Below are 47,410 nucleotides of genomic sequence, written 5' to 3'. Positions count from 1 at the left end.
CATCGAGCGATTACTGGTTCAGAGTGGAATACACCGAGAACGACATCCGAAAAGAATTCAAAGGACATTTTACCCTAAAACGATAAATAGAAATTTGTATAAATAAAACGAAGCCCCGCAATATTGCGGGGTTTCGTTTTATATTGTTTTAAGAAAACTTCTAACGTTTTTAGGTTTATAATTAAGGTGATATTTAATGGTTATGAAACAATACAGTTTATGTAAAAAAGAAGTAGCGCTTAATCTATTCCCCATTTTGCGTGAAGTTTTGGGAATTTTGCTTTTAATTCAGCACCGTCTTCCGCCCATTCTTCGCCAGTTATCTTAAGATTTTCTCGTATTCCATTTGGCATTTCCTTGCCACCAGTCTTTTTTAAGTAAACAGCTCTTGGCACGTAACTCAAACCTTCCCAATCATCATTGTTGAAATCGTAATTGAGTTCAACCAACGTTTCGGGATTTCGCATTGCATTGTCATAAACTTCTTTTCCTTGCCCGATAAGCCAACCTCTAAAGTCTGAAAAACAATCGTCAGAACAACCACCATTCATAATATAAGCTCCAGCCCATAATTCCCAAATATATGCTTTGCCTCGTAAGGTTCTAAATTTATTATCAAATTCTAATATTTCAATTGCAGTTAACTTGGATAATTCTGTATTCAATTCAGATTGTTGCTTTTCATAATCTCCAGAGCTATTTTTTATAGTAGCGTGAATTATGTTCCAGAATTGATTTTCGTCCATTAGTTTTACTGAATTTTGAACCGGCTCTTTTTTGCTGAAAATTTTATCAAATATTCCCATTTCTTAATTTTTCGGGTTTTCTTTCATTTAATTTATATGAAAAATTGCAAATATAAATAGTAGGAGAATCTTCATTTTAATTTATGACTAACAATGTTACTATTAGTACTTTTTTTCACGCATTAAATATCCAAGGATAACTTTAAACTTCGGCCTAAACCTTCTCGTATTATTCTCATTAAGGTTGAAAGTCGAATATCACTTGCATTATTCTCGATTCGAGAAATGTAATTTTTAGTCGTTCCAACTTTTTCGGCGAGTTGCTGCTGTGTTAGTTGTTGTTGTTTTCTCGCTTCTTGAATTTAAACACCAATTTTAAATGTCTCAAATTCTTCTTGGAATTTTTCGCGAGATTCTGTTCCGGTTTTTCCGTATTGTTCGTCTAAATGATCATCAAACGAGGTTATTCTTTTATCTCCCTTCATAATATTCTCGTCAGTATTTATAAGGTTTTAAAAAAACTTTTCTGGAATAATTCGGTTATTTTTTAACAAAATAAGTGTCCAATCAATTTTCTTACGAACAGGAAGCGACTGTTTTAAATAAAAATCCTTAAAGTGATTTTTATAAAACCCTATTTCTCTTTTAAATTTGCTCAATTAGTTAGTCGTTAAACGCAGATAAATGCTACCTAAAAAGTTAACATTTTCCAAGTTTAATCTAAAATTTTAATATGAAGAAGGATTTTTAAGTGTTAATACGAACGGTCTCGCCGATCAGAAATGACGTATAATGAAGAATTCTCTTTCAGTTGAACCGGCTGTTTCTAATGGAAATAAATGTAGTAAAACGACTCTATAAAAACCATTTTTGAATAGCTATTGTTGACTGCAGTAATTAAGGGAATATGACCCCTGAGCGGAATCTATCAAGGGATTTAAGCCTGTATTCAGATAATTCAAACTTCGTTCTCCATTTTTTGATATAAGAATTGTAGAATTTAATCTTTTCTAAATGTTCTAAATCCCATTTATATGCAGGTTTGGGTTTACCTTTATTAATACTACGATAACTTACTGCAGTAGTACCTAAAATATTTAGGTAATCAATATTGTTAAAAAAATCAATGACATTCTTTGAGGAGTATATTTTATTTGAAGTAAGTCTGAATTTGTCCATTCTTTCAACTTCATAAGTTCTATAGTAGAATCTATAATTCCCAATAAGATTTGATTCAAATGCAATAGAGGGGGCATCATTTTCAAACATTTTTTTAAAATTAGATTCGGATGCTAATCCTGCTCCATAAATTAAAAAATCGATTGTTGTCATTGTAAATAGGTCACCAACAATCAAAGGGAATCTGTTACGCATTTCTTGGAGGTCGTATTTGGCTGATGATATATAAATTTCTGTAGTGTTGTACTTTGGTGTTAGATTAATTACTTGATGTTTTTCTTTTTCCTTGTAAGTTTTGGTCGAATCCTGATTTATGGTAATACGACAAATAGGAATTGGTACAAGTAGATTTTTAAGATTTAAATCAATAATCTCAGAGGAAATAGGGATTCTTAAACTCTCTGAACTTTTATATTTTGGTAGTAGGACAGGGCTTAGATTTATTTCATTAGAATTATGATAAGAGATTTCGTGTTCAGCGATTCCAGAAGCTTTAGGTACGTAACGTAAAATTCCATCTTCTTTGTTTTCTTCAAAATTTCTTATTTGAAATGAAGGACATAAGAAAGAAAATTTAATATCTGTTTTGTCAAGCTTTGAACCAAAGGGTTTTATTCGAATAAAATCTTTACAATTTTTCGTGATTGCTAAACTTTCTTTATTCATCGTATTTGTATTACAGCCAACTTCATTAAAACATTAATTCACTAATAAACTTAAAAATTAAACCCTAAAGTGAGTACAAAATTGTTGTAAACGGAATTTATTTCGGCAGTATCTGTTAACCCTATTGAATACAATTGTTGATTTCTAGTTTGTTCAGCGCGTGAATAGGCCAAATCGCCAGTAAAGCTCCCAAAGTTGTATCCTGTTCCAATTGAAAAACCAAATACTTCACCTAAAATTTCCGTGTTTTTATAAGGACTTTCAACATAATGAATACCGCCGCGCAGACTTAATTGATTAAGGCGGTACTCACCTCCAACCCTGTATTCAGATACGCCTTTTAGCGTATTTGCAATGGTGTTATTTAGGCTTGTGAAAAATGAATCGTATGAGGGACTGAATTTTGTAGAGCCGTAATCTTTAAACGAATAATCGAAACTAATGAGTCCATTTTGTCCAAAAATGTAAGCTGCACTTGCCGAAACTTTTGCGGGCGTTTTTAAAGTGTAATCTTCAAATACATTTATAACGCGCGGATTTACATTTTGGGTAGTTGTTTGCCCTTCAAAAACACGGCGGCTTTCGAGGTATTGCGTGGTTTCTTCTGAAATTTGATACCAAGTGGGGGTATCTAAACTCAACCCTAAACGCAAGTTGTCTGCAACTTTTGCAATAGCGCCAAATTGTGCTGAAACGCCAGCGCCATTTACAGATAGGTTATTTTCAAAACCAACTCTATTAATTGTAGAACCGCTGTTGGTGTTGTTTTCTAAAAAAAATGAACTTTGATTAAAATAGATGGTGTGCGTATTTACATTCAGTCCAAAGTATAAATCATTGGTTATTTGGGTTGCAAGATTGACCGTAAATTTACTGTTGTAGCCTTCAGATAAATAAGCGTATTGTTGTTTAAAACTGCCATTAGCAATATTAGAAACATAGCTTGTGTTGGACGGGTTGTTTGGGTCTACAGCGTCAAAAAGATAGGCTTGGTACCCTAAAAAAGCATTCTGGGCGGCGGTACCTTCGGTTTCTCCAAGATATTGATACAAGCTAGAAATGGTTTCGTTAGATTGTAATTGCAGTAAATTTAAAGGAAGACCTTGAGCTTGGGCTAGAAAAAACTCGCCAATTGAAGTATTGCCGGTCCCCGCAACGTAAAGTTGGTTTTCAAAATTTTTTGATATGTTGTAATTGAAACCAATTGTTAACTTTTTAAAATTGGATTCTTCGTTTGAATTGTTAATTACAAACACGCCGCCCAACTGATTCAGTGCAAAGTTATCTGATAAACTTTTTTCATTATTATTGAAATAATTCGCTTCGTTTTTAACATCAAACAGTGAAGTAGAGAATGCAAGCCCGGAAGTAAGAAAGACAGCACTACCGGCCGGATTTATATTTACTGCCGAGAAATCGCCGCCCAAAGCGCCCATGGCGCCGCTCAACGCTGTATATCTCGCCGTTCCAATATTTTCGTCTATACCGTACCGCAAACCGTCGGTGATGTTTTGAGCTTCTGTAATAGCTACAGAAAGAATGGCTAATATAAATAATGGAATTCTTTTCATTTAATTGGTTTTTGTAAATAAATTATGCCCAAAGCAAACATTTCAATTTATTAGGAAATGGCCAATGGGCATAAAAATTAATTCTTTGTATAAATAATACGATTCGGAAAAACGTTTTTAACCACGTCCGCCTCGGCCGCCGCTACTGCTTCTTCCACCGCTAGACCGAACACTACTGCCACTGGAACGACCACTGTTTCCAGAACTTCTAATCGTGCTGTTGCTATTGCTTCTTGTAGGAGACGAGTATGTACTGTTTCTCGTACTACTATTTCTTCGCGGTGTGCGATTTGTATTGCGGATTGTTGAATTAGACCGTGAATTTCTTACTGTGTTATTAGTGTTGCTTCGAGTGGTTCGCACGTTGCTTCGGGTATTGCGTGTCGTGTTATTGGCACGCACATTATTCCTGTTTACACGTCTAGAGAGTTCCGAACGGCTGTACGAACTTCGTGTAGAAGCATTGTTGGATCGGCCGCGTGTACTTGTTCTGTTATAATCTGTATTTCTTCTACCACGGTTGTAGACAACATTATTATAGTGCGAATTATAATAGTAAGGTGAGTTGTAATATCCATACCCATAATAAGGATAGCCATAGCCGTAACCGTACCCATAATATGGATAGCCCCATCCAAAACTCATTCCCCAATACGGTGTGTAGTAGTTGTAATATGGATAGCTCCAATAACCGCCGTACCAGTAAGGCCTATGGTAAAAACCATAACCGTAACCACCGTAATTGTAAATATTTACCGTAATGTCTTCGGTGTTACTTCCCCAAGGACCGTAACCTTCATCGCTGTAATTTTCTTCAATAACAATGTTTCCGTCTTCGTCCAGTCGTTCGGAAGTAGAATAAGCATCAATGTCGGTAAAAATAGCACCATCTTCGGGAAGATCTGAATAGGCATCAGATTTGCTTCGGAAATATTGCTGATAATAATTCGCTTTGTCGTTAGAATCTCCATCATTTACATAACCTTCTTCCGAAGTAGAATTACTAGAAGAAGAATATATGCCATCGTTTTGATTGTAACCAGTGTTTTGCGCTCCACAAGATGATAGCAAAAGGGCTAAAATGCCTAGGAATGCTAAAGGAATGGAACGTTTAATATTTATATTTTTGGTGTACATATCTATGGAAATTTTATTGTTGGACATCATAAAAATAAGTAGTTTTGCGGACAATAACTAATCATTTAACATAGACACAACATTTGTGCCAAAAACCAAGTATGGCAAAGAATATCACAACTAGAGAAGAAGATTATTCCAAATGGTATAACGAACTAGTAATCAAGGCAGATCTTGCCGAAAATTCTGGTGTGCGTGGATGCATGGTTATAAAACCATACGGTTTTGCTATTTGGGAACGCATGCAGGCGGAATTGGACCGAATGTTTAAAGAAACTGGGCATCAAAACGCTTATTTTCCGCTGTTTATTCCAAAATCATATTTTAGTAAAGAAGCAAGCCACGTTGACGGTTTTGCCAAGGAATGTGCTGTAGTTACCCATTATAGGCTGAAAAACGCCGAAGATGGCAGCGGAATTATAGTAGATCCAGATGCCAAGTTGGAAGAAGAGTTAATAGTGCGCCCAACTTCCGAAACAATTATTTGGGATACCTACAGAAAATGGGTTCAATCTTACCGCGATTTACCGCTTTTAATAAACCAATGGGCAAATGTAGTGCGTTGGGAAATGCGTACGCGACTGTTTTTACGTACCGCAGAATTTTTATGGCAAGAAGGTCACACCGCGCACGCAACTAAAGATGAAGCTATCTTTGAAGCAGAGCAAATGATGAATATTTATGCCGAGTTTTCAGAAAACTATTTGGCGATACCGGTAATAAAAGGCACAAAAACCGAAAGCGAACGTTTTGCGGGTGCTTTGGAAACCTATTGTATTGAAGCGCTAATGCAGGACGGAAAAGCCTTGCAAGCTGGAACTTCACATTTTTTGGGTCAGAATTTTGCGAAAGCTTTTGATGTAAAATTTGCTGCTAAAGACGGGAAGTTAGATTATGTTTGGGCAACTTCGTGGGGAGTTTCCACAAGGTTGATGGGAGCGTTGGTTATGACGCATAGCGATGATAACGGTTTGGTACTGCCGCCCAATTTGGCGCCAGATCAAGTTGTAATTGTTCCTATTTATCGTAAAGAGGAAGAGTTTGAAGCAGTGAACAAAGTGGCTCTAAATTTAGTTAAAGAATTGCGCTCTAACGGAATTAGAGTAAAGTACGACAACCGCGATACGCATAAACCAGGTTGGAAATTCAACGAATACGAATTGAAAGGAGTTCCCGTTCGCATAGCTATCGGTCCAAAAGACGTTGAAAAAGGTACCGTGGAAGTGGCTCGAAGAGATACGCTTAAAAAAGAATTTATTTCCAGCGAAAATGCAGTAGAAAAAGTGCTTTTGTTGATGGATGAAATTCAAAGTAATTTATACAACAAAGCTGCTTCATATAGAGCTGAACATACAACGGAAGTTGCTACCTATGAAGAATTTAAGGATGTGTTGCAAGGGAAAGGTGGGTTTATTTTGGCACATTGGGATGGAACTACGGAAACTGAAGAGCAAATTAAAAATGAAACAAAAGCAACAATTAGATGTATTCCATTAGAAGGTAGTAATGAGCCCGGAACGTGCATTATTACTGGGAAACCCTCCGAGCGGAAAGTGGTTTTTGCAAAGGCATATTAATTTATTTTTAAAAAAGTTATTTTAGATTTGCTTCATTCAAAAAATATTGTATTTTTGCATCCGCATTTGAAAATAAACAATGGTCCGTTCGTCTAGGGGTTAGGACGCCAGGTTTTCATCCTGGTAACAGGGGTTCGATTCCCCTACGGACTACAAAATTTAGAATTTAATAAAACAAAAATGGCAAATCACCAGTCAGCATTAAAGAGAATTAGAAGCAACGAGGCAAAGCGCTTGCGTAACCGTTACCAGCATAAAACTGCCCGTAGCGCCATGAAGAAGTTTCAAGAACTTTCTGATAAGAAAGAAGCTGAAGCAATGTTTCCAAACGTTATTTCGATGATTGATAAATTGGCTAAGAAAAACATTATTCACTCGAATAAGGCTTCCAATTTAAAATCGAATATGGCTAAGCACATAGCTGCGCTTTAATTCTTTTTAAACAAAATTATTAAAGACCCTTTCAGGAAACTGAAAGGGTCTTTTTGTTGAAGTTTATTTTTTGAATTTATCATTTCCGCACAACGGAAGGAACCAAGCCACTATAATCGCCGTCATTCCGCATTACATCGCGAACGATTGTTGAGGATATGTTTGAAACTTCGGGTGCGCATATTAAGTAAATACTTTCCACTTTCGCCATTTTATAATTTGTCTGCGCAATGGGCTGCTCGTAGTTTAAGTCTGTTGTGTTTCGCAAGCCGCGAACTATAAATTGCGCTCCTTCAGAAATACAATACTTTGCGGTTAGTCCCGTGTAGCTTTTCACCTTTATTTTTGCTTCGGCTTCAAAAGTTTTTTCAATAAACTTTATGCGTTCTTCCAAAGAAAACATAGTTTTTTTGTCGGCATTAACGCCAATGGCAATTATAAGCTCGTCAAAGAGCGGGAGCGCACGTTTAATAATATCTACGTGTCCAAGTGTAATTGGGTCGAAAGTGCCGGGAAAAACTGCGCGTCTCATTTTTTTGCTTTTATGGGTTATAGTCGATAGTTGCTGGCAGATAACTTCTTCAGCAAATATAAACTTGGACTAAGTTAATGAGTTATTGGTAAAAGGCTGTTCTATTTATAAAAATTTTGAAATTAAAACAGCAATCGCAGCCAGTACAGTTGCCAAAACAACACCACGAGCTCTGTAAAATTGATTCTTTTTTAAAAATATAAAGAATACAATTAGGTTTAAAATTGCACCCAAAGCAATTAAACTTCCAAGCAGATCGTTTGCCAAAGCATCTTTTAAAGTAGTTTCTAGACTGTTTTCTGAAAAAAAGAAAATATATAAATAGGTGCCCGCCAAATTGGCAATCAAACCAATTGCAAATCCTGTAATGATTTCTTTTATATGTGGCTTCATATTTTCTGTTTCTGTTTCGGTTTTTAATTTACGATTTTCAATACGTGCAGGGGAATCAATCTACTTACAATTCCCAGGAGTTTAATTCGTCAATGGCGCGGTATGCTGTAAGATCAAATTGTACAGGTACTACCGAAACATAACCGTTGTGCAACGCCCATTCGTCGGTATCATCGCCTTCATCGTCGTTTACAAATTCACCCGAAAGCCAATAATAATCGCGCCCCACCGGATTGGTGCGTTTGTCGAATTTTTCTTCCCAATGTGCATTTGCTTGGCGACAAACTTTCATGCCTTTAATTTCTGAAGCGTTTAACTTGGGGATATTCACATTTAATACAACGCCTTTTGGTAATCCATTTTTTAAGGTTTCTTGTGCGATAGCTTTTACAAACTTTTTTGAAGGCTCAAAATCTGCTTCCAATGAATAATCTAAGAGCGAAAACCCGATAGCTGGAATGCCCTGCGTTCCGGCTTCTACCGCGGCACTCATCGTGCCACTATAAATCACATTTATAGACGAGTTGCTGCCGTGATTAATACCGCTAACACAAAGGTCTGGTTTTCGTTTTAAGATTTCGTTTACCGCTATTTTTACACAATCAACGGGAGTTCCGCTACAACTGTATTCGTTTTGTGGATCGCCATTGGTTACATTTATACTATTACAGTACAAAGTGTCGTTAATAGTTATGGCGTGACCCATTCCGCTTTGTGGCGAATCTGGCGCAACCACCATTACATCGCCCAAAGTGTTCATTACTTCAATTAAAGCGCGAATTCCAGGAGCATTGATTCCATCATCATTTGTAACTAGAATTAGTGGTCTTTTTTCAGACATGTTTTTTGAATTTTAAAGGGAAACAAAAATACATTTATTAATTCTGAATATAGAATTATCAATACAATATTGAATTATGCTGTTTAACAAAAAATTAGTACCGGAATGCGTTAATGGCACGGTTTTTTGTATAATTTAGGCACTTATAAATAATACCACAACTATGCGGATAATGAAAAAGAATTTTAAAGTTTTGTTTTTGGCGGTTTTCGTTTCTGTGGCTTCTTGCAGTTTTACTACAAAGGAGTTTAACGACCCCAATAAAGATAAACTACTTTTAGACTTAATAACCTACGTAATTCAAAAGGGACATTATGACCCCAAAGATATAAATGACGAATTTTCCATTGGAGTTTACGAAGATTTTATAAAAGGACTCGATCCTTTAAAAAGATATTTCTTGGCTTCAGATATTGCTGAATTTAGTAAATACAGAACCGAAATTGACGACCAGATAAAAAACAAAGATCTCTCGTTTTTCGATTTGGTTTACGGCCGTTTTCAAGAACGAATGGAAGATGTAAAAAAGATTTATCCCGAAGTATTGAATAAACCATTTGATTTTACGGAAACCGAAACGATTGATGTAGATTACGACAACCTGGCCTATGCAAATTCTATAAAACAACTAAAATCGCGTTGGAAGCAACAATTAAAATTTACAACACTAGCCGGTTATTACGATTTGGTTGAAGACCAAAATAACAAGGAAAAAGGAATTACTGATTCCGAAAAAAACAATAATGGGGATGAAGATAACGCAGAGTTTTCTGAAGCTTCAAAAAAAGATAAAGCTAAAAAAGAGGAGCCATTTGTGGTAAAATCTTTAGCTGAATTAGAGCAGAAAGCACGTGAAACAGCCAAAAACTCGCTCGACGAATATTTCGATTTCACAAAAGATTTACAGCGCACAGATTATTTCGCAATTTATTTGAACACAATTGTTGAAGAGTTTGACCCGCATACCAATTACTTTGCGCCGCCAGATAAAGATAGGTTCGACCTTAGAATGTCTGGGAAATTAGAAGGTATTGGCGCACGACTTCAAAAAAAGAACGATTACATTACAGTTATTGAAATTATTAGTGGTGGCCCAGCTTGGCGCAGCGAAAAAATTGAAGTGGGTGATGCAATTCTGAAGGTAAAACAAGAAGATGAGGAAGATGCCGTAAGTATTGTGGGCATGCGCATTGACGATGCCGTAAAATTAATTAAGGGGCCGAAAGGAACAAAGGTAACCTTGACCATTAAAAATGTGGACGGAACCATCTCAGATAAAGTACTTACCCGAGATGTAGTGGAGCTAGAGGAAACCTATGCGAAATCTACATTAATTGAAACCACAGACCGAAAGTTCGGGTTAATTAATTTACCACAGTTTTACTTCGATATGGAGAACTACAAAGAACGCAACGCTGCAACCGATGTGAAAAAGGAAATTATCCGTTTAAAAGAAGAAGGAATGGAAGGTCTTGTTTTAGATCTTCGCGATAATGGCGGAGGCTCTTTACGAACCGCAGTTGACATTGCCGGATTATTCATTAAAAAAGGCCCTATTGTGCAAGTTGCTTCAAACGGTAAAAAAGAAGTGTTGGAAGATAAAGACACCGAGGTTGTATGGGACGGCCCATTGGTAATTTTGGTAAATGAACTATCTGCCTCAGCCTCCGAAATTTTGGCTGCTGCAATGCAAGATTACAAACGTGCAATTATTATAGGAAGCGCACAAACCTACGGAAAAGGTACGGTTCAGAACGTAATAGACCTAAATCAATGGCTTCGAAAAAATGATTTGGGCGATATGGGAGCTTTGAAAATTACTTCGCAGAAATTTTATCGCGTCAATGGCGGTTCCACTCAATTGGAAGGCGTAAAAAGCGATGTGGTAATGCCAGACCGTTATAGTTATATTGATGTAGGCGAAAGAGATTACGACAATCCGCTTCCTTACGATAAAATTGACGCTGCAAAATACAATATATGGGATGGTTATATAGATTATAACGAAACCATTGAAAAGAGTAAAGAGCGAATGGCAAAAAACGCACATCTAAAGTTAATTGACGATAACGCCAGATGGATTAAAGAACGAAGAGATGAGAAACAAGTTAATTTAAACTACAAAGCGTACAGTGCAGATATAGCGGAGCGAAAAGTAGAAACCAAGCGTTTTGATGCTATAGATGAATACGATAACCATCTCACTTTTAAATCATTGCCATATGAAACCGCTTTGATGAAACAAGACACTACACTGTCCGAAAAACGTAAAAGATGGCATAAAAACCTGAGCAAAGATTTATACGTTGAAGAAGCAGTACACGTGTTAGAAGATTTAAAACTTAGCAATATAAAGGCAGGAAAAGTAGCCGATATAAAAAACTAATCTAGGATAAACCGATTCTCGTTTCTCTATAAAACAAGCTAAATTTTACTAAATTTGAAGTGTGAAAAAATCCACTTCATTAACCCGAATAGCGCTTCAAAAGTTTAAAAAGAATTTTTGGGGCGTTTTCAGTTTGGGTTTTTTAACACTTTGTGTTTTGGTCGCAATTTTCGCGTATGCGCTAGCACCCGATAATTCGCAGAACGCCAATCAAATGCACCTCTCAATTCATTCCAAAAATCCGGGATTTTCGGTGCAAATGCTTACAATTCCTGTAACTGTTGAAAAACAAAATCCATTGTCTGTTTTCTTCTTCGGAAAAAAGAATGCAGATACTGAAATTCCGGTTTCAAAATTTTCTTTGAATGAAAATTCAATTGAAATAACTGAATACACCCCCGATGGTACGGAAGGTCTTCAAAAGGAATATGCGCTGTCGCTTTTCCCCAATGCCTCTTCAGTAATAGAAATTCCAGAGAAATACATTTCCAAAAAAAAATTCCTGCTCGGCACCGATAAATACGGCCGCGACCTTTTAAGCAGAATGTTAATTGGCATTAGAATTTCGCTGGCCATTGGTTTTGTAGCCGTTTTCATCTCATTGATTATTGGCGTTACAATGGGCGCCATCGCTGGTTATTACGGCGGAAAAGTAGATGCCGCAATTATGTGGCTTATCAATGTTACGTGGTCTATTCCAACCTTGCTTTTGGTGATTGCTATCACTTTGGCGCTTGGTAAAGGTTTCTGGCAGGTTTTCATCGCTGTTGGTTTAACAATGTGGGTAGAAGTTGCGCGTGTTGTTCGCGGACAGGTAATGGGTGTAAAACAAATGCAATATGTAACCGCTGCTCGTGCTTTGGGATTTAATGATTTCAGAATAATTATAAAACATATTTTGCCCAATAGTATGGCGCCGGTCATTATTATTTCTGCCGCTAATTTTGCGGGTGCTATTTTAATAGAAAGCGGTCTTTCTTTTTTAGGAATCGGAGCCCAGCCGCCAATGCCCAGTTGGGGCGGCATTATAAAAGATCACTACGCATACATTATTTTGGGAAAACCGTATCTTGCCCTAATTCCTGGTTTGGCAATTATGAGTCTCGTAACAGCTTTTATGTTAATAGGAAATGCACTCCGCGACGCGATGGATGTGCGGAATTAGAGTTAGAATAATTACGGCGAACAATTATATACAATCCTAAATGAAAACTTCATATATATTATTTGCAAGTTGCTTATTTCTCTTCTCTTGTAAAAAGGAACCAATTGCCATAGATGTGCCTTGGCAAATATCTTTAGATGATTCTCAAGCAATCAATTATAGCGTTTCAGATACTTTAGAAAAGTATAATAATGATGTTGACGATGTTATAAACAAAGCCCAATTCTTGTCTTTTATGGCAAATTTAAAAGCGATGGCGAAGGACTCCGTTCATGTTAAAGAATATCTTCGCGAAGCGTTCAAAATTGATTCTGCAGGTGTCTGTAAAAACCTACTGAAACCAATCCATAAATATCTTCTTTTAGAAAGACCAGATAGAAATACATCAATGTCTCCAATTTTAGATTATGAAATGGATTACGTAATTGAACTGTTTAAAAAGTGCAATTTTCAAATTCCGGAAAGAAAACAAGTCAGTGAAGAAAATGCAAGGTTCTTATATTGGTGGAGCTACATTAGAGTAAGAGATCAGTGGTTTAGGGTGCCGCAACGTGAAGCCGATTGGAATGTTCAAACTAGAATTGATGAGGAGAACCAAAAGATATTCGATCAAATATTTACAGAAAAAAACTTTCCACAAGAGAAGTATTTTGAGACAGGACTGCAAGTTTTGCTTTTACATGCTAACAACGCCGATTGGACGTACAAGTGGTTAAAATTTTATCTTGATACAAAGAATGCAGATTCAAAAACATATATGTTTGTTTCACATTTCAACAATAGAAGCTTTGTATCAAACGATCCTAGAATTAGAGAGATTGTTATTGCTTATGAAGATTTATATAAAAACTCAATTCAATAAAATTATCTTCAGTTAATTGACCCATGAACCGAAAATACATTTACCCTTTCGTAATTATAATTGTAACCATTGCATTGTATTATGCTGATGATTTATTTGAAAAAGATACAAATCCGGTTGCTAAAACTGCAAATTCAACGCAGCATAACTCCGAAGAATTTGGCGATGCGTTCCTTCCGGCTTCAACTACGGGAGCAATTGTGAAGCACAACTTTTTCACCTTGTCCTATTCCGAAGCAAATGAACAGGCAGAATGGGTGGCCTATGAACTTAAACGAAGTGATCTCGTTAAAAATAATTTTGAACGCCCCTATTTTATTGAAGACAAAAAGGTAAAAACAAAGTCTGCAGATTGGCGCAATTATAAAAACTCGGGTTACGATCGCGGACACTTGGTCCCGGCAGGCGATAGAAGAATGTCTGTTGAAGCCTACAACGAAACATTTTTAACGAGTAATATAAGTCCGCAGGATCACAGTTTTAATGCTGGCATTTGGAATAGATTAGAACAAAAAGTTCGGTATTGGGCAAAAAAACATGATGGTGTTTATGTGGTAACCGGAGGTGTTTTAAAAGGAAATATGAAAACCATCGGCGATGAAAACGTTTCGGTTCCAGACGAATTTTTCAAAATTGTTGTCGATGTTTCTAACGGAAAATATAAAGCCGTAGCGTTTTTACTTCCGAATATACCTTCCGATAAATCGTTTTACGAATATGTTGTTTCCATTGACGAAATAGAAGCTAAAACAGGAATCGATTTTTTTCCACAATTACCCGATTCTATTGAAAGTAATTTAGAACAAATGGTTAATTTAAAAGCTTGGGGAAGGAAGTGAGTAATCAATGTTCAGTTGCTGTAAACTTTATTTGGCTTTCAAAGGTTATTATATTTTGGGATTAGGGCTTACGCGTAATGATAATTGGCGCCGTCCAATTTCACAAAAATAAAGAGTAAAATGGTAAAGCCCCAAAGTGCGGATCCGCCATAACTAAAGAAAGGCAGCGGGATTCCTACGGTTGGAAAAATACCGGTTACCATGCCAATATTCACAAAAAAGTGAAAAAATAGAATTGCCGCAACACTGTACCCGTACACTCTTCCAAATTGGTTTTTTTGTTTTTCTGCCCTATAAATAATTCGCATAATAAGCCCTACAAAAAGTAAAATTACAACCATGCTCCCCAAAAATCCCCACTCTTCTCCTACTGTGCTGAAAATATAATCTGTGTGTTGTTCTGGCACAAAATTACCTTTAGTTTGGGTGCCCTGCGTCCAACCTTTACCCAGCCAGCTACCATTGCTAATGGCGATTTCACTTTGGTGGGTATTGTAACCAATTCCGCGGGCGTCAACTTCTTTCCCTAAAAGAATATTAAAACGGTCGCGATGGTGCTGTTTAAAAACATTATTGAAAATATAACTTACCGAAAAAGCAAAAGCAATTGAAGCGATAGCGACCAATATGTATTTTATGATATTTGGCTTTTTTCTTCTATTTTTAAAATAGATAACTCCCGCAATTATTAAAACTGCCAAAGCTACCCAAATGGTGCCAAACGCGAGCGTTGACACAAAAAGAACAATTGCAAACAACGCTAAAAGCAAATATACACCGTGCAAGCCTTCACGATACAGCGGGAAAACAAAGGCGGCGTATATTAGTACACTTCCCGGATCGGGCTGCATAATAATCAAAATTACGGGCAAGGCAAGAATTATTAGTGCCCCAATCTGATTTTTTAAATCCTGCATATTCGTTTGTATATCGCTTACATATTTACTTAATGCAAGTGCGGTGGCGGCTTTTGCAAATTCGCTGGGCTGGATACTAAAACCGCCAAAGTCGTACCAAGCTGTGGTGCCGGCAATTGTTCGCCCAAATACAAATAATCCTATTAGAGAAATTAATGAAACAATATAAATAACGCTGGCAAAACGTTCGTAGAATTTAGATTCAATGGCGAGCACAAAAATTATTAGAATTATGCTCAAACCAATCCAAATCATCTGTTTGCCGTAAATTTGGGTAAAATCAAAATATCCCTTTGCAGCATCGCTTAAAGAAGCAGAATAGATATTTATCCATCCCATCGCTACTAAGGCGATATAAATAAAAATGATTAACCAATCAAAACGTACGTAAGTTTTTCCTGAAGTCATTATCGGTTAATTGAAAAAGGTTGGCCGCTGTAGGGCTTTGCGTATTCGTCTTCTAAACTGCCTTCCAGCACGAATTTTTCCATGTCTGTTCGGGTTATTTCACCTTTTAGATATTTTTCTATCATAAGTCCTGCAATTCTACCTGCCCATCGAGAGCCCCAATACCCGTTTTCAACAAATACGGCTATTGCAATTTTAGGATCGTCTTTTGGTGCAAATGCTACAAAAATAGAATGGTCCGTAAGTTGAACGCGCTTGCCGTCTATTTTAGTGTAATTTTCTGCAGTACCTGTTTTTCCGCACACCTCAATACCTGGAACTTTAATATAGGCTGCAGTTCCCTGTTCGTAAACTTGAAACATACCTTCAACTACAGGTTCAAAATACTCCGGTTCAACGGTTGTGTGATTTTTCACTTTAAATTTCTGCGGAATTGTATCTGGTCCAATAATATTTTTTATTATGTGTGGAGTGTAATAATAACCGCGATTAGCAATGGCCGCTGTAAAATTAGCCATTTGAATAGGTGTAAGTAAAACTTCGCCTTGCCCAATCGCGTTAGAGATGGTTGCGAGCGAAGACCACTTATGCTCCGGAAATTTATGTATTTTATTATAATAGGAAGCAGTAGGAATGTTACCTCTTTTTCCGCTGGGCAGATCGTAACCTAAAAAATCGCCCAACCCAAAACTCATAAGGTCTTTTCGCCATGCCTCTATACCTTCTTGTGGGGTGGGATAGGTATCCATCATTCTTTTGTAAACAGTACAGAAATAGGTGTTGCAAGATTTGGCAATACCTGCAACCATTGAAACTGGTCCACTGTGATGACATCTAAGCACTCTTCTTCCAAAATGAAAACCGCCGCTACAACCAATTACGTCGTTTGCCTCAATTGCGTGTTCGTGGAGTCCTACTAACGCAGTTAACGCTTTAAACGGAGAGCCAGGAGGGTATTCACCCATTAAAACCCGGTCATAAAGTGGTTTTGCGATAGTGTCATACCATAATTTTGTGAAATTTTTTGAACGATTCCGGCCCACTAAAAGTGATGGGTCGTAACTAGGAGCTGTTATAAGTGCGAGTATTTCTCCAGTTTGAGGCTCAATTGCCACAATGCCACCGCGTTTGTGAATCATCAATTCCTGCCCGTATTTTTGTAGCGTGGCGTCAATAGTTAATTGCACATCTAAGCCGCGTTCGGGCAAGGTATCATAAATACCATCTTTGTATGGCCCAATGTCTCTGTTAAAACGATCTTTTTGAATGTATTTTACACCTTTTACGCCGCGCAAAACTTCTTCGTATTCTTTTTCTACTCCTGCCGTACCAATGAGTTCACCCATTTGATAATATGGGTTTTTTTCAATGATGGCGTTATTCACTTCGGCAATATAGCCCATAACGTTTGCCGAATGATCTACTTGGTATTCGCGAAGAGAACGACGTTGGATGTAAAACCCTTCATATTTATACATTTTTTCTGAAAGGGAAGCGTAATCGGCTTTGTTCAATTGTGGAAGAACTACCGAAGGAAGTCTGGGAGAATACACTCGTGCCTTGCGTAATATTTCTTTGAAATCTTCCTTCGTAATTTTTAACAATCCACAGAATTCTAAAGTGTCTAAAGGTTTTACATCCTTCGGGATAACCATAACATCATACGACGGTTGGTTTGAAACTAAAAGTTTGTCGTTTCTATCAAACATATAGCCGCGCTGCGGATAGTCGTACATTACTTTAATGGCACTATTGCGGGTGAGCGAGTCTGGAGAAGCATCATAAATCTGCAAATAGAAAAGACGAGCGGCAAAAAGCACACCGCTCATCAAAACCAATGCTATGAGTACTATTTTTCTCATTGAGATTTTTTATTGAAAATAATCATTGTACAAACAATAACGATTATGGTAAACAATCCTGAAAATAATGTAGATTTTAATAATAGTAAGGTGTGTTTGAAACTAAAAATTTCTAAAGAAAACATAACAAAATGATGCATAAAAACCAATGATGCAATGTAAGTAAGTCTTTCCATTGGGTCGGCCTTTCTAATTTTTACGCTGTTGTACTCATAACTTACGCCAAAGGAGTATTTTAAAACAACAGGCCTAATGTATGCTATAAAAGCACAGGCTGCGGCATGCACTCCGCCCGAATCTTCAAAAATATCGATGGAAAGCCCCAAGAGAAACCCCAGAAAAATTAAAAGGCCTTTGTCTCCATCCAATGGGTAAAGCACAATAAACAGAATATACAAATATGGGTTTATATAACCACCCAAATTAATATTGTTAAGCACGAGCACCTGTAGAAATACCAGCAGTATAAAACGGACAATATTTATTAATATATCACTGTTCGACATCTTCCACTCCTTCCTCTAAATTTAAAATTTCGCGAGCTTCGTTATTTTGAATCAAATAAACATTTTCTAAACTCGTCATATCATTAAAAAGATCAATATTTACGTAATAATAATTGTCGTCGTTATCTAAGTGAAAATCTTTTACAGTGCCAATTAAAATGCCCTCGGGAAAAATAGTAGACCGCCCGCCCGTAATTATAGTGTCGCCCTTTTCTAATTGTGCCAAACGCGGAATATCAATTAATTGCACTACGTTCGGGTCTTTTGTGTTCCAAATTAACGACCCAAAATGACTAGATTTTTTAAGCTTCGCATTAATCCGGCTTTTTGTATTCAGAATAGATTGTACAGTCGCGTAATTACTGGAAACATCGCTTACAATACCAACAAGTCCTTTGGACGAAATTACCCCCAAATCTATCTTTATACTGTCGTTTCGGCCTCGGTCTAAAGTGAGTTGGTTTTTAGTTTTTGAAAAATTATTATTGATAACGCGAGCCGTATAATATTGGTATTTACTTGGGAAAACGGTGCTGTCAAGTTTTTCAATTACAATGGTTTCTTGTAAACGCGCTAACCTTTTGCGAAGCATTAAATTTTCCTGAAGCAACTGTTCGTTTTCCTTCGAAAGATTAAAATAATCGGTAATATTGTTTCTGAAGGTGTACACGCCGCCAGAAATAAAATTGGCAGAACTTACATATTTATTGTTGTGATAATTATGCGTTTGAATGGTTAAGGCTACAGAAATTATAAAAAGCACGGCAAACAACAGGAAATTTTTATTCCGAATGAAGAAAAATATAATCTGCTGCATTGCTTGTTAGGTTATAATATTCTGTTTTCTGATGGGAGCAACGCCATAAATGGGCAACTATTCTCTTTAAATTGTTTCAGTACAACTACAACTACCGAAAAATTATTTTATCAACACACTTTTGTATTTGTTTAAGTTTTTTAAACATATTCCTGTTCCACGAACCACTGCGCGCAACGGATCTTCAGCAATATAAACAGGGAGATCGGTTTTTTGCGAAAGTCTTTTGTCTAATCCGCGGAGCATCGATCCTCCACCTGCAAGGTAAATTCCGGTGTTATAAATATCTGCCGCAAGTTCTGGTGGCGTTTGCGAAAGTGTTTCCATTACGGCATCTTCAATGCGAAGAATAGATTTGTCCAGTGCTTTTGCTATTTCTCTGTACGAAGTTTGCACCTGTTTTGGTTTCCCCGTTAACAAATCGCGACCTTGTACGTCCATTTCGTCTGGAGGTAGTTCAAGATCTTCGGTAGCGGCACCAATTTGTATTTTAATTTTTTCGGCTGTGCGTTCGCCTACATACAGGTTGTGTTGGGTTCGCATGTAATACACAATATCGTTTGTAAAAACGTCTCCAGCAATTTTTATCGATTTATCGCACACGATGCCACCGAGCGCGATTACAGCAATTTCGGTAGTTCCACCTCCTATGTCTACAACCATGTTTCCTTTTGGTTGCATAATATCAACACCAATACCAATAGCTGCTGCCATAGGTTCGTGAATTAAATAAACTTCTTTTCCGTTAACGCGTTCGGCACTTTCTTTTACAGCGCGCATTTCAACTTCAGTAATTCCGCTGGGAATGCAAATAACCATGCGTAGGGAAGGTTTTAGCCACTTCTTTTTCAACGCAGGGATATCGCTGATAAACATGTTTATCATTTTTTCACTCGCATCAAAATCTGCAATTACACCATCCTTCAACGGCCTAATTGTTTTAATATTTTCGTGGGTTTTTCCTTGCATCATCGCAGCTTCGCGACCTACGGCAATTATTTTACCTGTGGTACGATCGCGGGCAACAATAGAAGGAGCATCTACCACTACTTTGTCGTTATGGACAATTAGGGTGTTGGCGGTACCCAAATCAATGGCTATTTCTTCAGTTAGGAAGTCAAAAAATCCCATAGTTTAATTCGTTGGAGTTGAAGGTTATCGTGTCGGCTTTGTTTTAACAAATGTAATAAAATTTAATGCTTAAAGTGGCGCGTTCCGGTAAATACCATCGCCATTTTATTTGCATTGCAATAATCAATGCTCAGTTGATCTTTTATAGAGCCACCAGGCTGAATTACAGCTGTTATTCCTGCGTTATCTGCAATTTCTACACAGTCTGGAAACGGAAAAAAAGCATCACTTGCCATTGCAGCTCCTTCAAGATTAAAATTAAAAGATGTTGCTTTTTCAATGGCTTGCCTTAATGCATCAACCCGGCTGGTTTGGCCGGTTCCGCTGGCGCAAAGTTGTTTTCCCTTTGCCAAGACAATAGTATTGCTTTTTGTGTGTTTGCAAACTTTTGAGGCAAACAACAAGTCTTCTAACTCTTGCGTAGTAGGTTTATTGTTTGTGGCGTACGTTAAAATTTCGGCAGTATCGGTAATATTGTCTTTGTCTTGAACCAAAACCCCGTTCAAACAGGTTCGTACAGTTTTTGTAGGCAATTCGGCTTCTTTCTGAATTAGTAAAATTCTGTTTTTCTTTCCTTCTAAAATTTCTTGTGCTTTCGCTGAAAAGGAAGGTGCAATAACTACTTCGCAAAAAAGATCGTGGATTTCGGTTGCGGTAACGTCATCTATTTCGGTATTGCTGATTAAAATTCCGCCAAATGCCGAAACAGGATCTCCTGCCAATGCTGCCATATAAGCTTGTTGCACAGTTTCGCGCTGTGCAATTCCGCAGGCGTTGTTGTGTTTTAAAATGGCAAAGGTTGGAGCTTCTCCTTTAAATTCATTCATTAAATTTACGGCTGCATCAACGTCTAAAAGGTTGTTGTAGCTCAATTCCTTTCCGTGAAGTTTGGTGAACATTTCGTCAAAATTTCCGAAGAAAAAACCTTTTTGGTGCGGGTTTTCGCCGTAGCGAAGTTCCTGTCCGTCGGTTTCACTTATTTTAAAAGCTGGCAATTTTTCCTCTTCGTTGAAGTAATTAAAAATCGCCGAATCGTAATTTGAAGAAACATTGAAAGATTTAGCAGCAAAACGCTTGCGGTCTTTCAAAGATATTTCGCCGTTGTTTGCTGAAATTAATTCTAAAAACTCAGCGTAATCATCAACCGAAGAAACGCAAATTGTGTCTTTAAAATTCTTCGCTGCTGCGCGAATTAATGAAATACCACCGATGTCTATTTTTTCAATTATATCAGCTTCCGAAGCGCCCGAAGCAACAGTTTTTTCAAAAGGATACAAATCAACAATCACGGCATCTAGCTGCGGAATGTTGTATTGTTTCATTTCGGCAAGGTCGCTTTCGTTATCTTGGCGATTTAAAATACCGCCAAAAACTTTTGGGTGAAGTGTTTTTACGCGACCACCCAAAATGGAAGGATAATCTGTTATATCTTCCACCGCAATTACTTCGATTCCAAGATCGTTTATAAATTTTTCGGTGCCGCCGGTAGAGTATATTTTTACGTTTTGTTCGTGTAGTTTTTTAACGATTGGCGCGAGGCCTTCTTTGCTAAAAACGGAGATTAGTGCTGATGTGATTTTTTTGGAATTGTTCATTATTGAAAATTAAGGTGCAAAAGTACATAATTGCATAGTTTATTTGTAACATAAGCGAAGAGAAAACGTCTTACTTTTTATAAATTTATCAACCCTTTTTGAAATTAAAAATCACCAATTGCTAATCATCATTCATAAATGCTAATTTATCTTCGTGTTTTAAAGGAAAGTTTCAATTTTGCACTCAATGCACTTCGCAATAATAAATTACGTACTTTCCTTTCATTGGTAGGGGTTACCATTGGTATTTTTTCAATTATTGCGGTGCTGGCTGCAGTAGATTCATTAAAGCGCGAAATTGAAGGAAGCATCAGCGGTTTAGATAACAGCACGATTATTATCATGCGTTTCAATTTTGGGCCTACCGATATTCCGCGATGGAAATGGCAACAATTTCCCGATGTTACTTATGATGAATACCAATACCTTGAACGCAACACTCCAAATATAGAAGCAGCTACCTTTACGCTAAACGTCCCAAATGAAACCATAAAATACGAAAATAATCAAGTAGATAATGTGCCCATTGGCGCGGTTACAGATAGTTATTACAATATTGAAGCGCTGCAACTAAACGAAGGGAGGTTTTTTAACGGCTCTGAGTCTAACAGTGGTTCTATGGTTGTGGTTTTGGGTGATGAAATTGCCAACCAGTTGTTTGGCGGAGCTGCAAATGCAATTGGAAAAGAAGTGCGGATATACGGACGTAAATTTAGGGTGATTGGTGTTTTGGAAAAAGAAGGTGCTGGATTGTTCGGAAATAGCAAAGATACTTCGGTTTGGATGCCTGTAAATGTAGTGCGCCGAATTTATGGCGACAATAACAAATCAACTTTTCCGCAAATTGTAGTTAAACCTCAAAAAGGTATTGACGAAGCCGAATTTATTGCCGTACTCACACAAAAACTTCGAATTAAACGCGGCCTAAAACCCGATGAAATAAGTAACTTTTTTATCAATCAATTGCAAGGTTTTGCAGATTTTATTGATGAAATAACGGGAAGTATGAATATTATTGGGCTCATTATTAGCGGCTTTTCATTGTTGGTTGGCGGCTTTGGGATTGCCAATATTATGTTTGTAAGCGTAAAGGAACGAACAAATTTAATAGGCATTCAAAAATCGTTGGGAGCAAAAAATAAATTTATCCTCTTTCAATTTTTATTTGAAGCTGTAATTCTTGCCGTAATTGGCGGATTAATTGGCTTGTTTTTAGTTTTTATAGTTTCAATAATTGCGTCACAATTTACAGGCGACTTTAACTTTGTACTATCGCCGTGGAATATGTTTATTGGCACTGCAATTTCAGCACTTATTGGGTTGATATCAGGAATTATTCCGGCTATTTCGGCTTCAAAACTAGATCCGGTAGAGGCAATTAGAACGGGGATGTAATGCCCCTAATCCCCGAAAGGGGAATTCTCATTGTTGTAAAAAAACCAAAGCTCCTTTCGGAGCTTTTTATACTGAGTTTGGGTAAGAGTTCCTCTTCAGAGGCGGAAGGGGATTTTTAGGCCAAGATCTTTGCAACCTCTTCATTAACCCATTCTAAAAATCGTTCGTCTTGTTCCGAAAATGGGTCTTCAATGTGCGAGTCTATATCTATTTGTCCAATATTTTTTCCATCTTTAAAAAGTGGAATTACAATCTCAGATTTCACGGTAATGCTGCACGCTATGTAGTTGCTTTGTGCTTTTACATCTGCCACAACAAAATTTTTGTTGCTCACTGCTACTTGTCCGCAGATGCCTTTTCCGAAGGGAATAACCGTGTGATCCGTTGGTTCGCCCGCGAAAGCTTTTAGATGAAGCGTTTGTTCGGCCTCATTAGCAAAGTAGAAGCCAACCCAATCATAATAACCTATGGAAGTTTGAAGAAGTTCACAAACCTCCGTTAATCGCTCATTAACACTTTCGGTATCGTTAGCTAAAATGGTGGTGATCTTGGGTTTTAAATTTGAAAAGGACATACGTTTATTTAATATAAATTACGCCCACAAAAGTATTTTAAAACGATTACAAAGACCAAAAACAAATACTGTATTTTTGTTAAATACGATAGTTTCAAAAATATTAATTGAATGTTTGTTAAAAAAATTTGGAACAGTTGTATAAATAATTAATTTTTTTGAAGGAACTTTTTAAAAAATACCGAACAGTTGTTCGTTTTGTCTTGTTGTTTTTAGGCACTTATTTGTTGCTTAGTATTGTTTATTCCTTTTATTTAAAAGCCTCTGCCAGCGGAGGTTTTTTTCCAGATTATATTTCAAACCTTGTTGCCAATCAAAGTAAAGCCGTTTTAAAATCTATTGGTTATGCTTCCAGTTTAACGCCCAATACAATAGAGCAGGGGATGTCGTTAACCATAAATAATACGTATACGGTAAGTATAGTAGAGGGTTGCAATTCGGTGAGTGTAATTATATTGTTTGTGGCCTTTATTATTGCGTTTGCAGAAAATTTTAAAAAAACGCTCTTGTTTCTTTTAGCTGGTTCAGTATTAATTTATAGCGTTAATTTGCTTCGCATTGTTATTCTTGTTGTGGCACTTTACAAATTTCCACAGTATGAAAACGTGCTACATTCGGTAGTTTTTCCAGGTATAATTTACAGTGTGGTTTTTATTCTTTGGATGGTTTGGGTTAAACTTATTAAACCGAATAACGAATAATGAAAAAACTACTAAACATAGTAATTATAGTTGCATTTGCTAGTTTGCTGGTTTTTATTCGCGCTTTTGAAGACTCGCTGTTTTACGATCCTCTTTTACATTTTTTTGAAGGTAACTACAAAAGCATGCCGTTGCCAAAAATGGACACTTTTGCATTACAAACCGGCATTGCATTGCGGTTTCTGCTAAATACAATTGTTTCGTTGGCAATTATTTGGATGATTTTTAAAGATAAGGAAATCATTAAATTTTCGCTGTTGCTTTACAGCGTACTCTTTGTGTTGTTTTTTATGGCTTTTAGTTTTATCATTTTCACTTCCGAAGATAGCGGCGGGCATTTTGTGTTGTTTTACGTTCGGCGGTTTTTAATTCAACCATTGTTTTTACTTATTCTGCTACCGGCTTTTTATTTTCAGAAATACAAATCACGTTAAATTTTTGATACCTTTGCAATTCTAAAATTTAACTGAATATGAAAAAATTATCGCTTATTTTCTTCGCAATTACTGCAATTGCCGTTTCATCTTGTAAAGACAATGTAAAACAAGCTGAGCCAGAAGTTGTAACTGTAGAAACTACCGAAACCAAAACCTATGAAATTGCCCAAATAGAGGCAGAGTTTAACGACCCAAAGGTTGAAGCAGTTTTTGAACAATACTTGCAGGTTGAAGCAGCTTTGGTAAACACCGACGCCGCGAAAACTGCCACCGAAGCAGCAAAACTGGAATTGCTTTTAAAAGAAATGGATGCCGATGAAACTACCCAAAACGCCGTAGCTGCAATGGCAGGTTCTGAAGATATAAAGATACAACGCGAAAACTTTGAACCCTTGAGTATGGGGATGGAAGAAATGCTTCAGGGTTCCTTAAAATCGGGTATGCTTTACAAACAATATTGCCCAATGGCCTTCAACAATAAAGGCGCGTACTGGATAAGCAGCAGTAAAGAAATTTTAAACCCATATTTTGGCGATAAAATGCTGAAGTGCGGTAGAGTAGATGCCGAGATAAATTAATTTTAACAAAGCCTTCCAATTTTATGGGAGGCTTTTTTTTGTATTTTTGTTTTTAAATGAAAAAATCCATTTCCATATTCCTCTCTATACTGATGCTGGCCAGCAGTTCGGGGATTGCCTATGCGCAGCACTTTTGCAGCGGAATGGAAATGATGGCTGAAATTACCTTAGGTGAAAAACACCTTTCCTGCAGCATGGCGGAAGATGCAACAGATTCAGATTGTAATGATAAAACTGTTACGCCCGAAGCCCACGATTGCTGTAAAAACCACGTAACCAAAATACAGACGGACGAAAATTTTGCAAAAGCTTCCTTCGATTTAAAATTGAACAAAACCTTTGTAGCTACTTTCGTTTCCGTATTTGTTTTGCAGGAAGCTGAAATTACTTCCATAGAAAAAACCTTCTACGCGGATTATAGTCCGCCACCGCTCGAACGGGATTTGAACATTCTGTACGACACTTTCCTTATTTGATTTAATAATTTTTTAGTAATCACATTTCATTAATTTGAAGTGTAAGCTTGTTGTGCCCTTTAGATATATAAGGACTGCAATACACTGAAAACAGATTTAAAATCGAAAAAATGAAACATACATATAAAATACACGGAATGACCTGCAACGGCTGCCGAAGTCACGTGGAACAGACTTTAAGTGAAATTGAAGGCGTTTCCAAAGCATCGGTAAATCTTGAAAAAGCCGAAGCAGTAATTGAAATGGAAAAACATATTCCATTGAAAGTTTTTGAAAAAGCGCTGGCAGACGACGGCGGAAGCTACAGTATCTCACTTCCCGACGATACCGAAGCCGCGCAAAAGCATAAAGAAAAAAAGGAAGAAATAAGAGCCAAGCAACCTAGCACGGGAACCTTTTATTGCCCCATGCACTGCGAAGGCGAAAAAACCTACGACAAGCCCGGCGATTGCCCAGTCTGCGGAATGGATTTGGTGGAAGAAGTAAAAACTTCTGTAAATACTACAGAATACACCTGCCCAATGCACCCCGAAGTAGTCCGCGACGAACCGGGTTCCTGCCCAATTTGTGGAATGGATTTGGTGCCAAAGGAAGTTGACGAATCTGCCGAAAACAAAGGATATAAAAAATTGCTGAAGAAGTTTTGGATCGCAGTAGCGTTTACGTTTCCAATTTTTATAATAGCAATGTCCGAAATGATCCCAAACAACCCATTGTACGATTGGATGCCGATGGTTACTTGGAATTGGATTCAATTGGGCCTTTCAATTCCAGTGGTTTTTTACGCCACTTGGATGTTTTTTGAACGTGCCTATCGTTCCATAAAAACGTGGAACTTGAATATGTTTACCCTTATAGGGATAGGTGCTGGGGTGGCCTGGATTTTCAGTGTTTTTGGAATGTTGTTTCCAGATTTTTTCCCAGAACAATTCAAAACCGAATCGGGAACCGTTCACGTTTATATTGAAGCGGCAACGGTTATTCTCACTTTGGTTTTAATGGGACAGGTTTTGGAAGCACGGGCGCACAACCGCACCAATTCCGCAGTAAGGGAGTTGTTGAAACTGGCACCCAACAAAGCCGTGCGAATCGTTGATGGAAAAGAAGAAACAATCGCAATCGATAAAATTGAAGTTGGCGACAAACTCCGCGTAAAACCAGGCGAGAAAATTCCCGTGGACGGAAGTATTTTAGAAGGCGAAAGTTCTATTGACGAATCGATGATTACTGGCGAACCCGTTCCCGTTTCAAAAGCCGAGGGCGATAAAGTGAGTTCGGGAACCATAAACGGCAAACAAACCTTTGTAATGAAAGCCGAAAAAGTGGGTAGCGATACCTTACTTTCACAAATCATTGAAATGGTAAACAAAGCCAGCCGGAGCCGTGCGCCAATCCAAAAATTGGCCGATAAAATTTCGGGTTGGTTTGTGCCAATTGTGGTTTTGGTTTCAATAATAACCTTTATAGTCTGGGCAATTTTCGGCCCCGAACCGGCCTATGTTTATGCTTTGGTCAATGCAATTGCGGTTTTAATAATTGCTTGTCCCTGCGCGCTTGGGCTCGCCACACCAATGTCTGTAATGGTTGGAGTAGGGAAGGGTGCCCAAAACGGCGTGCTGATTAAAAACGCCGAAGCCCTCGAAACCTTTAACAAAATTGACGTTTTAATTATTGACAAAACCGGAACCATTACCGAAGGAAAACCATCGGTGGAAAAAGTGGGCGCTGCAGAAAATACTTCGGAGGAAGAACTGCTTCAATATATTGTTTCGCTCAACCAAAACAGCGAGCATCCATTGGCCGATGCTACGGTAAAATACGGAAAGGAGAAAAATTCCGAAGTACTTAAAACTTCCAATTTCAATTCGGTTACCGGAAAAGGTGTTACCGGAATTATTAATGGGAAGAAAATAGCCCTCGGGAACGAAAAGATGATGCAGGAAGCTGGCGCGAATATTTCCGAAGCACTTCAAAAGGAAATTTCCGCAGCACAGAAAAAAGGTAAAACAGTTCCGATGCTAGCCATTGAAGAAAAAGTGGTGGGCTATGTTGTGATTGCCGATAAAATAAAGGATACCAGTAAAGAAGCGCTCACTGAACTTCAGCAAAAAGGAATAAAGGTTATTATGCTAACGGGCGATAACCACGATACCGCAAAAGCAGTGGCGACTGAATTGAATCTGTCCGATTTTCAAGCTGAAATGTTACCGCAACACAAACTGGAAGTTGTTGAAAAACTACACGCCGAAGGTAAAAAAGTAGCGATGGCCGGCGACGGAATAAACGATGCGCCTGCCTTAGCAAAAAGCGATGTGGGAATTGCAATGGGCACCGGAACCGATGTAGCCATTGAAAGCGCCGGAATAACGTTGGTAAAAGGCGATTTGCACGGGATTGTAAAAGCCTTCCATTTAAGTGAAAAGGTGATGGGCAACATTAAGCAAAACCTCTTTTTCGCTTTAATTTACAACGTCCTCGGGGTTCCAATTGCTGCAGGGGTTCTCTTCCCAATTTTCGGAATATTATTATCACCAATGATTGCTGCGCTGGCCATGAGTTTCAGTTCGGTATCTGTAATTGCTAATGCATTGCGATTGCGCAGTGCGAAAATTTAAAAAATGAAAAATTTATTATACATACTTTTTATACTTCCGTTCTCCGTTTTTTCACAGGAAAAAATAACAGGGCATATTACTGAAAATATTAATAACGAAGAAGTTCCGTTGGGTGGTGCAAACGTTTATTGGCTCGATACTTCAATTGGGACGGTCACCGATTTTGACGGTAATTTCGAAATTATTTACAAGCCTGAATACAAAAAATTAGTAATTAGTTACATGGGCTATAAAACCGATACTATTTCGGTAAATTCCCAAAAACCCATTGAGCATTCTTTGGTTTCAACTGCCAATTTGGATGAGGTAACGGTTACGGCGCGGCAAAAAGCAACTGCCCGCTCTTTTATTCAAGCTACCAATGTTTTAAATGTTAGTAGCGCCGAACTTTTAAAAGCGGCTTGCTGTAATTTGGCCGAAAGTTTTGAAACCAATCCATCAATTGACGTAAATTTTGCCGATGCAATTTCGGGAACGCGACAAATTAAAATGTTGGGATTAACCAGTCCGTATATTTTAATTACCACTGAAAATGTGCCGAGCATTCGCGGGGCTTCGCAAGCGTATGGTTTGAGCTTTATTCCGGGAACTTGGGTGGAAAGCATTCAAATTACGAAAGGTGCGGGAAGTGTTACAAATGGGTACGAAAGCATTGCCGGACAGATAAATGCCGAATTGCAAAAACCTACCACGGACGATAAACTTTTTGTGAATGCCTACGGTGCCGGAAATGGGCGTTTTGAATTAAATACACATCTCAATACAAAAGTGAGCGAGCGATGGAGCACCGGTTTATACATTCACGGAAATATGCGCGACACTGAATTTGACAAAAACGATGATTCTTTTCTCGATGCTCCTTTAATGCAACAGGTAAACGTGATGAATCGCTGGCAATACACCGATACCGAAAACGGATTTGTGGGCTTCTTTAATGTGCGTTATTTAAACGATGAAAAGCAAACGGGCCAGCTGGATTTTGATAAAGATAAGGATCGCGGCACCACCAACGCTTGGGGTAGCGAAATTAGAACCCAACGCTTTGATGTTTCGGCTAAATTAGGTTTTGTAAACGCCGACATTCCTTGGCAATCAGGTGGACTGCAACTTGCATACAGCCATCACGACCAAGAGTCGTTTTTTGGGTTAAACGATTACAATATTGAACACAACAGTTTATACGCCAATTTTCAGTACAACTCAATAATTAGCGATTCGCGACATAAAATAAAAACAGGTGTTAGCGCTACTTACGACGGTTATGACGAATTGGTTTTAACCGAAAATTTCAGTAGAATTGAAAATTCGGTGGGCGCATTTTTTGAATACAATTTTGACAATTTGGGCAATTTAAATTTTACTGCCGGAATTCGAGGCGATATCCACAATAGATTGGGTGCTTTTATCACACCTCGTTTTCACTTGCGATACACACCTTGGGATAAATCTGCTTTTAGAATATCTGCCGGAAGAGGTAAACGCAGCGCAAATATTTTCACTGAAAACCAACAGCTTTTTGCCACTTCGCGTAGCATTAATATTTTAGGAAACGGTGGCGATATTTACGGTTTAGATCCTGAAATTGCTTGGAACTTCGGTGCCTCGTATATGCAAGGTTTTAATCTATTTGGACGCGGTGCAGATATAACTGTAGATTTTTACAGAACCGATTTTGAAAATCAAATTGTGGTAGATTGGGAAAATCCTACGGAAGTAAATTTCTATAATTTGGAAGGTGAAAGTTATTCAAATAACTACCAAGTTGAATTCAATTACAACCCTTTTCAAAATTTTGATATGAAATTGGCGTATAAATATTACGATGTTGAAACAACTTATTTAAGTGGAACAAAGAAAAACCCACTAACGCCAAACCATCGCTTTTTTGCAAATGCTTCATATGAAACACATCAAACAAAGAATGGCGGCAACTGGAAGTTTGATGCAACTTTCAACTATTTGGGCGAGCAACGTTTTGCTTCAACAGAAAGTTATTTAAATACTATTGGGCTTTCTGAATTTTCACCATCAATATCTACTTTAAATGCGCAGGTAACAAAGGTTTTTTCAACTAACTTTGAAATCTATGTAGGGGGCGAAAACATTACAAATGTTACCCAGAAAAACCCGATAGCTGGTAGCGATAATCCATTTGGAACAACTTTTGACACAACTTACGTTTACGGTCCCATTTTTGGAAGCTCGTATTATGCAGGTTTGCGATATAGAATAAATTAGAATTACAGCTTCCTTTGTTCCTTTGCGGTATTTTTTATACCCTAAAGTTGCAAGGATCGCAAAGAATAATTATTAATAACAATTAAAATTAGAATAAATATGAAAAAAGCAATCTTAATTATTAGTGTACTATTTATAGGGGTAACTGGTTTTGCCCAAAACAAAAATGCAAAAGCTACCATTGAGGTGGATGGGGTGTGCGGAATGTGTAAAGACCGGATTGAAAAAGCATCGATTAAAGCAAAAGGAGTTAAATCTGCTATCTGGAGTGTAGAAACCCATCAATTAGACCTTATATATAATGAGGGAAAAACCGATTTAACAAAAATTCAACAAAGTATTGCAGACAGTGGTCACGATACACAGGATATACTTGCAAAGGACGAAGTGTATGACGAGATAGATCCGTGCTGCAAATACCGTGATCCAAAAGTTGTTGATGACCATAAATAAAAAGGCGTTTATTTATAAAGATTTTATAATTTTCTTAATAAAGAGTACGGCGTGAATTAATTAATTTGATTTCTCTAAAAAAAACAAATTATGAAAAACGAGAAATTAATTCACGCACTGGGCAATTGCATTAATCATTGCAACTATTGTGCAGATGCATGTTTAGACGAAGAAAATGTAAAAATGATGGTTGACTGTATCCGTTTAGATAGGGTTTGTGCAGAAGTTTGTAGCACTTTAAACCAACTATTGGCTACTGGATTTACCGATGTTGACGATTTGGTAAAATACTGTGCTAAAATTTGCGATGCGTGTGCGAAGGAATGTTCGCAACACGACACAAAACATTGTCAGGATTGTGCTGAGGCTTGTAAAAAATGTGCAGCGGAATGCCGTGCATATCTTGCCTAAAAATCTGGCTGTTAAAATTTAGCCAATGAGAGAATAAATTAACAGTGGTGTTTTTTACCTTTATATTGTTAATTTAAAAAAAAGTAATTGTTATGCCACAACAACCGCAAAACAAAAAGCCGCAACCAGCTAAAGGTCCACAGGCCAAAAAGCAGGATAGCAAAAAGGCTTCGCCAGCTGCTCCTAAGAAGAAGTAGTTAGCGATTGGTTATTTTGAACCAAAGAAACCATCCCTCGAAAGACGGATGGTTTTTTTTATTGTAGTAAATTTGTGTTGTTAGTTTTACAACTTCAAACCACAAACCACAAACCACAAACCACAAACCACAAACCACAAATTATAAATAATGAAACAAATATTAGGAATAGGTTCTAGAATAGACCACCCCAATTACGGGAAAGGGGTAGTTACCAATGTTACCGCAAAAATGTACTGGGTAACATTTATTGATAATGGTTTAGAAACAATTGCCACAGATGATGAATTTGAAATAATAGAAGCCGCCGAAGACGAAGTGGATACGGTAAGTTTTTACGAGGTTGAAAAAAGCCTTCGCGATATTCTTAAAAAATGGAACGGCTTTAGTGAGATTGTGCCAATAGCCGATAAGTGGAAGGGTGGTACTCTTGTTTTTAAGCCGAGTGATTCAAATTTAGCTTCAAAAGAAATTCCTATTGATACGTTTTTTCATAAAATAGTGATGTTGCGAGACCGACTTCGGGTAATGGAGCAAAAAATTAATGCAAGTAAAGAACTGGCAGAACAGGATAAAGTAGATCTACAACAATATATAACCCGCTGTTATGGTAGTTTAACTACGTTTAATGTATTATTTAAAAGTAACTCACAGCAGTTTAAAGGAGAAAGTTCTAAGAAATAATAGCTGTTATACAATGTTGCGATTTTTCAACTGTAAAGGGAGTGTTAAATATTAAGTTTGAAGATGAAATGACTTCAAAATTTAACAAATACCAACTTGTTTCTTAAAATATGTTAAAACGCTCCAAAACGCCATGTGTCGTAATGTTGAGGCAATTGTTCATAAAGTGTTAGGAAAAAACTTCATTTATTTTTAAATACTTTAAGCGCATCTGTAATTATTGAATATCCTTCACAGGTACAAGAAAACCAAGCATTTGCAGAATTTTGAAATGAATTTTCAGCAGAAACTCCCATTTTAAAATAACTTTTTGATAATTTTTTCACAATCTACTTACTATAAAAGTTGGAATTGTAAGATTTTATTGGCACTTTTGGAGTGCTAATTCAAACAAACAAAAAAATGAAAACAAAGTTTAGTGGAATTTTAACACTATTAGTAGTGTTGATTGTGCAGCTCTCTTTTGCACAGGAAAAAACAATTTCCGGAACGGTAACTGACGACACAGGTTTGCCGCTTCCAGGAGTTAACATAATTATACAAGGGACTAGTACTGGAACGCAGTCTGATTTTGATGGTAACTACACCATTGATGCTGCAACGGGACAGGTACTTGTGTATAGTTATGTAGGTTTTGAGACTCAAGAGATTACTATCGGAGCCTCAAATACGATTAATGTTACTATGGAAGCTGGTTCAATGTTGGACGAGGTGGTAGTAACTGCACTTGGTGTTTCCCGTGAAAAACAATCATTGGGGTATTCAACACAAGAAGTTGACGGAGAAGATATTGCAACCGTTAAGGGTAACAACTTTACAAATGCTCTTTCTGGTAAAGTATCTGGTCTTCAAATTAGAAGAAACAACAACTTTGGTGGTTCTACCAACGTAGTTATTAGAGGTAACACTTCTTTAACTGGTAACAACCAAGCCTTATTTGTTGTGGATGGTGTGCCAATTAGTAATAGAAATACCAACGATGCTGGACAAACGCAAGCTAGAGGTAACTATTATGACTACGGTAACGCCGCTGCCGATATTAACCCAGACGATATTGAGACTATTAACGTGCTTAAAGGTGCTGCTGCATCTGCACTTTATGGTTCACGTGCTGCAAACGGGGTTATTATCATTACTACTAAAAAAGGTAAGAAAGCAAAGGGAATTGGTGTTACAATTAATACTAATGCAACCGTTGGTTTTATAGATAAAAGCACTTTTGCTGAGTATCAAAATGAATACGGTCCTGGTTATGGAGATTACTTCACATTTGAAGATATTAACGGCGATGGTATAGATGATCAAGTTGAAAACTATGTTGATGATGCTTCTTATGGACCAGCATACGATCCTAACCTTTTTATATACAAGTGGAATTCATTTGATCCATCCTTGCCAACTTACTTGCAGAAATCTGCGTATGTGGCTGCAGCAAATGGTCCATTGAACTTTTTTGAAACGCCAATTACGTTAACCAACTCTATTTCTATTTCAAATGGATTAGAAAATGGTTCGTACCGTATGTCTTATACTAAATTAGATCAGTCAGGTTTAATGCCTAACAGTACTCTAGATAGACATAACTTTATTTTTAGCGGAACTTACGATGTTACTGATAAATTAACGGCAAGTGGTTTTGCTAATTATATTAAAACAGATGCATTGGGTCGTAACTCTACAGGTTATAACGATAACGTTGTAGGTAATATGAAGCAATGGTGGTCTGTTAGTACCGATGTAAATGATCAAAAAGACGCTTACTTCTTAACACGTAGAAACGTAACTTGGAACCCAGGAAGTGCTGAGCCAGGTGCAGCACCGCTATATTGGGATAACCCATACTGGACGCGTTATGAAAATTACCAAAATGATGGAAGAAGTCGTTTTATTGGGAATTTTGAACTTAACTACGAAATTGCTGATTGGGTTAGCGTAACTGGTAGAGTTTCTACAGATACCTATAATGAAAACCAAGAGGAGCGTAGAGCCGTAGGTTCTGTTGCAACTTCATTTGGTGTTGCTCGTGGAAACGTTGATTCTGGTTATTTAAGAAGAGACATTACAGCTACAGAAACAAACTACGACTTAATGTTTAACTTTAATACTGATATTTCTGAAAACTTAAGTTTTGCAGGTATATTAGGTTCAAACATTAGAAGAAGCGAGTTTAACTCTTTAACATCTTCTACTGCCGGTGGATTGGTAGTTCCAGGATTATACTCTTTACAGAATGGTAAATCACCACTTCCAAACCCGGTTGAACAAGCGGAAAAAATTGGAGTAGATGGGGTTTACGCCAGTGCATCATTTGGTTTTGCAAATGTTGTTTACTTAGACGGAACAATCAGAAGAGACCGTTTCTCTACATTACCTGAAGACAATAGCGCATTTTACTATCCTTCTGTATCTACAAGTTTTGTATTTAGCAAATTGTTAGACGTTAATGCCATTAGTTTTGGTAAACTTCGTTTAAACTATGCTGAGGTTGGTAACGGAGCTCCTTTTGATAGATTGAAAGATACTTACGTAATAAACGGCGATATAGGAAACTCTATTCCTAACACTGCTAACAACCCTAACCTAGAGCCAGAACGTACTAAAAGTTACGAAGCAGGTCTAGAAATGCGTTTTGCAAACAACAGATTAGGTTTTGATGTATCTTACTACAAATCAAACTCTATTAACCAGATTGTTACCGTGCCAATTTCTGCTACTACTGGTTATACTGGTAAATTGCTTAATGCAGGTGAAATTGAAAACACAGGTGTAGAAGTTTCATTAAATGCAATGCCTATTAAAAATGATAACTTTACTTGGTCTATCAATGCCAACTGGTCTCAAAACGAGAGTGAGGTTATTGAATTACCTGACGGAATTAAAAACCTTGAGTTAGGTAGATTCCAAGGTGGTGTTTCTATCAATGCAGAACTCGGACAGCCTTACGGTGTAATTTACGGTCAAGACTTTGTTTACCTAAACGGCGAAAAAGTTGTTGACCCAGAAAGTGGAAGATACCTTAAAACTCCAGTTTCAAACAATGTTCTTGGTGATACTAACCCAGATTGGTTAGCAGGTATTACGAATACATTTACATACAAAGATCTATCTTTTAGTTTCCTAATCGATATTCAGGAAGGTGGAAGTTTATTCTCTCTTGACCAGTATTATGGTGAAGCAACTGGTATATATGCAAATACATCATTTACCAACGACTTAGGAAATCCTGTAAGAAGCCCTCTAGATCAAGGTGGTGGATATATCAACCCAGGAGTTAACCCAGATGGTTCTACAAATACAACTAGAACGGATGCAAATGGGTTTAGTGGATTTGGATATGCTGCCTTACCTGCTGCTGCCTTTGTTTACGATGCGAGTTACATTAAACTTCGTCAAGTATCACTTACATACACAATGCCATCAAGATACCTTGAGAATACTTTTATGACTGGTTTGTCATTTAGCCTTTCAGGTTCTAACCTTTGGATAATTGACAAAAACCTACCATACGCTGATCCTGAAGCAGGTTTGAGCTCTGGTAACCTTCAAGGTTATGTTACTGGTTCATTGCCAACTACCCAAGATTACGGGTTTAACATTAAAGCACAATTTTAATATATAGACAAATGAAGAAAATATTTTTAATACTAACTGCGGCAGTTATGGCCGTATCGTGTTCAGACAATCTTGAAGACCTGAACCAGAATATAAAAGACCCTACTGCAGTGAGTGGTGAAAGTTTGTTCGCCTCTGCTCAAAAGCAGTTGGCCGACCAAGTTGTGACTCCAAACGTTAACCTTAATAACTTAAGGTTATGGACGCAACAACTTCAGGAGACCACTTATACCGATGAAAGTCAGTACGATCAAATTACTCGTGCCATTCCAGATAACCACTGGAGAGAAATGTACAGAGACGTGCTAAAAGATTTAGACGAAGCTGCAAGAGTTATTTCTGAAACTGATAATGATCTTACTAACGCTCTTAAGCCAAACAAGCTAGCAATTATTGAAGTGCTAACTGTTTATGCTTATAGTAACTTAGTGGAAACTTACGGCGATGTTCCTTATAGTGAAGCTTTAGATATTGAAAATCTATTGCCAGCTTACGATGACGGTCTTACTATTTACAAAGACTTAATTGCCCGTTTAAATGCTGCCATTGGAAGTATGAATACAGGTGTTGGAAGCTTTAACGGTACCCAAGACCTTATGTATAGCGGTGATGTTTCAAATTGGAAAAAGTTTGCTAATTCTTTAAAATTAAGAATGGGTATTATGCTTTCTGATGTTGACGCAGGCCTCTCTAAATCTACTGTAGAATCTGCTGTTACAAGCGGTGTGTTTACTAGCAATGCAGATAACGGAAGTTATATGTATTCAGCTGCAGCGCCTAATAACAACCCAATGAATGATAACCTTGTTCTTAGTGGACGTAATGACTATGTTGCTGCTGTAACAATCATCGATATTATGAATGATTTAGAAGATCCTAGAAGACCGGTTTATTTCACAGATGTTGATGGTGAATATATTGGTGGACAAATTGGTGAAATATCAGCTTATCCAGACTTCTCTCACGTTGCCGATCGTTTGGTAGATCCTACTGAACCTGGAGTGCTTCTTTCCTATGTTGAAGTTAGATTTTTAATGGCTGAAGCTGCGGCTAGAGGTTATTCTGTAGGTGGTGATGCTGCAACCCATTATGCTGCTGGAATTACAGCATCATTCGATTACTGGGGTGCGGACGATGTAGCTACTTACTTAGCGAAGCCTGAAGTTGATTACGCAAGCGCATTAGCGACAAGTATCTCTAATCCAGCTTGGAAACAAGTTATTGGTACGCAAGCTTACTTAGGTCTTTACAACAGAACTTTTGCTAATTACCTATCTGTACGTCGTTTGGATTACCCAATTTTAGCTGAGCCAACTGGTGCTGAGTCTGGTTTCCCAACCCGTTACTTATACCCAGTAGCTGAGCAAACATTGAATGAAGATAACTATAACGCTGCTTCATCTGCTATTGGCGGAGATGCTCCTGAAACTAGATTGTTCTGGGATAAGTTTTATACGTTTGATTTTTAAGAAATAGCTAACACAGCAATTTCAATTATAGAGAAATCCCCGGCGTTTGCTGGGGATTTTTTTATGCGTTTTATTTAGAGAATATAGCACATTTTAAAACGTTATAATTTTTAGAAAAGTTAATATATGCTGTTTTTCTATCTTTCTGAAGTCTATGCTCCTTGGCTTGCACCGTATGCTTACGGAATTGTATTACTTGGATTTTTACTCTTTCTCTTTCGTTTTTTTGAAAATTTATATGCTGCCCAATTTAATAAACCTCTGTTTCGACACTATTTTATTTATAAAAAACTTTCAGCTGTACAATTGTCAATACTTACAACTGAATTCAATTTTTATAATCTACTTACAAAAAAGCAAAAACAGCAGTTTGAGCATCGCGTAGCACATTTTATTTCAGAAAAAAGATTTATTGGAAGAGATAATCTCATTGTTACGGAACGGATGAGCGTTCTAATTGCCGCAGTGGGTTGCATGTTAAGCTTTGGAAGAAAAAATTATAGTTATTCATTAATAAATGTCGTGCTTATCTATCCCGACCAATTTTTCAGTGTAATAAATAATAACTACCATAAAGGTGAATTTAATCCAAAGGAAAAGGCCTTGGTGTTTTCTTGGAGCGATTTTGAAAATGGCTTTAAAATCACTAATGATAACCTAAACGTAGGGATTCATGAATTTATGCACGCCATGCAATTGGAAGCTAAAACAAGTCGCGACTTAGACTCTTTGCGGTTCTCCAAACATTTTCAGAATATATTAAAACAACTAACTCTTCAAAATGTGAAGGATAAAATAGACAAGACTGCGTTTTTTCGCGCGTACGCTTTTTCAAATCAGTATGAGTTTATGGCTGTATTGGCAGAATATTTTTTTGAGTCGCCAACAGAGTTTAAAAGCCAGTTTCCCAAAATTTATGATTACACTAAGAAATTGCTAAACTTTAATTTTGCCCAATATTGATTATGTTAAAGTGCTTTAATCAATAATCAAAATTGCGATGCAACAATATGTTCCACAATTATTTTAGCGTGTATCCGTGAATTTTCAATAAACCACTTATGGGTTTCCATTCCTCCACAAATAACACCAGCTAAATACAGACCCTTTATATTGGTTTCCATTGTTTTAGGATTGTAAGTAGGGAATTTATTTGCATCTGCACTCAGTTTCACTCCTAACTTCTCTAAAAATTCGAAATTAGGTTTGTAACCCGTAAGTGCTACTACAAAATCATTTGCGAGTCTTTTAGTGCCTTCCGGAGTTTTAATGATGACTGAATCACTTGTAATTTCGGTAATTTCAGAATTAAAAAAAGCTTTAATACTTCCTTCTTTAATTCGGTTTTCAATATCGGGTTTTACCCAATATTTAACACGTTCACCAATTTCTGAGCCGCGAATAACCATAGTAACATCCCCGCCTTTTCTGTATATTTCTAAAGCAGCATCAACAGATGAATTACTCGCCCCCACAACGACAACTTTCTGCATAACATACGGATGCGCTTCTTTGTAATAATGGGTAACTTTTGGTAGATCTTCCCCGGGTACATTCAGCATTTTTGGAATGTCATAAAAACCCGTGCTTACAATAATATTTTTAGTGCTGTAGTTATTTTTATCTGAAGTAATCTCGAAACCATCACTAGTTTTTTCAACCGTAACAATTTCTTCGTATAAATTAATATTTAAATTATTTGAAGTAGCCACCCGCCTGTAATATTCTAGGGCTTCATTTCGGGTGGGCTTTGGATTGTTGCTTATAAAAGGAATATCGTCTATCTCTAATTTTTCTGAAGTAGAAAAAAAAGTCATATTTAATGGATAGTTGTAAAGCGAATTTGTTAACGGGCCTTTTTCAACAACCACGTAATCTAAATTTTTCTTTTTACACGCCAAAGCGCAGGCTATTCCAATAGGACCTGCACCAATTATAAGTACATCTTTTATAGTTGCCAAAGTATTGTTTTATGGCAAATTTAATGAAAAGAACTACGTTAACTTCCTTTAAGCAATTGTTTAATTTTTCAGCAATTTTATGGTTTTGGATTTCTTATTAGTCGAAATTTTACCAAAGTATATACCCGTGCTTTCGAGTGATAAATCAACGGTTATTTCGTTTTTCCCAATGTGTATATCCCGTTCTAAAATTGATTGAATTTTTCTACCCAAAATATCATAAATTTCAAGTGAAATTGGATGCGAATCTTCTGTGATAACTTCAATTGTTGTTTTGGAAGAAAATGGATTGGGATGATTTATAGCAATAAGTGTATTGTCGTTATCAAATTCTGGAACACTAAGTATGCGCTCTATTGTGTGATCAATACATTCAAAACCATCTATTCCAGCCGGGTTGTAAATGCTAAAACCTTCGCTCTGTGTTAATGCCCAAATATTTCCGAAAGAATCGATGGCAATATCTTCTACTTGTTTATGTGCAAGGGGAGAGCTTCCGTCCAAAAACGTGGTAAAGTCGCTGGCAATTCCGTCAAAATACGATATTCCGCCGTAATAGGGCCAGATTTGCGTATTGTGTGCACTTAAATAGACATAATTCGTAGTTGTATCAATATCTATGGCAGTAACGTAGTTTGCAGCTATATTGCTATTAGATTCGTTCCAATTGGTCCACGTAGTACCGTCATATTTCCAAAGGCCTTCGGCGCTTGCGATCCACATATGGTCATTTGCATCAAAAGCAATATCTCGTACGTTACTTATCCCTTCAGAAGAAAGGTTTATACTTGTCCAAGCGCCATTTTCAAAAACATCTATACCTTGAAAGTTTCCTGCATACATTTTACCGCCCGGCCTAGCAGTAAGGCAATAGGGAGGCGCGCTTAATCCATTTGTATTATCCCATAGCGTCCAAGTGTTCGTATTTTTATCATACATAAAAGTATTGTAATTAAAACCGCGAATAAAAACCTTACCGTCATCTGTGGCTTCAACTTCTTCAAGGCTTTGTAACCCAGGGTGCGAATTGGTGTTGTCCCAAATTACCCAAGCGGCATAATCTTGATAGTTTCCATCGGGTACTTGTATGGCATATCCCGAAGTGCCATCATAAGTAAACCAAATGTCACCGTCGGCATCTTCAGAAATTGAACTGCCTATGGTTGTTTGATATAGTGGCTGTGGGTTGGGGTAGAGGCCTTCATTGTTGGGCCCATAAACTTCCCAATTTGGACAATCAAATACTTGAATACCACCATTGCCATTTGCGAACCATTTGCGACCTTGACTATCTATAAAAATATCGTTGTTAAAATTAGTGGGTAAGCCCGTATTGTACTGCGTGTATTTTGTATAATCTGTACCGTCAAATTTTGCCACGGTTCCCGAACCCGATACCCAATAGTTGTTTTCTGCATCGATAAAACAATCGTACATATAAAAATTTGTGTACTCCGAAAACCAATCTGTACCATCAAAATATACAATGGTAGTGTTGCTTCCCGCTATAAGAACCTTGTCGTCGCGAATATCCATTGAAAAACCATAGAAGTTTGAAATAGGCCAGTCGTTTTGATTTATTTGAGTCCAAGTTGTACCGTCAAAAATATCGATTGCATTTCCTACTAGCGACCAAATTCTGTCTTGATTATCTAAGGAAATTTCGAGAATATCATCTTCTGAAAGACCGCTGTTGGTTGTGGTATAATGCGTCCAATCTGTGCCATTGTATTGCACCAAGCCCATATCTGTAGCTATCCACACACCGTCGTTGGCATCTATTTGAATGTCTTTAATTTCGCCAACCGTAGGAAAGTTGGAATTTGCACTGGTAAAATATTCCCAAGTGGTGCCGTCAAAATGTGCTACCCCGGCCTGCGATGGATTATTATCTGAAATTACCGCCCAAATGTTATCGTTACTATCAATGGCTAATGCTCGTGTAACATTGGCTAACAACGGCGTATTAGAAGTATCGTAAAGTTGCCAAACCAAGCCATCATCCGAAGTAACTATACCGAGTTCTGTGGAAACCCAAATAATGCCAGTGCTGTCAAAATCAATATCAAAAATAAACCCATTGGGAAGGTAGTTTTCATTATAGGTAGCCCAATTGGTATATAGTGTATCACTGGTTTTTATTCGTACCAAGCTTCCTTCATTTGCTGTGGAAGAATAGCCACCAGTCCAAATATTGTTGAAAAAATCGCCTCTAATTGTAGTGTGTTCAAGACTTCCAATGCCGGTATTGTCTCGACGTATGTAACTCCAATTTGGGTCTTGTGCAAATGTTTGTGAGCTTACTAAAAGTAGAATTAAATTAAATAGTACAGTTATTTTCATGGTTCCGCATTTTTAATATAACAGGTACTATGTGGAATACCCTACCTGCTATGTATAAATTTAATAAAAATAAAAAAATGCAAAACCTTCAAATTTGAAGATTGTTGAATACGAAATAAAACTAACGAGTAAGTTTAACTAAATCTGAAATTGTTTGCGTAGGGTCACTCGCACCAAAAACATAGCTTCCGGCCACTAACACATCGGCACCCGCATCAACTAGTTGTTTTGCGTTTTTATTGGTTACCCCACCGTCTATTTCAATTTTTATAGAAGCACCGTTGGCTTCGATGATTTTTTTAAGTTGTCTTACTTTTTTGTACGTATTTTCAATAAAACTCTGTCCGCCAAAACCAGGGTTAACGCTCATCATACATACCAAATCTATATCTTTAATTGTGTCTTCTAATAATGAAACATTGGTATGCGGATTTATAGCGACTCCTGCTTGCATGCCTTCATCTTTAATAGCTTGTAGGGTGCGGTGTAGATGTGTGCAAGCTTCAAAATGAACCGTGAGCACATTGGCACCTAGTTCAGCAAATACTTTTATATATCTATCAGGATCAATAATCATTAAATGTACATCCAACGGTTTTTTGGCATGCTTCGCAATACTTTTAATAACGGGCATTCCGAAAGAAATATTTGGCACAAAAACACCGTCCATAACATCTAAGTGGAACCATTCGGCTTCACTGTTGTTAATTAATTCAATATCGCGCTGTAAGTTGGCGAAATCTGCTGCAAGTATAGAAGGGGCAATAATTGTGTTGCTCATTGTAAAGGTGTTTTTGCAAAGGTACATATATCTTATAAATGATTTTAATTAAATCAAAATTCCCGCGGAGCCGGGAATCCTTTAAATTCTGGGTGTAAAATTTGACGTTAACCTTCTTAATAAGGTTTTAGAAAAATTTCTTTTTGAAATTTTATGGCATGAAAAAACCTCCGGTAATCAGCCGGAGGTCATTCATCAATCAAAAAACGAACAGTTACATTCCCGATAAATCGAGAAATAAATACTGTCGTTAGCGTTCAGGGATTTGCAATATCTACTTTAATCATCGTTTATCCGCCCATTTCGGCACCGTTCAATGATTGTATTCAAAGCTCGGTAGCTGAGCGACGTAGAAGCTATCCCAAATATGTCATTAATATTTTGCTGCGCGACGTGTGTTTCAACCTTCTAATTGCTTTCTCTTTAATTTGGCGCACTCGCTCTCTAGTAAGATCAAAAGTTTCACCAATCTCTTCTAAGGTCATTGGGTTTTGATCACCTAAGCCGAAATACAATCTTATAACATCTGCTTCACGAGGTGTTAAAGTTTCTAATGCGCGTTCAATTTCGGTACGCAAAGATTCGTGTAATAATGTTTTATCGGGATTGGGGCTTTCACCACTTCGCAATACATCGTACAGGTTGCTATCTTCACCTTCAACTAGAGGGGCATCCATAGAGACATGACGACCCGAATTTTTCATCGACTCCTTAACATCGTTAATGGTCATGTCTAATTCTTTGGCTATTTCTTCGGCAGAAGGCGGACGCTCATTGGCTTGTTCCAGATAAGCGTACATTTTATTTATCTTGTTTATGCTACCAATCTTATTCAACGGCAAACGCACAATTCGCGATTGCTCTGCCAAAGCTTGTAAAATAGATTGACGAATCCACCAAACAGCATATGAAATAAATTTAAAACCACGTGTTTCATCAAAACGTTGTGCGGCTTTAATAAGACCTAGATTTCCTTCGTTTATAAGATCGGGAAGGGTAAGCCCCTGGTTTTGGTATTGCTTAGCCACCGAAACAACAAAACGTAAATTTGCTTTGGTTAATTTTTCCAAAGCTATATGGTCACCCGCTTTTATGCGCTGTGCCAATTCTACTTCTTCGTCTGCGGTGATTAAGTCAACTTTTCCAATTTCTTGAAGATACTTGTCTAATGAAGCAGTTTCCCTGTTGGTTACCTGCTTTGTAATTTTAAGTTGTCTCATTTAGGGTATGTCCTGTAGATTAAGGTTTAAACTTGTGTATTTGGTTATACGTAACAAGTTAAAAAAAGGTTACAAAAGTTAACTAAATAATTTTTAAATGGAACCTTTTTAAACTACAATAGACATTTTGTAATTATTTTAAACTGTCTTTCTTTTTAACAATAATGGAGTCTGCGGCAATTTTACTTTTTGAAATTATGCTGTCTATTTCATTTTTGTTCTCAATAACTATTTGTTTCCCATCGCGACTATTATAATAGTAGTATTTCTCTGAAACTTTAAAGGTTTCTTCAATACGGTTCTTTTCTGAAAGAGGATTTATAAGGTTGTTTTTTGAAGTTTTATCTAAGGTTGTTTTTGTCTTATGAATTGAATCTAGCTTTAAATCCGTAATTTCAAGTACCTTTTTTGCACTGTTTTCTTTCGAAGAAAGTGAATCATTTAAAATGTTAAGGTCGCTCGTTTTATCGTTCTCTACTTCAATATTATTGAGTGTATCTTTAATAACAGTATTGCTTATTGAATCAATTTTAGATTTAGTAGCATTAAATGAAGTGCTGAATATCATCCATAAACCAATTAAACCTACTATTGCACCGCCAGTGAGCCAATATAAAAATAGCTTTTTTCTTTTGCGTTCCTTTTTCTCTAAAGAAGTGTTTATTTTTGCCCAAAGAGTGTTGTTTGGTGCCTTTTCTCCTTCCTTCAGCTTGTTTTCAAAAAGCGTTCCTATGTCGTTCTTTTTTGCCATTATTTAGTGTGCTTTTGGATTAAGAGATTGTTTAATTGCAACTATTTTTTCGCGTAAAATAAGTTTTGCTCGGTGGTAATTAGATTTGGAGGTGCCTTCGGAAATATTCAATAACGAAGCAATTTCCTTATGCGAAAATCCGTCCATTTGATACAGGTTAAATACAAGCCGGTATTGATCTGGCAGGTCTTGAATTAGTTGTAAAATTTCGTTCAGTGAAATTTTTAAATCCGCTTCAATTTCAACTGTCTCTTCAAGTAGGTCGTTATTTATTTCAATGTTTACAGGCTTACTGACTTTGTATTTATCAATAGCTTTATAAATGGTTATGCGCTTCATCCAACCTTCAAAAGAACCTTTATTTTTATACGTTTTAATCTTTTGAAAAATGGTTATAAAAGCATCGTGTAAATTATCTTCGGCATCAACCTCGTTTCTGCAATATTTCAGCGAAATAAAGAAAAGGGTATCCTTGTACTTCCGGAATAGTTCGTTTTGAGCTTTCCGGTCGTTTTTAATACACAGTTTTATTAATTCTTCTATTTTCAAATACACCAATATTAGAAAAAAGTGGTCAAATTATTATTGCTTATTCAGAGGTTATAACTATCAAATCGGAACATATCATGATTCCATTTGGCGTATTAAGCTGTGAAATGCCAAGAAGCGTATCACGTACAAAATCTGGCTTTGCCTTAAATTTTGCTCTTGCAGAATTTCCTCCTTCAATAATTTCAAGTGAACCGCCTAAGACCTCCCAACTAAATTCTGGATTTATATAGGTTGAAGTGAAGGAGGCATAAAATGTATTTCCCGGTTTAACTTTTAATGGTCCTTCCAGGCAACATTCGGTATATTTTGAATTCCCTTGTTTCAATTCGCAAGAATTTTGAAGAATTTCTTCATTCCGAGAACTATCATCATCGTTTGAACAGGAGAAAAATAATAGTGTCGAAATCAATAAAATACTTAAGAAATTGATTTTCATAATTGTAGGTGTTAACAGTTAATCGCTTTTAAAATTATTGGTAAATAAGTAACCATCTCTCCTGTATTCACATCGTCAAATCTAATATAAATAACTTGAGGGTTTATAGTGTTTTCGTAGTGTAAATTTTCAATAGGGTGGGTGCCTGCCATCATATCTTCGTAAGTTTCAAAATAGCTTGTTACTACCGTTGCCGGATTCGAAATTCCTGTAAGTGGGAAAAAGCATTCAAAATAACTTTCTAAATCAAACATGGCCCTTCCGGAATCGGGTCGAATTTCACATTCTTCAAATAAAAATTTCTTGCAGGGTTCGGAGCATTCCTTGGTGAGTAAAAAGCGGTCAATGCCATTGGTGATTTCCATTTGGGTTTCGTTAAAACTGACTACTTTCCAATCAAAATTCCAATGGTCACTCACGCTTTCATCGCCAATTACAAAGATGTTTAGATGTAATTCGTCTTCAATAAAATAGCTAATCCAAGTACCGGCGTACACGTTATCTTTAAAGTATAGCCCCACATTGCCAGTATTGCTCACATTAAAATAAGAGCCGTCGTAATCATTATTTGGCCCGTCCAGATAGTTTATCCTCCAAAGGCAAGTAGTTTCGGTAAGAATGTTATTGCAAGTTGTAATTGTATCTGCTTCCAAACACATATCAATAGCTTCTTTTAATTCTTCCTTATTATTAATTACGTATGGTTCGCCGCTATCTAAAATGCTTGTAATTGGGTAACTTAAACTGATGGATTGTCCTTCTTCTAAGGTAGCTAAAAACTCGCTAAATTCAATATCACTTTTTATAACTTGGTAGCCTATAATGTCCATTTCTTCATTATAGATTACTAAAGTGAAAGCGTAGTTAAAATCTATACAAGTTAGTTCGTTTTCAAAATCGTTTCCTGCTGCTCGTTCAATTAAATTATAAAGTTCAGAATTTACCTGAATAACTTTTGAAGGATCTGCTTTGCTAATAGGCTCATCTTCACAAGAAAATAGAAACGGTACTAAAAGCAGCAGGCTGTAGCATAATATTTTCATGAAATTTACAATTAAGTTGTTTCCCTATAGTCTGCCTATTTTAAAAAGGTTGCGTTTACTAGCAATATAATTGTAATATTAAAAAACGCCCCCATCTGAAATATTAAATGAAGGCGTCGTTAAACGTGTTCTAAAAGGTATGTTCTATCGTCCTAAGTCATTTTTTAAACTCGTACGTGGCCATCGCCGTAAACATAGTATTTATTTGTTACTAGTTGTTTTAAACCTAACGGACCTCTGTGATGAAGTTTATCTGTACTAATCGCTAATTCGGCGCCAACGCCCATTTGCCCGCCATCTGTAAACCGGGTGGAAGCGTTGTGGTAAACAGCAGCGCTGTCAATATTCTCCATAAAATGAGCAGCTTTTTCAGTGCTTTCAGTTAAAATTGCACTTGAATGACCGCCGCTGTATTTGTTTATTTTTGAAATAGCTTCATCCATATTTTCTACGGCGCCAATGGCAATTTTCATTGCTAAAAATTCTTCAAACCAAATGGCTTCGTTTTCTATTTCTGTGGTAGAAGAAAGCGTTTTTTTAACTTCAGAATCTACAATAATATTCACTTTTGAAGCTTCGAGCACTTCTTTTAACTCATTCAGTTTAGCCTCATAATTCGGAATATGCTTGTCAATTAAAACTTTATCCAAAGCGTTACAACCTGAAATTTTATCGGTCTTTGCATTTATAATTACTTCGAGTGTTTTTTTCCAATCGGCATCTTCGGCTACGTATAAAAAATTGTTGCCGCGACCGCTAACTAATACTGCACAACTTGCATTTTCTTTTACAAACTGAATCAATCTTTCTCCCCCGCGCGGAACAATTAAATCAATTGGCTCCGTTGGATTTTTCAAAAACGCCTGCGTTTCTTCGCGATTTAGCTCTAGCATTTTAATCCAATCTGTTTCAAGATTATTT

At 37.1% G+C, this 47,410-nt stretch carries 44 protein-coding genes and 1 tRNA gene (1 of these 45 cut by a window edge); 20 read left to right on the top strand and 25 right to left on the bottom strand.

Translation table 11 applies throughout. The annotated features are described in order from the left end of the window. Positions 1-239: 239 nt before the first annotated feature. The 6 genes from K8089_RS04430 to K8089_RS04410 form a co-directional block, all read right to left on the bottom strand. Positions 240-806 (bottom strand): DUF4240 domain-containing protein, encoded by a 567-nt coding sequence (locus K8089_RS04430; RefSeq protein ID WP_237602073.1) that lies wholly within the window; start codon positions 804-806, stop codon positions 240-242. A gap of 122 nt (positions 807-928) precedes the next feature. After that, positions 929-1,108, bottom strand: a complete 180-nt coding sequence (locus K8089_RS04425) for a helix-turn-helix domain-containing protein (RefSeq protein WP_237602077.1) — start codon at positions 1,106-1,108, stop codon at positions 929-931. Next, a complete protein-coding gene (locus K8089_RS16515) occupies positions 1,109-1,231 on the bottom strand; it encodes a hypothetical protein (protein ID WP_262913896.1) in 123 nt (40 codons plus the stop codon). It lies immediately after the preceding gene. 412 nt (positions 1,232-1,643) lie between these two features. Beyond that, on the bottom strand, positions 1,644-2,591 hold the full coding sequence (locus K8089_RS04420) for a hypothetical protein (RefSeq protein ID WP_237602072.1): 948 nt from the start codon (positions 2,589-2,591) through the stop codon (positions 1,644-1,646). A gap of 50 nt (positions 2,592-2,641) precedes the next feature. Further along, positions 2,642-4,162, bottom strand: a complete 1,521-nt coding sequence (locus K8089_RS04415) for an OmpP1/FadL family transporter (protein WP_237602071.1) — start codon at positions 4,160-4,162, stop codon at positions 2,642-2,644. Between the two features lie 117 nt (positions 4,163-4,279). Continuing rightward, positions 4,280-5,329, bottom strand: a complete 1,050-nt coding sequence (locus tag K8089_RS04410) for a hypothetical protein (protein WP_237602070.1) — start codon at positions 5,327-5,329, stop codon at positions 4,280-4,282. 71 nt (positions 5,330-5,400) lie between these two features. Between K8089_RS04410 and proS the strand changes: the two genes are divergently transcribed. The 3 genes from proS (at position 5,401) to rpsT (ending at position 7,308) form a co-directional block, all read left to right on the top strand. Beyond that, the gene (gene proS / locus K8089_RS04405; RefSeq protein WP_237602069.1) at positions 5,401-6,876 is read left to right on the top strand and encodes a proline--tRNA ligase; all 1,476 of its coding nucleotides are present in this window, start codon (positions 5,401-5,403) and stop codon (positions 6,874-6,876) included. 81 nt (positions 6,877-6,957) lie between these two features. Continuing rightward, positions 6,958-7,029: transfer RNA gene (locus K8089_RS04400), tRNA-Glu, on the top strand. Positions 7,030-7,056: 27 nt separating this feature from the next. Further along, positions 7,057-7,308, top strand: coding sequence for a 30S ribosomal protein S20 (gene rpsT, locus K8089_RS04395; protein WP_237602068.1), 252 nt, complete (start codon positions 7,057-7,059; stop codon positions 7,306-7,308). Positions 7,309-7,387: 79 nt separating this feature from the next. Here rpsT and coaD read toward each other — a convergent pair whose 3' ends face one another. From coaD to surE, 3 genes are all read right to left on the bottom strand, one after another. Further along, positions 7,388-7,840: a pantetheine-phosphate adenylyltransferase gene (gene coaD / locus K8089_RS04390; RefSeq protein ID WP_237602067.1), complete on the bottom strand. Its 453-nt coding sequence runs from the start codon at positions 7,838-7,840 to the stop codon at positions 7,388-7,390. Between the two features lie 105 nt (positions 7,841-7,945). Further along, entirely contained in the window at positions 7,946-8,233 is a 288-nt protein-coding gene (locus K8089_RS04385) for a hypothetical protein (protein WP_237602066.1), read from the bottom strand. 64 nt (positions 8,234-8,297) lie between these two features. Further along, positions 8,298-9,074 carry a 5'/3'-nucleotidase SurE gene (surE, locus tag K8089_RS04380; RefSeq protein ID WP_237602065.1) on the bottom strand — a complete coding sequence of 259 codons (777 nt, stop codon included), beginning with the start codon at positions 9,072-9,074 and terminating at the stop codon, positions 8,298-8,300. A gap of 172 nt (positions 9,075-9,246) precedes the next feature. Between surE and K8089_RS04375 the strand changes: the two genes are divergently transcribed. The 4 genes from K8089_RS04375 to K8089_RS04360 all read left to right on the top strand — a co-directional run bounded on the left by K8089_RS04375 (position 9,247) and on the right by K8089_RS04360 (position 14,326). Further along, entirely contained in the window at positions 9,247-11,460 is a 2,214-nt protein-coding gene (locus K8089_RS04375; protein ID WP_237602064.1) for a carboxy terminal-processing peptidase, read from the top strand. A gap of 61 nt (positions 11,461-11,521) precedes the next feature. Further along, the gene (locus tag K8089_RS04370) at positions 11,522-12,625 is read left to right on the top strand and encodes an ABC transporter permease (protein ID WP_237602063.1); all 1,104 of its coding nucleotides are present in this window, start codon (positions 11,522-11,524) and stop codon (positions 12,623-12,625) included. Positions 12,626-12,665: 40 nt separating this feature from the next. Next, positions 12,666-13,487, top strand: a complete 822-nt coding sequence (locus tag K8089_RS04365) for a hypothetical protein (protein WP_237602062.1) — start codon at positions 12,666-12,668, stop codon at positions 13,485-13,487. A gap of 23 nt (positions 13,488-13,510) precedes the next feature. Then, a complete protein-coding gene (locus K8089_RS04360; RefSeq protein WP_237602061.1) occupies positions 13,511-14,326 on the top strand; it encodes a DNA/RNA non-specific endonuclease in 816 nt (271 codons plus the stop codon). 68 nt (positions 14,327-14,394) lie between these two features. Here K8089_RS04360 and rodA read toward each other — a convergent pair whose 3' ends face one another. The 6 genes from rodA to purH form a co-directional block, all read right to left on the bottom strand. Next, complete coding sequence (rodA, locus tag K8089_RS04355; RefSeq protein ID WP_237602060.1) at positions 14,395-15,651, bottom strand: rod shape-determining protein RodA; 1,257 nt, start codon at positions 15,649-15,651, stop codon at positions 14,395-14,397. After that, positions 15,651-17,513, bottom strand: a complete 1,863-nt coding sequence (mrdA, locus tag K8089_RS04350) for a penicillin-binding protein 2 (RefSeq protein ID WP_237602059.1) — start codon at positions 17,511-17,513, stop codon at positions 15,651-15,653. The genes rodA and mrdA overlap by 1 nt, the downstream gene beginning before the upstream one ends. After that, entirely contained in the window at positions 17,510-18,019 is a 510-nt protein-coding gene (gene mreD, locus K8089_RS04345) for a rod shape-determining protein MreD (protein ID WP_237602058.1), read from the bottom strand. Before mreD ends, mrdA begins: the two co-directional genes overlap by 4 nt. After that, positions 18,006-18,836 carry a rod shape-determining protein MreC gene (mreC, locus tag K8089_RS04340; RefSeq protein ID WP_237602057.1) on the bottom strand — a complete coding sequence of 277 codons (831 nt, stop codon included), beginning with the start codon at positions 18,834-18,836 and terminating at the stop codon, positions 18,006-18,008. Before mreC ends, mreD begins: the two co-directional genes overlap by 14 nt. Before the next feature lie 102 nt (positions 18,837-18,938). Further along, the gene (locus K8089_RS04335) at positions 18,939-19,967 is read right to left on the bottom strand and encodes a rod shape-determining protein (RefSeq protein ID WP_237602056.1); all 1,029 of its coding nucleotides are present in this window, start codon (positions 19,965-19,967) and stop codon (positions 18,939-18,941) included. A gap of 62 nt (positions 19,968-20,029) precedes the next feature. Further along, complete coding sequence (purH, locus tag K8089_RS04330) at positions 20,030-21,562, bottom strand: bifunctional phosphoribosylaminoimidazolecarboxamide formyltransferase/IMP cyclohydrolase (RefSeq protein ID WP_237602055.1); 1,533 nt, start codon at positions 21,560-21,562, stop codon at positions 20,030-20,032. Between the two features lie 138 nt (positions 21,563-21,700). Between purH and K8089_RS04325 the strand changes: the two genes are divergently transcribed. Further along, on the top strand, positions 21,701-22,957 hold the full coding sequence (locus K8089_RS04325) for an ABC transporter permease (RefSeq protein ID WP_237602054.1): 1,257 nt from the start codon (positions 21,701-21,703) through the stop codon (positions 22,955-22,957). A 115-nt stretch (positions 22,958-23,072) separates the two neighbouring features. Here the strand turns inward: K8089_RS04325 and K8089_RS04320 are convergent, their stop codons facing one another. Continuing rightward, a complete protein-coding gene (locus tag K8089_RS04320) occupies positions 23,073-23,531 on the bottom strand; it encodes a GAF domain-containing protein (RefSeq protein ID WP_237602053.1) in 459 nt (152 codons plus the stop codon). A gap of 158 nt (positions 23,532-23,689) precedes the next feature. On the opposite strand from K8089_RS04320, the gene xrtF reads away from it, so the two are divergent. The 12 genes from xrtF (at position 23,690) to K8089_RS04260 (ending at position 38,365) form a co-directional block, all read left to right on the top strand. Beyond that, positions 23,690-24,232 (top strand): exosortase family protein XrtF, encoded by a 543-nt coding sequence (gene xrtF / locus K8089_RS04315; protein WP_237602052.1) that lies wholly within the window; start codon positions 23,690-23,692, stop codon positions 24,230-24,232. After that, complete coding sequence (locus K8089_RS04310; RefSeq protein WP_237602051.1) at positions 24,232-24,666, top strand: exosortase F system-associated membrane protein; 435 nt, start codon at positions 24,232-24,234, stop codon at positions 24,664-24,666. Before xrtF ends, K8089_RS04310 begins: the two co-directional genes overlap by 1 nt. Positions 24,667-24,704: 38 nt before the next feature. Then, complete coding sequence (locus K8089_RS04305) at positions 24,705-25,247, top strand: DUF3347 domain-containing protein (RefSeq protein ID WP_237602050.1); 543 nt, start codon at positions 24,705-24,707, stop codon at positions 25,245-25,247. Between the two features lie 56 nt (positions 25,248-25,303). Further along, entirely contained in the window at positions 25,304-25,723 is a 420-nt protein-coding gene (locus K8089_RS04300; RefSeq protein WP_237602049.1) for an HYC_CC_PP family protein, read from the top strand. A 110-nt stretch (positions 25,724-25,833) separates the two neighbouring features. After that, entirely contained in the window at positions 25,834-28,338 is a 2,505-nt protein-coding gene (locus K8089_RS04295; protein ID WP_237602048.1) for a heavy metal translocating P-type ATPase, read from the top strand. Positions 28,339-28,341: 3 nt separating this feature from the next. After that, a complete protein-coding gene (locus K8089_RS04290; RefSeq protein ID WP_237602047.1) occupies positions 28,342-30,576 on the top strand; it encodes a TonB-dependent receptor in 2,235 nt (744 codons plus the stop codon). A gap of 99 nt (positions 30,577-30,675) precedes the next feature. Then, on the top strand, positions 30,676-31,029 hold the full coding sequence (locus K8089_RS04285) for a heavy-metal-associated domain-containing protein (RefSeq protein ID WP_237602046.1): 354 nt from the start codon (positions 30,676-30,678) through the stop codon (positions 31,027-31,029). Positions 31,030-31,119: 90 nt separating this feature from the next. Then, positions 31,120-31,440, top strand: coding sequence for a four-helix bundle copper-binding protein (locus K8089_RS04280; protein WP_237602045.1), 321 nt, complete (start codon positions 31,120-31,122; stop codon positions 31,438-31,440). 347 nt (positions 31,441-31,787) lie between these two features. Next, on the top strand, positions 31,788-32,321 hold the full coding sequence (locus K8089_RS04275; RefSeq protein WP_237602044.1) for a hypothetical protein: 534 nt from the start codon (positions 31,788-31,790) through the stop codon (positions 32,319-32,321). A gap of 402 nt (positions 32,322-32,723) precedes the next feature. Then, entirely contained in the window at positions 32,724-35,933 is a 3,210-nt protein-coding gene (locus tag K8089_RS04270) for a SusC/RagA family TonB-linked outer membrane protein (protein WP_237602043.1), read from the top strand. An 11-nt stretch (positions 35,934-35,944) separates the two neighbouring features. Continuing rightward, positions 35,945-37,402, top strand: coding sequence for a SusD/RagB family nutrient-binding outer membrane lipoprotein (locus K8089_RS04265; RefSeq protein ID WP_237602042.1), 1,458 nt, complete (start codon positions 35,945-35,947; stop codon positions 37,400-37,402). A gap of 126 nt (positions 37,403-37,528) precedes the next feature. Then, complete coding sequence (locus tag K8089_RS04260; RefSeq protein ID WP_237602041.1) at positions 37,529-38,365, top strand: zinc-dependent peptidase; 837 nt, start codon at positions 37,529-37,531, stop codon at positions 38,363-38,365. A gap of 26 nt (positions 38,366-38,391) precedes the next feature. Here the strand turns inward: K8089_RS04260 and K8089_RS04255 are convergent, their stop codons facing one another. The 9 genes from K8089_RS04255 to K8089_RS04215 all read right to left on the bottom strand — a co-directional run. Further along, entirely contained in the window at positions 38,392-39,363 is a 972-nt protein-coding gene (locus tag K8089_RS04255) for a YpdA family putative bacillithiol disulfide reductase (protein WP_237602040.1), read from the bottom strand. Between the two features lie 60 nt (positions 39,364-39,423). Beyond that, the gene (locus K8089_RS04250; RefSeq protein WP_237602039.1) at positions 39,424-41,706 is read right to left on the bottom strand and encodes a T9SS type A sorting domain-containing protein; all 2,283 of its coding nucleotides are present in this window, start codon (positions 41,704-41,706) and stop codon (positions 39,424-39,426) included. 121 nt (positions 41,707-41,827) lie between these two features. Beyond that, complete coding sequence (gene rpe / locus K8089_RS04245) at positions 41,828-42,487, bottom strand: ribulose-phosphate 3-epimerase (RefSeq protein WP_237602038.1); 660 nt, start codon at positions 42,485-42,487, stop codon at positions 41,828-41,830. A 356-nt stretch (positions 42,488-42,843) separates the two neighbouring features. Continuing rightward, positions 42,844-43,707 carry a sigma-70 family RNA polymerase sigma factor gene (locus K8089_RS04240; protein ID WP_237602037.1) on the bottom strand — a complete coding sequence of 288 codons (864 nt, stop codon included), beginning with the start codon at positions 43,705-43,707 and terminating at the stop codon, positions 42,844-42,846. A gap of 133 nt (positions 43,708-43,840) precedes the next feature. Beyond that, entirely contained in the window at positions 43,841-44,458 is a 618-nt protein-coding gene (locus K8089_RS04235; RefSeq protein WP_237602036.1) for a hypothetical protein, read from the bottom strand. A 3-nt stretch (positions 44,459-44,461) separates the two neighbouring features. Next, entirely contained in the window at positions 44,462-45,007 is a 546-nt protein-coding gene (locus K8089_RS04230; RefSeq protein WP_237602035.1) for an RNA polymerase sigma factor, read from the bottom strand. 40 nt (positions 45,008-45,047) lie between these two features. Continuing rightward, positions 45,048-45,446, bottom strand: a complete 399-nt coding sequence (locus K8089_RS04225) for a hypothetical protein (protein WP_237602034.1) — start codon at positions 45,444-45,446, stop codon at positions 45,048-45,050. An 11-nt stretch (positions 45,447-45,457) separates the two neighbouring features. Further along, positions 45,458-46,489 (bottom strand): hypothetical protein, encoded by a 1,032-nt coding sequence (locus tag K8089_RS04220; protein WP_237602033.1) that lies wholly within the window; start codon positions 46,487-46,489, stop codon positions 45,458-45,460. Positions 46,490-46,653: 164 nt separating this feature from the next. After that, positions 46,654-47,410, bottom strand: partial view of a glutamate-5-semialdehyde dehydrogenase gene (locus tag K8089_RS04215; RefSeq protein ID WP_237602032.1) — the 3' portion only. Its footprint extends 443 nt past the window's final position; 757 of the gene's 1,200 nt are visible here — the last part of the coding sequence; its start codon lies off the right edge, out of view — the gene reads right to left on this strand; its stop codon occupies positions 46,654-46,656.

This window comes from Aequorivita vitellina (assembly GCF_022008365.1).
GTDB classification, from domain to species: Bacteria; Bacteroidota; Bacteroidia; order Flavobacteriales; family Flavobacteriaceae; genus Aequorivita; species Aequorivita vitellina.
Note: the sequence above shows the minus strand (reverse complement) of the source record. Positions and strands in the feature narration are given on the sequence as shown.

Coding starts and splice junctions, on each gene's coding strand:
- K8089_RS04430 (WP_237602073.1), bottom strand. CDS start 806: ATGGGAATATTTGATAAAATTTTCAGCAAAAAAGAGCCGGTTCAAAAT.
- K8089_RS16515 (WP_262913896.1), bottom strand. CDS start 1,231: ATGAAGGGAGATAAAAGAATAACCTCGTTTGATGATCATTTAGACGAA.
- K8089_RS04420 (WP_237602072.1), bottom strand. CDS start 2,591: ATGAATAAAGAAAGTTTAGCAATCACGAAAAATTGTAAAGATTTTATT.
- K8089_RS04415 (WP_237602071.1), bottom strand. CDS start 4,162: ATGAAAAGAATTCCATTATTTATATTAGCCATTCTTTCTGTAGCTATT.
- K8089_RS04410 (WP_237602070.1), bottom strand. CDS start 5,329: ATGATGTCCAACAATAAAATTTCCATAGATATGTACACCAAAAATATA.
- proS (WP_237602069.1), top strand. CDS start 5,401: ATGGCAAAGAATATCACAACTAGAGAAGAAGATTATTCCAAATGGTAT.
- rpsT (WP_237602068.1), top strand. CDS start 7,057: ATGGCAAATCACCAGTCAGCATTAAAGAGAATTAGAAGCAACGAGGCA.
- coaD (WP_237602067.1), bottom strand. CDS start 7,840: ATGAGACGCGCAGTTTTTCCCGGCACTTTCGACCCAATTACACTTGGA.
- K8089_RS04385 (WP_237602066.1), bottom strand. CDS start 8,233: ATGAAGCCACATATAAAAGAAATCATTACAGGATTTGCAATTGGTTTG.
- surE (WP_237602065.1), bottom strand. CDS start 9,074: ATGTCTGAAAAAAGACCACTAATTCTAGTTACAAATGATGATGGAATC.
- K8089_RS04375 (WP_237602064.1), top strand. CDS start 9,247: ATGAAAAAGAATTTTAAAGTTTTGTTTTTGGCGGTTTTCGTTTCTGTG.
- K8089_RS04365 (WP_237602062.1), top strand. CDS start 12,666: ATGAAAACTTCATATATATTATTTGCAAGTTGCTTATTTCTCTTCTCT.
- K8089_RS04360 (WP_237602061.1), top strand. CDS start 13,511: ATGAACCGAAAATACATTTACCCTTTCGTAATTATAATTGTAACCATT.
- rodA (WP_237602060.1), bottom strand. CDS start 15,651: ATGACTTCAGGAAAAACTTACGTACGTTTTGATTGGTTAATCATTTTT.
- mrdA (WP_237602059.1), bottom strand. CDS start 17,513: ATGAGAAAAATAGTACTCATAGCATTGGTTTTGATGAGCGGTGTGCTT.
- mreD (WP_237602058.1), bottom strand. CDS start 18,019: ATGTCGAACAGTGATATATTAATAAATATTGTCCGTTTTATACTGCTG.
- mreC (WP_237602057.1), bottom strand. CDS start 18,836: ATGCAGCAGATTATATTTTTCTTCATTCGGAATAAAAATTTCCTGTTG.
- K8089_RS04335 (WP_237602056.1), bottom strand. CDS start 19,967: ATGGGATTTTTTGACTTCCTAACTGAAGAAATAGCCATTGATTTGGGT.
- purH (WP_237602055.1), bottom strand. CDS start 21,562: ATGAACAATTCCAAAAAAATCACATCAGCACTAATCTCCGTTTTTAGC.
- K8089_RS04325 (WP_237602054.1), top strand. CDS start 21,701: ATGCTAATTTATCTTCGTGTTTTAAAGGAAAGTTTCAATTTTGCACTC.
- K8089_RS04320 (WP_237602053.1), bottom strand. CDS start 23,531: ATGTCCTTTTCAAATTTAAAACCCAAGATCACCACCATTTTAGCTAAC.
- K8089_RS04310 (WP_237602051.1), top strand. CDS start 24,232: ATGAAAAAACTACTAAACATAGTAATTATAGTTGCATTTGCTAGTTTG.
- K8089_RS04305 (WP_237602050.1), top strand. CDS start 24,705: ATGAAAAAATTATCGCTTATTTTCTTCGCAATTACTGCAATTGCCGTT.
- K8089_RS04300 (WP_237602049.1), top strand. CDS start 25,304: ATGAAAAAATCCATTTCCATATTCCTCTCTATACTGATGCTGGCCAGC.
- K8089_RS04295 (WP_237602048.1), top strand. CDS start 25,834: ATGAAACATACATATAAAATACACGGAATGACCTGCAACGGCTGCCGA.
- K8089_RS04290 (WP_237602047.1), top strand. CDS start 28,342: ATGAAAAATTTATTATACATACTTTTTATACTTCCGTTCTCCGTTTTT.
- K8089_RS04285 (WP_237602046.1), top strand. CDS start 30,676: ATGAAAAAAGCAATCTTAATTATTAGTGTACTATTTATAGGGGTAACT.
- K8089_RS04280 (WP_237602045.1), top strand. CDS start 31,120: ATGAAAAACGAGAAATTAATTCACGCACTGGGCAATTGCATTAATCAT.
- K8089_RS04275 (WP_237602044.1), top strand. CDS start 31,788: ATGAAACAAATATTAGGAATAGGTTCTAGAATAGACCACCCCAATTAC.
- K8089_RS04270 (WP_237602043.1), top strand. CDS start 32,724: ATGAAAACAAAGTTTAGTGGAATTTTAACACTATTAGTAGTGTTGATT.
- K8089_RS04265 (WP_237602042.1), top strand. CDS start 35,945: ATGAAGAAAATATTTTTAATACTAACTGCGGCAGTTATGGCCGTATCG.
- K8089_RS04260 (WP_237602041.1), top strand. CDS start 37,529: ATGCTGTTTTTCTATCTTTCTGAAGTCTATGCTCCTTGGCTTGCACCG.
- K8089_RS04250 (WP_237602039.1), bottom strand. CDS start 41,706: ATGAAAATAACTGTACTATTTAATTTAATTCTACTTTTAGTAAGCTCA.
- rpe (WP_237602038.1), bottom strand. CDS start 42,487: ATGAGCAACACAATTATTGCCCCTTCTATACTTGCAGCAGATTTCGCC.
- K8089_RS04240 (WP_237602037.1), bottom strand. CDS start 43,707: ATGAGACAACTTAAAATTACAAAGCAGGTAACCAACAGGGAAACTGCT.
- K8089_RS04235 (WP_237602036.1), bottom strand. CDS start 44,458: ATGGCAAAAAAGAACGACATAGGAACGCTTTTTGAAAACAAGCTGAAG.
- K8089_RS04225 (WP_237602034.1), bottom strand. CDS start 45,446: ATGAAAATCAATTTCTTAAGTATTTTATTGATTTCGACACTATTATTT.
- K8089_RS04220 (WP_237602033.1), bottom strand. CDS start 46,489: ATGAAAATATTATGCTACAGCCTGCTGCTTTTAGTACCGTTTCTATTT.